This window comes from Croceibacterium sp. TMG7-5b_MA50 (genome assembly GCF_039830145.1).
Lineage (GTDB): Bacteria > Pseudomonadota > Alphaproteobacteria > Sphingomonadales > Sphingomonadaceae > Croceibacterium.
On record NZ_CP156082.1, the window covers coordinates 2,065,154 to 2,121,916 of the forward strand.

Here is a 56,763-nt window from a genome sequence, read left to right on the forward strand (position 1 = left end):
GGACCCGCGCGCTGGTGGGCGGCGAATGGATTGGCGCGGATGGCGGCACCACGATCGCGGTGGAGGACCCGGCCACCGGCGACACGATCGGGGAAGTGCCCGATTGCGGCGCGGCGGAGACGGAGCGGGCCATCGCCGCGGCGGAGCAGGCGCTGCCCGCCTGGCGCGCCCGCCCGGCGCCCGAACGTTGCGCCATCCTGCGGCGCTGGAACGACCTGATCCTGGCCGCGACCGAGGACCTCGCCCGCATCCTGACCGCGGAACAGGGCAAGCCGCTGGCGGAGGCGCAGGCGGAAATCGAATATGCCGCCAGCTTCGTTGCCTGGTTCGCCGACGAAGGACAGCGCAGCCACGGGCAGGAGGTACCCGCACCCACCGCCGACCGGCGCATCATGGTCCGCAAGGAGCCGGTCGGCGTATGCGCCGCGATCACGCCGTGGAACTTCCCAGCGGCCATGATCACGCGCAAGCTGGCCCCGGCGCTGGCGGCAGGTTGCACCATCGTGCTGAAGCCCGCGCAACAGACGCCGTTCACCGCGCTGGCCCTGGGCGAGCTGGCGATCCGCGCGGGGGTGCCCGCAGGCGTGCTGGGCATCGTCACCGGCGATGCGGCGGCGGTCGGCGGTGCGATGACGGCGAGCCCGGTGGTGCGGCTGCTGTCGTTCACCGGATCCACCGGGGTGGGCGCGAAGCTGATGGAACAATCCGCGCCCACCATCAAGAAGCTGGCCCTGGAACTGGGCGGCAATGCGCCGCTGCTGGTGTTCGACGATGCCGACCTCGACAATGCGGTGGAGGCGGCGGTGGCGGCCAAGTTCCGCAATGCCGGGCAGAGCTGCGTCGCGGTGAACCGCATCCTGGTGCAGGCGGGCATCCACGATGCCTTCGTGGACCGGCTGGCCGCGCGGGTGCGTGCGCTGCGGGTCGGGCCGGGCGTTGAGGACGGCGTGGAGATCGGGCCGCTGATCGACGACAAGGCGCGCGCCAAGGTGGCGGACATGGTGGCCGACGCACAGGACAAGGGCGCGACGCTGGTGGCGCAGGCGCCCGCCGCCGGCCGCTTCACCGCGCCCATGCTGCTGACCGGCATGACGCCAGAAATGCGCGCGGCGCAGGAAGAGATCTTCGGCCCGGTCGCCGCGATCTACCGCTTTGAGACAGAAGCGGACGGCCTGGCGCTCGCCAATGCCACGCCCTACGGCCTCGCCGCCTATTACTGCACCACCGACCTCCATCGCGCATGGCGCGTGGGGGAGGCGCTGGAGGCGGGCATGGTCGGCCTGAACACGGGTGCGATCAGCCTGGCGATGGCGCCGTTCGGCGGGATCAAGCAATCGGGCCTTGGCCGGGAAGGCGGGGCCGAGGGGCTGGAGGAATATCTGGAGACCAAGGCGCTCCACTGGACCGGGCTCGGCTAGGCTCGCTATAGCCGGCCGGGCGATGGGAAGGACCGGCAGGCACATGGTAGCAGCAACAGGCGTGGCGCCGACCGATCCGCGCACGGTCATCGACGGCAATCCCATGACCACGCGCCAGTGGATCGTGGTCGCGCTGATGACGCTGCTGAACGCGCTCGACGGTTTCGACGTGCTCGCCAGCGCCTTTGCTGGGCCGGGCATCCGGCAGGAATGGGGCCTGCCGCCCGACGCGCTGGGTGTGGTGCTGTCCGCCGAACTGGTCGGCATGGGTCTGGGATCGCTGTTTCTGGGCGGGCTGGCGGACCAGCTGGGCCGGCGCACGATGCTGCTGTCATGCCTGCTGGTGATGACCGCCGGGATGTTCATGGCCGCCTTTGTCGGCAGCGTGCCCGAACTGATCGCCTGGCGGCTGCTGACCGGGCTGGGCATCGGGGGCATGCTGGCGGCGACCAACGCGGTCACCGCCGAATGCACCAGCCGGGCGGCGCGGGCGCAGGCGCTGGCGATCTATGTCATCGGCTACCCGCTGGGCGCGGTGATCGGCGGCTTCGCGGCACAGGGCTGGCTGCTGGTGGAATATGACTGGCGCGCGGTGTTCCTGTTCGGCGGCGCGGCGACCGCGGCGATGATCCCGTTGACCGTGCTGCTGGTGCCCGAGACGCCGGCCTTCTTCGCCGCCAAGCGCCCGCCTGATGCCCTTGCCCGCATCAACCGGTCGCTCCGCAGCCTGCGCCAGCCGCCCATCGCGGACCTGCCCCCGCCGCCCCCCGCCCACGCCCGGCCGCGCGCCAGCGACGTACTGGCGAAGCCAGCGCTGCGCCGGGTCACCGTGCTGCTCTCGCTCGGCTATATGTGCCACACGCTGACCTTCTACTTCATCCTGAAATGGGCGGTGACGATCGTCGCCGATGCGGGCTTCAGCCAGCCGGAGGCCGCCAGCGTGCTGACCTGGGCCAATATCGGCGGGGCGATCGGCGGGACGCTGTTCGGCCTGTTCCTGCGGCGGTTCGACATCAAGGGGCCGACGATCGCCGCATCGCTGCTGGGCGCCGCGGCGGTGGTCGGCTTCGGCACGGGGGCGGACAGCCTGTGGGGCTGGCGCGCGCTGACCTTCGCGTCGATGTTCTTCCTCAACGCCGCCATCGTGGGCTATTACGCCGCCTTCGCCCGCGGCTTCCCCGCCTATGCCCGCGGCACCGGCAGCGGCATCGCACTGGGCGTCGGCCGCGCCGGCGCCGCCGCTTCCCCGATCGTCGCCGGCCTGCTGTTCACCGCGCTGGGCGACGCCGAGCTGCCGGTGGTGGCCGCGATCATGGCAGTCGGTGCGGTATGCGGCGCGGCGCTGCTGTGGCTGCTGCCCCTGACCGACCCCGAACAGGACGAAGCCATCCCATGACGATCGAGACAATCAGCACCGCGCGTAGCCATGGCGGCGTGCAGGGCGTATATGGCCACACCAGCAGCGCGACCGGCACGCCGATGACCTTCGCCGTCTACGTCCCGCCGCATGAACCCGGCGCCAAACTGCCGGTGCTGTTCTATCTGTCGGGCCTCACCTGCACGCATGCCAATGTGATGGACAAGGGCGAGTACCGCGCCGCCTGCGCCGCGCACGGCATCATCCTGGTCGCGCCCGATACCTCGCCCCGCGGCGACGGGGTGGCCGACGATCCGGCGTGGGACATGGGCCAAGGCGCCGGCTTCTACGTCGATGCGACACAGGCGCCATGGGCGCCGCATTTCTGCATGAAGACCTATGTGGACGAGGAACTGCCCGCGCTGGTCGCCACGCATTTCCCGGCGGACATGGCGCGGCAGGGCATCTTCGGCCATTCGATGGGCGGGCACGGCGCGCTGACGGTGGCGCTGCGCAATCCCGGCCGGTTCCGATCGACCAGCGCCTTCGCCCCGATCTCCAGCCCGCTCGATTGCCCGTGGGGCGACAAGGCGCTGACCGGCTATCTGGGGCCAGATCGCGCCGCCTGGCGCCCCTACGATGCCTGCGCGCTAATTGACGATGGCGCCCGCCTGCCCGAACTGCTGGTGGACCAGGGCACGGCCGACAATTTCCTGGATGAACAGCTGAAGCCTCATTTGCTGCAGGCCGCGTGCGAGCGGGCGGGCATTCCGGCAACGATCCGGCTGCAGCCGGGTTATGATCATTCCTACTTCTTCATCTCCAGCTTCATGGCCGATCATGTCGCCTGGCACGCGGAAAGGCTGAACGCATGATGCCCCCCATGACTCTCGGCGTGGTCCTGGCCGGTGGGCTGTCCACCCGCTTCGGCAGCGACAAGGCGCTGGCCGAGTATCAGGGCCACACGCTGCTCGCCCATGCGGTCGACCTGCTGAGCGGCTGGTGCGAGCATGTGATCGTCGCCGGGCGGGCGGAGGCGCCCGCCCCGACCGTGCCCGACCATCCGCGATCCGGCATGGGCCCGCTCGGCGGCCTCCTCGCGGGCCTGCGCCATGCGCAGGACGAGGGCTATGCCGGCGTGCTGACGATCGGCGTCGATACGCTGGACCTGCCGGCCGACCTGCCGGCGCTGCTGGGGCCGGCCCCCGCCTACCTCGCGACGCAGCCGGTCGTCGGCCATTGGCGCCCCGCCGATGCGCTGCTGCTGGAGGAGCTGCTGGCCGGCGATGGCAGCCATGCGATGATGGCCTTCGTCGAGGCATGCGGTGCGCGCCCCGTGACGCTGCCGGCCTCCCCCGCCAACATCAACACGCCCGCCGACCTCGCCCAGCTGGAGCAGCGGGGTGGCGGTTGAACACCGCGCCGACGGCACCACCCGCGCAATAGACCGGGCCTTCGTGCCGGAGGCGCCGGTCGCGCTGGAATTCAACGGCCTGTCCTACGCCGTGATGATGGCGACGCCGGCCGACCTTACCGACTTCGCGCTCGGCTTCGCGTTGACGGAGGGGTTGGCCGGCGATCCGCGGGACGTGACCGACCTTGCCGTGGCGGAGGTGCCCGCCGGCTGGATCGTGCGGGCGCAGCTGGCCGGCCTCGGCATCGCGCAACTGACCGACCGGGTGCGCGCGCGGGTGGCCGAAAGTTCGTGCGGCCTGTGCGGGATCGAGAACCTGGAGGCGGTCGCCCGCCCCCTGCCGCCGGTCGCCGCGCACAACGCCATCCCGCCCACCGCCATCTTCGCCGCGCTGGCGGCGCTGCGCGATCACCAGCCGCTGACCCGCGCCACCGGCGCCGCCCATGCCGCCGCCTTGTGCGAGGCGGACGGCACGATCATCGCCGTGCGGGAAGATGTCGGCCGGCACAATGCGCTCGACAAGCTGGTCGGCGCGCTCGCCGCCACCGGGCAGTCGGCCGCATCGGGGTTCGTGCTGTCCACCGCGCGCTGTTCGTACGAGATCGTGGAGAAGGCGGTGCGCGCGGGTGCGACGACGCTGGTCACCATCTCCCTGCCCACCAGCCTGGCGGAGGCGCGCGCCCGTGCTGCCGGCCTCACCCTGTGGAGCCTGGCGCGTCCCGACAGCGTGTTGGAAGTGGTGAAGGGGTCAGCGCGCGCGGGCTAGTCGCCGGCCGGCATGCTCCGCCACCTTGCTGCGCACGTCGCGCAGCCACTTGGATGGCGAACGGCGCGGGATGCCGAAGATGCGGCCCATCTCCTCCCGACTGACGGCGAGTTCCGCCGGAGCCTTCTTCTCCAGCCCGTGCGCCACCAGCCGGGCGAACAGATCGGGGAAGCCGCTGCGCTTTTCCGCCGGCAGGTGCCAGATGGCCAGCCGCTCGTCCCCCGGCACCACGTCGTGATACTTGAAGGTCGTCCACATGCGCTTGATGAAGGCGTCACCGTTGCCCAGCGGATAGCCGTCGATGATATAGAGCAGGCTCAGCAGATGCGCCTCCTCCTTGGGTGCGTCCGGTTCACCCGCCAGGATCGCCTGCCACAGCGGCGGCACCTGTTCGGCGATGCGCCGCATCGCGGGCAGCGTGGCGCAGAAGATCTCCCCGCCACAATAGACGATCGTGTCCTGCACCGGCCCGCCATGGCGCGCCATGAAGCGGGCCAGATCCTCCCGCATGACGCCGTTGATCGGCGTGCCGGCGGGGTAGGCGTCGAGATCGTGGACATAGCTGACCACGCCGTCTGCCAGCACCTGCCGTTCCAGCGGCTGGGCCGGGGAAGTCCACACGACGTCCGAATCCAGGATCACGGCGGATGGCCAGCGGCCGCTGTTCGCGCAGAAATCGATGATGTCGAAGATGTAGAACTGGTTGCCCCAGCTATCCACGCGACCGAGCGGGATGCGGTAGGTGATAGGGACATGGATCACCTCCACCTCCCAACGGGCGAACAGGGCGGCGATGTCCACGCCGTCCACGCTGGGGAGGTCGGTGTTGGTGAAGAAGGCGTGCGGATTGTGCGGGTTGTGCGCCAGGCTGGTGGCGTAGAACGTGACCACGCACCGCCAGTAGATCGCCTTCGCCCCGGCATCGGCCGAATTGCCGCCGATCTGCGGGAACCACGTGCCTTCACCCTGCTGGTCTGCGACGAACCACGTCGCCACAAGCATGTCGTGCATCACGCCCCCATCAAAGCATCGGCCGATCCGCGACGTTGCCTACACCGCCGCCGCGTCTTCTGCCAGTCTTCGCAGCTGCACAATCAGCGCCGCAGCAGGTACACCGCGTATTCCGCCCGCCAGTTTGCGCCGCCTGGCCCGATCTCCCGATCATGCGCGAAGAACCAGCGGCGTTCCGTGGTGACGTTCAACTGCGCGAGCAATTCGTCGAAATCGCCGACGGTCAGGTGGTGGATGTTCTGCGTCTCGTACCAGGTGACCGGCAGGTGCCGCGTTACCGGCATCCGGCCCCGCCACAGCAGCGCCATGCGGTTGCGCCAGTGTGCGAAGTTGGGGAAGCTGACAAAGGCGTGATCGCCGATCCGCAGCAGCTGATCCAGCAACAGGTCCGGCCGGCGCGCAGTCTGCAGTGTCTGCGACAGGATGGCATAGTCGAACGCCCTGTCGGGGTAATCGGCGAGATCGCGGTCGGCGTTGCCCTGCACCGCGGACAGGCCGCGCGCGACGCAGCGTTCCACCGCGACGGGGTCAATCTCCAGCCCGCGGGCATCGACCTGCCGGCTCGCCTGCAGCTCCGCCATCAACTCCCCCTCGCCGCAGCCGACATCCAGCACGCGGGTGCCGGGCGCGACATGGCGGGCGATCACGGCAAGGTCCGGACGCAGGCTCATGCGAAGGCTGCCGGATCGACGCGAACCATCAACCGCTCCGGATGGGGGTGCGCCGTCCAGCCATGCGCGGCGTAGAGCGCGTGGGCGTCGGCGGTGAACAGCACCCAGCGGCGCAGGCCCTGCAGGTCGGGATGGGCGTGCAGCCAGTCCAGCATGGCATGGCTTAGGCCGCGCCCACGATGCTCCTCCAGCACATAGACGTCCGCGAGATAGGCCATGGTGGTGTAGTCGGTGACGACCCGCGCCATCGCCACCTGCGCATCACCGTTAAATACCGCCACGCACAGACTGTTGCGGATACCCTTCGCCACGATGTCGAAGGCGATGCCGGGCGACCAGTAGCTGCGCGTCAAATAGGCGTGCGCCGCCACTGCATCGATCCGGGCCTGATCGCCGATGATCTCGTACCCGGCGGGAAGCTCGGTCATTCCAGGAAGCCCTTCACCACGCGGTCCAGTGCCGGCACGTCCAGCAGGAAGCTGTCATGGCCATAAGGGGCGCTCAGCTCCACGAAGCTGACCGCGGCGGCGGCGGCGTTCAGCGCGTGCACCACCGCGCGCGATTCGGCAGTGGGGTACAGCCAGTCGGTGTCGAAGCTGACGACGCAGAACCGCGCCCGCGTGCCGGCAAAAGCGTCCGCCAGCCTGCCGCCATGCTCCTCCGCCAAGTCGAAATAGTCGGTGGCGCGGGTGATGTAGAGGTACGAATTGGCATCGAACCGGTCGGTGAATGCGAGGCCCTGGTGCCGGAGGTAGCTTTCCACCTGGAAATCTGCGTCGAAGCCGAACGAACGCCCACCCGCCGTGCCGTCCAGCCGCGCCTGGTAGCGGCGGCCGAACTTGCCGGTGAGGCCGGCTTCCGACAGGTAGGTGATGTGCGCCGCCATGCGGGCGACCGACAGCCCCTTGTCCGGCGAACGGCCGGTGCCGTAATATTCGCCGCCCTGCCAATCGGGATCGGCCATGATCGCCTGCCGGCCGACCTCGTGGAAGGCGATGTTCTGCGCGGAATGGCGCGCGGTGGTGGCGATGGCCATGATCCGCCCGGCGCGATCGGGGAAATTGGCCGCCAGGCTCAACGCCTGCATGCCGCCCATCGACCCGCCGACGACACCGTGCAGCCGCTCGATCCCCAGCGCGTCCAGCAGGCCGATTGTGCCGCGCACCATGTCGCGGATGGTGATGACGGGGAAGCGCATGCCATAGGGCAGGCCATCGTCGGGGTGCGGCGCGGACGGCCCGCTCGACCCCATGCAGCTGCCGATGACATTGGCGCAGATCACGAAGAAGCGGTCGGTGTCGATCGGCTTGCCCGGCCCAACCATCCGTGCCCACCAGCCCGGCTTGCCGGTGATCGGATGCTGGCTGGCGAGGTGCTGGTCACCGGTCAGCGCGTGCGGCACCAGCACGGCATTGCCGCGATCCGGCGCCAGAGTGCCGTAGGTCTCGTAAGCGATGGTGACGCCATGCAGCACCTGCCCGCTGTCGAGCGGGAGGGGATGGGGCAGCTGCAGGCTGGTGAGAGGCAGGGGGCGCGCGGTCGCCATTTCGCGCGCCGACTTGGGCGCTGGCACGCGGGCTGTCAATCGGCGCGCAAGGTGACTATGCGGTGGCGCCGTGACCGATCCCATGCCCTCGCAGCCGACCGCCCCGCAGATGAAGCCGTGGATCGCCGCGATCCACGCCTATGTCCCCGGCCGCAGCGCCGGGGCGGACGGGCGCCCACTGGTGAAGCTGTCCGCGAACGAGAACCCGCTCGGCACCAGCCCCGCCGCCGATGCAGCGCGGGCGGATGCGGGACCGGCGCACCTCTACCCCGATCCGGACTCGACCGCGTTGCGCACGGCCATCGCGGAACTGCACGGCCTGCACCCGGCGCGCATCGTATGCGGCACCGGTTCGGGCGAGCTGCTGACGCTGGCCGCCAGTGCCTTCGCCGGGCCGGGGGACGAGGTCTTGTATGTCCGCTATGGCTTTTCGCTCTACCCCATCGCCGCGCAGCGTTGCGGCGCGACCCCGGTGGAGGCGCCCGATGCCGATTACGGCACCGATGTCGATGCGCTGCTGGCCTGCGTGACGGAGCGGACGCGCGTGGTGTTCGTCGCCAACCCGAACAATCCCACGGGCAGCTACCTCCATGCAGGCGAGATCGCGCGGCTGCATGCCGGGCTGCCCCCGCATGTGCTACTGGTGCTAGACCAGGCCTATGCCGAATATGTCGCGCCGGACGATGACGATTTCGGGCTGGCGCTCGCCGCCGCGCAGAACAACGTGCTGGTGACGCGCACCTTCGCGAAGGCGTATGGGCTGGCGGGGGAGCGGGTCGGCTGGGGCTATGGCGCGCCGGCGGTGATCGACGCGTTGAACCGCATTCGCGGGCCGTTCAACGTCAATCGCGGGGCGCAGGCCGTTGCCCTGGCAGCTCTGGCTGACCAGGATTTCGTGCGCCGCTCGCGCGAGCACAACGCGGCGGAACGCGCCCGCTTCGTCGCGGCGATCGTGGCGCTCGGCAATCATGGCCTGCGCGCCGTGCCGAGCGAGGCGAACTTCGTGCTGGTACTGTTCGAAGGCCGGCTGACCGCGGCCGACGCGCTGGCCGGACTGGCGGAGCAGGGCTACATCGTGCGCCACCTGCCCGGGCAGGGCCTGCCGCATGGCCTCCGGATTACGATCGGCACGGCGGAGCAGATGGATGCGATCGCCGGCATCCTGACCCGGCTGGCGGATGCGGCGGCATGAGCATCGGCCATGTTGCGATCATCGGCCTGGGGCTGATCGGCGGCTCGGTCGGCCTCGCCATCCAGCGCTTCCTGCCGGGTGTCGTCACCAGCGGGCATGATGCCGACCCCGACGTGCGCCGCCGCGCCACCGAGCTGGGGCTGGTGGCGCAGATGCACGACACCGCCGCCGAGGCTGTGGCCGGGGCGGACCTCGTAATCCTGTGCGTGCCGGTGGGCGCGATGGGCGCGGCGGCGGCGGCCATGCTGCCGGGCTTGCGCCCCGATACGATCATCAGCGATGTCGGCGGGTCCAAGGTGACGGTGACGCAGGCGCTGCAGGCCGCCCTGCCCGGCCGCTGCATCATCCCCGCGCATCCCGTCGCGGGTACGGAGAACAGCGGGCCGGAAGCGGGCTTCGCCACCCTGTTTCAGCAGCGCTGGTGCATCGTGACCCCACCGGCCGACGCTCCTGCGGACAAGGTGGCGGAACTGGTCGCCCTGTGGGAAGCGCTGGGCGCGCTGGTCGAATGCATGGACGCGGCGCATCACGACATGGTGCTGGCCGTCACCAGCCATATCCCGCACCTGATCGCCTATACCATCGTCGGCACCGCCAGCGATCTGGAGCAGGTGACCCGTAGCGAGGTCATCAAGTTTTCCGCGGGCGGCTTCCGCGACTTCACCCGTATCGCCGCCAGCGATCCCACCATGTGGCGTGACGTCTTCCTGAACAATCGCGACGCGGTGCTGGGGATGCTCGACACGTTCCTGACCGACCTCGCGCTGATGCGAGAAGCGATTCGCGCCGGTGACGGGCAGACGATGTTCGACCTGTTCACCCGCACCCGGTCGGTGCGTCGCTCCATCGTGGCCTTCGGGCAGGACGATGCACGACCTGATTTCGGCCGCAGCGACCACGGCAAGGGCGGCTGATCGGCGGCGGACACGAAAAACCCCCGTCCCGGGGGCTGTGGGACGGGGGTTCCGTTTTCGAGCGTTCGTCACGCTTCGCAAGACGCTAGTGGCAAGCAGCAGGGCAACAGGGGGGAAACCTGCCGCGCCGCGCCTTGTTCATTCGTTATAGGCCGCAGGGCTTGCGGCAGGATGAATGAGGCGGCTGTGGGTGTTACGATATGTTGCCCCCGATCAAGGGCGCCTATCAGCGCCGCTGGGAACGCCGGGGATCGTTATAGGTGAAGGTGCGGTCCGGCACGTTCATGCCATACCGCTGATTCGACAGGCGCACCGTGGTGCGCGTGTTCTGGGCATCCAGCGCCACCCAGCTGGTCAGTTCCAGCCCGCCCGGCGCACCGGCATCGCGGGTGAAGACCAGCGTGATCGTGCCGTATTCGGGCTTCGCCGGATCCTTCACCTCCACGCTGAGCACGTTGGGATTGCCGGTCGGCACCAGCCGGCCATAGCGGCGCACGTCGCGATTGGGGTCGAGCAGCGCGCCCAGCGGCGAATTGCTGATCGGCCAGCGCTGCACCTGCCGGACGTCGTAATCGACCAGCGTCAGCGCGCGGCCGTCCGACACGACCAGCATGTTGACGTCGCGGCTGTACTGGAAACGGATGCGGCCCGGCCGCTTCAGCGTCAGCGTGCCGTTGACGGTGCGCCCGGCGCGATCGGTCTGGGTGAAGTCGGCCTGCATGGTGCTGATCGCACGCAGCGCGGCGACGACCTGATCCCGCTGATCCACCCTGTTCTGGGCAATCGCGGGGGCAGTGGGGGCGAGAACCGCCACGGGGGCCGCCAGCGCGAAGGCGGCGGCGGACAGCAGGAAAGTACGGGTGATCATGGGTGCGGCCCTGTGCTTCGCGCTTTGAACCGCACCTGAATCCTTGCCGCGGCGGGGTATTCCCGTCGCAGCCGGCAGATTACTTGATCTTGCCTTCCTTGAACTCGACATGCTTCTTCGCGACCGGATCGTACTTGCGGAAGGTCATCTTCTCGGTCGTGTTGCGCGGGTTCTTCTTGGTGACATAGAAGAAACCGGTGTCGGCCGTGGAGTTCAGCCGGATCTTGACGGTTGCGGGCTTCGCCATGGGTCCAATTCCGTAAACTTGAGGCAGCGGGGGCGCCCCGCCAAAACAGTACGGGCGACGCATGGAAGCGCCGCCCATCGGGCGCGCCTGTGCTGCAAGGGCCGCCGTGAGTCAAGGAAAAGCGGCTACCACTCCACCTTGCCGCGGTTCGCCTTCACCGTGCCACGGGCCTTCTTGCCGGCGAGGCGCGCCGTCTTGCCCACGCGGTTCACCCGGCTCTTCGCCCGCGTCTTGGGCGCGACCAGCGCCTCCGCGATCAGCGCGGCCAACCTCTCCCGCGCGTCGGCCCGATTCGCCTCCTGCGTCCTGAAGCGCCGGGCATCGATCAGGATGTCGCCGCGCGCGCTCAGCCGGCTGCCCGCCAGCCCCTTCAACCGGTGGAAGACCTCCGGCGCCAGCCGCAATTGGTAGATGTTGACGCGCAGCTGCACCGCGCTCGCCACCTTGTTGACGTTCTGCCCGCCCGGCCCGCTGGCGGTGACGAAGCTTTCGCTCGCCAGCGCCAGCGCGCGGGCGACGACGTCATCCATCGGCGAAGCCCAGCGCGACGAAGTCGTGCGGCAGCGGGGCGATGGCCGCCGCCGGGTCTTTGCCCTCGCGCGGCATGATCAGCGCCGCGGCATGCAGCAGGGTGCGCCGCGCGCTGCCCTTCTGGCCATAGACCGGGTCACCCAGCAGGGGGATGCCGATGCCGCTCGCCGCATGGACGCGGATCTGGTGTGTGCGGCCGGTTTCCGGCAGGAACTCCACCAGGGTGCGGCCGCCCTGCACGTCCAGCACGCGCCAGCGAGTCAGCGCCGGCTTGCCCTTCTTCGCCGGGATCATCCGCCAGCCGCCTTCCGCGCTGCTGATCTTGGAAAGGTTCAGCTCGACCACGCCCTCCTGCTCGGTCGGCACGCCCGCCAGCACGCCAAGGTAGCGCTTCACCGGCAGTCGCGCCTCGAACGCGGCGGCGAACCGCTTCAACGCCTTGGGATTGCGTGCCAGCAACAGGCAGCCGGAGGTATCGGTGTCCAGCCGATGCACGGCGGCGGGCGGCCGCTGGAACCCCAGCCGCAGCCCGTCCAGATGGTCGGTCAGCGCCGGTCCGCCGGCGCGCGGCCGGTCCATGGACAGGCCGGCAGGCTTGTCGATGATCAGGGCCTCGGCATCTTCGAACAGGATCGGCAGGGTCATGGCGGCGCCCTTAACAGCCTTTTCGCAGGACCGATATGCCGGGCGCGGGCGTTGCACGCGCATGACCGATCCGACCCAGCCCATGCGCCTCGGCTTCCCCGTGAAGGTGATGGGGCGCCCCGGCATCAAGACGCAGGACACCCGCCGCTGGCAGAAGGATCCGCACCTCAAATGCTCGCTGGAGCTGCTGGACAAGGTGCTGGACTACCTCGCGAAGGTCCGGATCGACATGTACCGGCTGTCGTCGGACATCGCGCCCTACGCCACGCACCCGGACATGCCGCAGTTCCATTCCATGGTGGCGGAATCCGATGCGGAGCTGCGGGCGTTCGGCGCCAAGGCGAAAAGCCTGGGTATCCGCCTGTCGTTCCACCCCAGCCAGTACGTACTGCTGAACTCGCCGGACCCGGACCTGACGGCCAAGAGCATCTGGGACCTGTCCAGCCAGGCCGAGATGCTCGACCGGATGGAGCTGGATGACGAGGCGGTGATGATCACCCATGTCGGCGGCGTCTATGGCGATCCGGAAGCGTCGCGGGCCCGCTGGATCGAAGGCTGGGACAAGTGCCCGGAACATGTGCGCCGCCGTCTGGTGCTGGAAAACGACGACATCCGCTTTTCCGCCGCCGACGCGCTGTGGATCCACGAACGTACCGGCGTGCGGCTGGTGTTCGACTACCAGCATTTCTGGTGCCTCAATCCCGAACGGCTGGAAATCCGCGACACGTTCGAGAAGTTCATCAACACCTGGCCCGACGGCTGCCGGCCCAAGATGCACTTCTCTTCGCCGCGCACGGAACTGCGGGAGATCAAGCAGAAGATCGTGGCGGGGAAGAAGCCGAAGAAGGGCGAGCTGCTGCTCAACAAGCCCAAGCCCGGCGCCCGCATCAAGACGGTGCTGCGCCCGCCGGTCTGGACCGGCCATGCCGACTTCACCAATCCGTTCGAATTCGCCACCTTCATGCGCATGGCGGAAGGCCTCGTGTTCGACGTCATGCTGGAGGGCAAGAGCAAGGACCTGTCGCTGCTGCGCTTGCGCGGCGACCTCGTCCGCTACGCCCCCGACGTCGCCGCGCGCTTCGGCATCACCGACGCCGCCCTGGCGGACGAGGCGCTGGTGGAGGCGAACGCCGATGCGGAGGACGAGGCCGATGTGGACGAGGGGCTGGCGGAAGCGGCGGAGTAGGCGATTGTCAAAGGGCGGGTCAGGCGGCTAAGGGGCCGTCATTCGCAAGGACCCGGTGAGATTCCGGGTGGCTATTCCGGCCGCCGATCCGCCGGACAACAACATGCACGATCGCCCGTGATGCGCCACTCCCCGTGGTGGCGCCCGTGCCCTGTTGTGGACTTCGCCGATGATTATCGATCTGCCCGCCTATCGCCGCCAGTGGTTCACTGGCGCCGCCGCCGCCCGCGCCGACATCCTGGCCGGCATCGTCGTCGCGCTGGCGCTGATTCCGGAGGCGATCGGCTTCTCGATCATCGCCGGGGTCGATCCGCGCGTCGGCCTCTATGCCTCCGTCGTGATCGCCATCACCATCTCGCTGATCGGCGGGCGGCCCGGCATGATCTCGGCCGCGACCGCCGCGGTCGCGGTGCTGGTGGGACCGCTGGTGCGCGATCACGGCGTCGAGTACCTGCTCGCCGCCACGATCCTGATGGGCGTGATCCAGATCGTTGCCGGGCTGCTGCGCTTCCACCTGGCGATGCAGTTCGTGTCGCGATCGGTCATCACCGGCTTCGTCAACTCGCTCGCCATCCTGACCTTCCTGGCCCAGGTGCCGCAACTGGTCGGCGTCACATGGCAGACCTACGCGCTGGTCGCGGGCGGGCTCGCCATCATCTACGGCATGCCGCGCCTGACCCGCGCGGTACCATCCACGCTGATCGCGGTCGTGGTGCTGAGCGTGATCAGCATCTGGTTGGGGCTGCCGGTCAACACGGTGGGGCAGATGGGCCAGTTGCCCGATGGCCTGCCCAGCCTTGCCCTGCCCAGCGTGCCGCTGACCCTGGAAACGCTGCGCCTCATCCTGCCCTATTCGCTGACCATGGCGGTGGTCGGGCTGCTGGAATCACTGCTGACCGCGCAGATCATCGACGACATGACCGACACGGGCAGCGACAAGCGGCAGGAATGCGCGGGGCAAGGCGGCGCCAGCATCGTCGCCGCCCTGTTCGGCGGGATGGGCGGCTGCGCGGTGATCGGGCAATCCATCATCAACGTCACCGCCGGCGGGCGGAGTCGATTGTCGACCTTCGTCTCGGGCGCGTTCCTGCTGTTCCTGCTGGCGGCGCTCGGCCCGCTGGTGGGGCGCATCCCCATGGCGGCGCTGGTGGCGGTGATGATCATGGTGTCGATCGGCGCGTTCAGCTGGAACTCGATCCCCAATCTGCGCCGCCACCCGGCCACCTCGTCCGCGGTCATGCTGACGACGATGGGCGTGGTCGTCGCTACCCGCGACCTGTCGCTGGGCGTGCTGGCGGGCGTGCTGCTGTCCGGCATCTTCTTCGCCGGCAAGGTGCAACGGATGTTCCGGGTCGAGCGGGAACTGTCAGCCGACGGGGCGCAGGCGACCTACCGTGTGGCAGGCAACATCTTCTTCGCCTCCGTCGACCGCTTCACCCGCGCCTTCCAGGGCGCGGAGCCTGCCCGGCAGGTGCTGATCGACGTCACCGCCGCGCATTTCTGGGACATCTCGGCTGTCGGCGCGCTCGACCGGATCGTGGACCGGCTGCGGCGGGAGGGGCGCGAGGTCACCGTCACCGGCTACAACCGCGCCAGCGCCGACCTGGTCGACCGCTTCGCGCTGCACGACAAGACGGGCGTGGAGCTCGGCGCCACGCCGCACTGAGCCTTACGCCAGCGCCGCGCCGATCCGCCGCATCGCCTCTGCCAGTACCACCTCGTCCGCGGCGAAGCTGATGCGGAAGCCGAACGGCCCGGCGAAGGCGCTGGCCGCGACCACCGCCACGCCATGTTCCAGCAGGTGCAGCGCCAGCGCGTTGTCATCCCCGCCGAACCGGTCCGCCAGCGGCGCGGCATCGACCAGGCAATAGAACGCCCCGTCCGGCACGGGCGTGGACAGGCCAGGCACCGCGTTCACCGCCGCCACCACCTGATCCCGCCGCCGCCGGAAGACCTCCCGCCACTGGCCGAGGAAGTCCTGCGGCCCGGCGAACGCCGCCACCGCCGCCGCCTGGCTGATGGAGGCGGGATTGCCGCAGGCGTTGGATTGCAACCGGCCCATCGCCTCGATCAGCCAGGCGGGTCCGGTGGCGACGCCGATGCGAAAACCGGTCATCGCGTGGCTCTTGGACACGCCCGACACGGTCAGGACGCGGTCCGCCAGATCGGGATGCCGCGCGGCCAACGTCACGTGCGGGGCACCGGTGTAGATCAGCGGAGCGTAGATGTCGTCGGACAGGACCAGCACGTGCGGGTAGCGGCGCAGCACGTCCGCCACCTCGTCCAGCATGGCCGCAGGGAACACCGCGCCGGTCGGATTGCCGGGGCTGTTCAGCAGCAGCCAGCGGGTACGCGGCGTGACCAGCGCCTCCAACTCCGCACCGGTAAAGCGGAAGCCATCCGCCGCGCGCGTTTCCAGCAGCACGACCGTGCCCCCGGCGAAGCGGACCATCTGCGGGTAGGACACCCACCATGGCGCGGGCACGATCACCTCGTCCCCCGGTCCTACGGTGGCGGCCAGCGCCTCGAAGATCGCCTGCTTGCCGCCGGCCGTCACGATCACCTGCGCCGGATCGGTGGGTAGGCCCAGGTCGCGCGCGAAATGCTCCGCCGCCGCGCGCTTCAGCGCCAGCGTGCCGGTCACGGGGGTGTAGCGGGTGTCGCCCGCGTCCAGCGCTGCATGCGCTGCGGCCAGCACATGCGGCGGGGTGGCGAAGTCCGGCTCCCCCACGGACAGGCTGATGATGTCGCGCCCCTCCGCCCGGAGCGCACTGGCCCGGTCGGTCATCGCGGTGGTCGGGCTGGCGGCGATGCGCGAAAGCGCGGGGCTGAGGCGGTCGGTCATAGGAGGCGTGCCGGCACTAGCCCGCGCAGGGCATTGCCGAGGAGGAAGCCGCCGGCAAGATCGTCCAGCGTCAGCGCGCCTTCGGTGGCGCGGCCTTCCTCCAGCAGCGCGCGCCGGGCGATGCCGGGCAGCAGGCCATGCGCCAGCGGCGGGGTCAGCAGCCGACCGTCCCGCTCGACGAAGATGCTGGTGAAGCTGCCCTCCGTCACGAAGCCGTCGGGCCGCACCAGCACCGCCTCTTGCGCCCCTGCCTCACGGGCTACGGTCAGCGCGTCGGCGTAGAAGCCGCGATCACTGGTCTTGTGCCGCAGCCGCCAGTCGCCGGGATCGACCGGCAGCGGCAAGGCCAGCACCGGCACGGGTTCGCCCAGCGGGCTCGGCAACGGCGCGCTCGTGACGGCCAGCGCGCCCGAACGGGCCAGCACCAGCCGCAGCCGCGCAGGCGCCGCCAGATGCGCTGCCGCGTGTTCCACCGCTGCAGCGATGGCCTCCCGGTCACAGGCGAAGCCAAGCGCTGCCGCGCTCCGCTCCAGCCGGTCGAGATGCAGGCCGAGCAGCGCGACCCCGCCATCGGGTGCGAAGCGCATGGTCTCGATCAGATCGTGCCCGCCCGCGCGCCCGCGCAGGAAGCCGGCCTTGACCTGGGTCTCCCGCCATTCACTCATGCCGTCGCTGTCGGCGACAATCGCCCCGCCCACGCCCGCCACCGCCTGGTGCCGCCCGTTCTCCCCCGGCGTCAGCCGCACGGTGCGGATCGCGACGGAAAAGCTGGCCCGATCCGGCCCGATCAGCCCGATGGCGCCGCAATAGGGGCCACGCGCGTCGGGCTCGACCTCTCCGATCAGCTCCATCGCGCGGATCTTGGGCGCGCCGGTGATCGATCCGCAGGGAAACAGCGCGCGCAGCACGTCCGCCGCGCCCTGCCCCGGCGCCAGCGTGGCCGTCACGGTGGAGGTCATCGCGTGCAGCGTGGGATAGGTCTCCACCGCGAATGCGTCACTGACCGCTACGCTGCCCGCCGCCGCCACGCGGGCGAGGTCGTTGCGCAGCAGGTCCACGATCATCAGGTTCTCCGCCCGCTCCTTGGCGGAAGCGGCCAGTTCGGCGGCGAGCGCCGCGTCCTCGCCTGCGTCACGCCCGCGCGGGCGGGTGCCCTTCATCGGCCGGGCGGTGATCGCATCGCCTTCTACGGCGAAGAACAGTTCCGGGCTGCAACTGAGCAACCAGTGACTGCCGTCGAACACCAGCGCCCCATGCGCGCCCCTCGCCTCCGCCCGCAGCGCGGCGTAGAGCGCGAACGGATCGCCGGTCGCGCCGCCCGCCAGCGGGACGGTCAGGTTCGCCTGGTAGATGTCGCCGGCGCGGATCGCCTCCTGCAGCCGGTCGAACGCCTGGAGGTAATCGCCGATGGGACGCGCCGGCTCCAGCGGGCCGATCGTCGCCGGCAGGTCGCTACCGATGCCGCTGTCCTGCCCGTCCAGCCAGCCCGGCACATCCGCGATCGCCTCACCGCCAACGAACAGGCCGAACCACGCCAGCGGCCCCGCCGCGCCGCTTCGCGCAGGGGCGCTGTCCGCCAGTCGCGGCTCCAGCGCCAGTCCGGCCTCGTAGGCGAGATAGCCCGCCAGCGTCCCGCCCTGCCCCTGCCGTGCAGAATCGGCGGCGGCGAGCACCGGCAGCACCTCGTCGGCCGTGCGGGCGACGAACACCTGCACCGGGTCGCGCAGCAGCACCGCGCCCGCGCCATTGTCGCGGGCATCGTCCAGCAGCACGAAGGGGTGGGAGGCGGCCATGGGCACGATGCTCTAGCCGCAATTGCCCGCATGTCTATCATACTGGCAGGCAGGGCGCGGAGAAGGAGCGACAAGGCATGGCAGACGGCATCTTCATCGGCTCTGCGGACGGCGGCGAACGGCAGGTGCTGGACCTGTCACGCGCCAATCGCCACGGCCTGATCGCGGGCGCGACCGGCACCGGCAAGACGGTGACGTTGCAGAGTTTGGCGGAGGATTTCAGCCGCGCCGGCGTGCCGGTGTTCCTGGCCGACGTGAAGGGCGACCTGTCCGGCATCGCCATGCCCGGCAGCCCGACGGCCCGCAGCGCAGCAGCGCTGGAGGCGCGCGCGGCGGAGCTGGGCGTTATCGACTATGCCTACGAGCCCGCGCCGGCGGTGCTGTGGGACCTGTGGGGCGAACAGGGGCACCCGGTCCGCACCACGGTAAGCGAGATGGGCCCGCTGCTGCTCGCCCGCCTGCTCGACCTCAACGACACGCAGGAAGGCGTGCTGAACATCGTCTTCCGCTTCGCCGACGAGGAAGGCCTGCTGCTGCTCGACATGGCGGACCTGCGCGCCATGCTGGCCCATGCGGCGGACAATGCGAAGGAACTGTCCGCCCGCTACGGCAACGTCACCCGCGCCAGCGTCGGCGCGATCCAGCGGCAATTGCTGGCGCTGGAATCGCAGGGCGGCGACATGTTCTTCGGGGAGCCGGCGCTGGAGATCGAGGACTTCATCGCCCATGACGAGGGCGGTCGCGGCATCGTCAACGTGCTGGCTGCCGATCGCCTGATGCGGTCCCCCCGCCTCTACGCCACCTTCTTGCTGTGGCTGCTCGCCGAATTGTTCGAGGTGCTGCCGGAGGTGGGCGACCTCGACCGGCCCAAGCTGGTTTTCTTCTTCGACGAGGCGCACCTGCTGTTCACCGACGCCAATCCCGCGCTGCTGCAAACCGTTGAGCAGGTGGTGCGGCTGATCCGGTCGAAGGGCGTGGGCGTCTATTTCGTGACGCAGAACCCGATCGACATTCCGGAGAAGATCGCCGGGCAGCTCGGCAACCGGGTGCAGCATGCGCTGCGCGCCTTCACCCCGCGCGACCAGAAGGCGATCCGCGCCGCGGCGGAAACCTTCCGCACCAATCCGGCGCTGAACGTGGCGACCGCCATCGCGGAACTGAAGGTGGGGGAGGCGCTCGTCTCCACCCTGCTGCCCGATGGCGCGCCGTCGATGGTACAGCGCACGAAGATCAAGCCCCCCCGCAGCCGGCTGGGGCCGCTGACGCCGGAGGAGCGGACCGCCATCCGCGCGGCCAGCCCCATTGGCGGCTGCTACGACCGGGTGGTGGACCGGGAAAGCGCGGCGGAGGTCATTGCGCAGAAGGCCGCCGATGCCGCCGCGACCGCGCAGGAGGTGGCGGAACGGGGCGAGGCCGAGGTGATGAAGCGCGAGCGCAAGTCGCCCTCGATCTGGGGCAAGGCAGCGAAAAGCGCAGCTGGTGCAGCGGCGAGTTCCGCCGGAGCAATCGCCGCGGGCGCCGTCAGCGGCCGCCGCAGCCGCGCTAGCCCGATGAAGAATGCCGCGACCAACGGTCTTGGCTCCATCGCCGGCGACCTGATGGGCCCGCTGGCGGGGCGCTTTGTCAGGAACCTGATCGGCGGGCTGATGCGGTAGCGGATCATCCTCCCCGCTTGCGGGGAGGGGGACCACCCGCAGGGTGGTGGAGGGGGCGGGCCGCATGTGCCGCGCTGGCGGCCCGCCCCTCCGTCAGCGGCCTGCGGCCGCTGCCACCTCCCCACAAGTGGGGAGGAACATAGGTTCAGCGCGCCTCCAGCCGCAGCCAGCCGGCGATCTGCTCGCGCATGCGGGGCGCGCTTTCCAGCCGCTGTTCGATCCCGCCGACCACGCGGTCGATCGCCACCTGCTCGTCCGCCGGGGTGCCGGACCTCAGCAGCGCCAGCTTGTTCAGGATCGCCGGGTCCTGCGACTGCGCGGCCAGCCCGGCGAAGTAGCGGGCGCGGGCCGAGTTATCGACCAGCTTCTCCACCGCCGCGCGGTTCTCGATGGCGAAGTCGTACGCCATCTCCGGATGCTCGCTCGCCACCGCGCTGATGATGCGGGCGCTGGACGTGCCCGCCTCGCCCGACAGCGCCAGCGCCAGGGCGCGACGCGCCAGCGCCTCGTCCGCGACGGCACCCAGCCGCTGGTAATAGGTCTGCCGCTCCACGGTGCTGGTCGATTCCTTCGCGAGGCGGGCCAGCAACTCCCACTGTTCGGGCGTGGCGTTGCGCGCGGTCAGCGCCAGCCAGGTGGCCTTCAGCGGACCGTCCAGGCTGCGCGGATCGCTCGCCAGCCCGGCCAACCGGCGGCTGCCTTCGGCCAGCACGGTCGGCTCGCCCATGTCGCCCAGCGTCCCGATCAGCTCGGCCCGCAGATTCGCATCGGCCACCGTGTCGTTCGCGCGCTGTTCCCAGCCCATCCGCCGCAGCACCGGCAGGTACTTGGCGACCGCCAGGTCGCGCAGCCGCGCTTTGTCGGCATCCGTATCCAGCAGCGCATAGGCCGCGCCCCAGCGGGCCACCGCGCTTTCGCTGACCACCGGGTTGGCATTGGCGGGAATCGCCGACAGCAGGTCCAGCGCCGGACCGGCCGGCTGGTAACCCGCCTGCGCCAGCGACCAATTGTCGCGCATCAGGCCGAGCTGATCGATCGGCTGCAGCGTTGGCATCGCCTTCGCCAGGTCGGCGACCATCGGCGCGGAATAGAGCGTGCGGAAATAGCCGAGCTGCCCACCGTTCACCACCACCGGGCCGCAGCCGGGCAGGACCATGGTGGTCTGCCCCTGCAACACCTCGCGCACGGGCGCAGTGCGGCCGACCTGCACGTTCAGCGGCACGCGCCAGCGGGTGGGATTGGCGGCGACCGCGTCCTTGCGGTCGCGGCTGAACTCGCTCTGGCTCAGCGATAGCCGGGTGCGGCCATCGGCGCAGGTCGCCTCCGCCGTTACCAGCGGCACGCCGGGCTGGCGGGTGAAGTCATGCGCGATGTCGGTCAGCCCCTCGGCGCCCGCCGCCTCCGCCGCGGTCCATAGATCGTCGCTGACCGTGTTGCCGTATTGATGCTCCGCCATGTAGCGGCGGATGCCGTCGCGCCACACATCCTCGCCCGCGAACGCCTCCAGCATGGCGATCACCGCCTCGCCCTTCTGGTAGGCGATGGCATCGAATGCCTGGTTCGTCTCGCTGACGGTGCGGATCGGCTGCACCACCGGGTGCGTCGATGCGAGCGAGTCCAGATCCATCGCGCCCTCGCGTCCGCCCACCCGGCTCAGCAGCGCATGCCATTGCGGGTTGAAGTGGTCGGTGGCCTTGGTCTCCATCCAGCTGGCGAAGCCCTCGTTCAGCCACAGATCGTCCCACCATGCCATGGTGACGATGTTGCCGAACCACTGGTGCGCCACCTCGTGCGCCTGCGTGGTGTAGAGCTGCTGCCGGCTGGCGGCGCTGGCGACCGCCGGATCCTCCAGCAGGATGCGCTCGAAGGTGAAGATCGCGCCCCAGTTCTCCATCGCGCCGAAGAACTGCGATTCGCCCGGGCCCGCGATGTTGTCGAGCTTGGGCAGCGGGTAGTTCACGCCGAAATAGTCGTTGTAGTAGCCGACCATCGGCGCCAGCGTATCCAGCGCGTAGGCGGACTGCGTGCCGCTGCCGGTGGGGGCGACGATGCCGACCTCCACTCCATCAGCCGCCTGCTTCGCCACCCGCTCGAAATCGCCCAGGCCGAAGAACAGCAGGTAGCTCGACATCTTGGGGCTGGTGCGGAATGTCACCCGCTTGGTCCCGTTGCCCAGATCCTGCTCACCCGCGACGGGCATGTTGCTGACCGCCATCTGCCCGGTGGGCACGGTCGCCGCCAGGTCGAACGTCGCCTTGTAGCTCGGCTCGTCGAACATGGGCGCGAAGCGGCGCGCGTCGGGCGCCTCGAACTGGGTGAACAGGCCGCGCACCTGTTGGCCGGTGCGCTTGTCGGGGTAATCGAGCGCGAACAGGCCGTTCGCCTGCGTGTTGATGATCCCGCTATAGCTGGTGTCCACGCGGTAGCGGCCCGGCTGGATCGCGCGCGGCGCCTTCAGGCTGACGGTCTGCGCCTCCGGATCGACGGTCCAGCGCAGCGGGATCGCGGTGCCGCTGCCATCGGCGGGTAGCAGGCGGGCGGCGGAAAAGGTCAGGTCCACCGCATGCATCACCAGCGTGTCCGTCCGCTCGAACACCTCGACGTCCGCCGCCGTCGTCCCCACGAAGCTGAGGTTCGCCGCATCGGGCACCACGTCGATGCTGTAATGCAGCGGGCGCGCGGTGCGCGGCAGGTCGGTGTTGGTGCTGGCGGGCAGCGGCTGGGTGGTCAGCGCGGCATTGGCGGCCAGCGGGGCACCGTTGGGGCCGGTGGCGGTGGTGGCGCAGCCGGCCAGCAGCGCTGCCGGTGCGATCGATGCAAGAGCAAGGGCGGTCAGGCGCTTCAACGGGTGTCTCCCGGCACGTGAATGTTGCGATTGCAACCGTCATTGGCGCAAGGCTTGTTCCCGCGCAAGCGGCACCCTAGGTGGCGGGCCATGGTCACTGTCGCCAGCTGGAACATCAATTCCGTCCGCCTGCGCATGCCGCTGGTCGAACGCCTCCTCCGCGAAGAGGCGCCCGACGTCCTGTGCCTGCAGGAGATCAAGACCGCGGCCGAGCATTTCCCCGCCGCCGACCTCGCCGCGCTGGGCTACACCCACCAGGTGATCCACGGGCAGAAGGGCTATCACGGCGTCGCGACGATCGCCCGCGTGCCGATCCGGGAGATCAGCCGCCATGACTGGCAGGACAATGGCGAGGCGCGCCATGTCGGCGTCGAACTGACCGGCCCGGAAACGCGCGGTATGGTGATCGAGAACGTCTACGTTCCCGCGGGCGGCGACATCCCCGACCGGGAGCAGAACGTGAAGTTCGGCCAGAAGCTGGACTTCGTGGAACGCATGACCCGCTGGGCCGAACGGGTGGACCGCCCGACGCTGATCGTGGGCGACTTCAACATCGCCCCGCTGCCGTCCGACGTGTGGAGCCACAAGCAAATGCTGAAGGTCGTCAGCCACACCCCGATCGAGGTGGAGGCGCTGGAACGGTTCCGCGCCGCGCATGGCTGGGTCGACCTCGGGCGGCAGCACATCGCGGCTCCGGCGCGCTATTTCAGCTGGTGGTCGTACCGCTCCCCCAACTGGCAGGCGAACGATCGCGGGCGGCGGCTGGACCATATGTGGGCCAGCCCCGACCTTGCCGCCACGATGGTGGATCATCGCGTGCTGGAAACGGCGCGCGCCTGGGACCGGCCGAGCGACCATGTGCCGCTGGTGTCGGAGTTCGCGCTCTGAGCGACGCCGGCTCCGGCAGGCGGGCGGCGCAGGCGGTCGATGCGCTGCGCCATGGCTGGCCGATCGTGCTGCCCGGCACGCCGCCGCTGCTGCCGGTGGAGACCGCGCCCGACGACCGCGCCGCCGCGCCCCGCCTGCTGCTGTCGGCCGCCCGCGCCGCCACGCTGAAGCTCGCTAACCAGCGCGATGCCGCCGATCCGCACGCCCCCGTGCTGATCCGCGACATCGCGCCGGTGGACCTTGTCAGCGCCCGCGCCATCGCCGACCCGGCGCTGGATCTGGCGACCCCGCTGAAGGGCCCTTTCGCCAGCGAGGCGCTGCCATGGGCGGACGGTGCGGCGGCGGCGCTGGAACTGGCGCGGATCGCCGGCATCCTGCCCGCCTTCCTGGTCGATGCGGAGCCCGCGGCGGAGCCGGTCACCGTCGCCCCCGCCGACCTTGCCGTGCTGCAGGACCCCGGCCGCCTGTTCCTCGCCACTCGCACCCGGCTGCCAGTCGCGCAGGCGGAGGAGGCGGAAATCGCCGTGTTCCGCGCGCCGGACGACCTGCGGGAGCATGTGGCACTCGTCATCGGCCGTCAGTCGGGCGAGCGGGTGCCGCTGGTGCGGCTGCATTCCGAATGCCTGACCGGCGACATCCTGGGCAGCCTGCGCTGTGACTGCGGCCCGCAGCTCGACGCCGCGCTCCACGCCATGGCGGCGGAGGCGGCGTCGGGCGGCTGGGGCGTGCTGCTGTATCTGCGGCAGGAGGGGCGCGGCATTGGTCTCGTCAACAAGATGCGCGCCTACCGCCTGCAGGATCAGGGCTTCGACACGCTGGAAGCGAACATCCGCCTCGGCCTGCCGGCGGAAGCGCGCGACTTCCCGGTTGCCGCACGCATGCTCGACCTGCTGGGCGCACGCACCATCCGCCTGCTGACGAACAATCCGGCGAAGCTCGCCGCATTGCAGGCCGCCGGGGTCACCGTCACCGAACGCGTCCCCCATCAACTGCCCGGAAACCCGCACAATCACCGCTACCTCACCACGAAACGCGATGCGGCAGGGCACCTGCTGACATAGCGGCGGGCGGAACCGTTAAGCAGAAATTTGCAAATTTGCCCCAATCCGGCCTTCGGGCTTGGGGGGTGAGCAATGCATTTCGACCTTCTTACTCTCTATTACCTCGCCATCGGCACGCTGCTGCTCAGCGCGGGGCTGACCTTGTGGGAACGGCACGCGCATCCGCAGCGTGGCCGCGAGCTGCGGCTGGCGGCGACCGGCTATTGCGTGCTGGCGCTCGGCTGCGCGATCGCTTCGGCCCGGGCGCACTTCCCGGCGGCGATGGGCGCGGCGCTCGGCAATCTGGTCCTGACGGCGGGCTATCTGGTCGTGCTGAACGCGGTGGCGATCATCAACGGCCGGACATATCGCCGCGCCTCCGTCGCCCTCATCCTGCTCCTCGCAGTTATTTGGACGATCGGCGGATCGGCGTGGGAGGCTTCGCTGTGGAACTACATCAGCGCCGCGCCGATCGCGGCGGTGTGCGCGATGACCGCGCGCGAGGTGCACGGCAGCTACCTTTTGCGCGCCTTGCGATCACGGCACGTCATCGTCGCCGTCAGCGGCGGTCACGCCCTGTTCTACGTCGCCCGCGCCACCATCCTGCCACTGGTGGCGGCGGGTTTCGGCCCCGATGCCCTGACGATCGTCGCCAAGGCGACCATGTATGAAGGCGTGCTGTATTCCGTCGGCTTGCCGATGGCGCTGCTGAGCCTGGTGCGTGAGGAGGCGCACAACCACGTGCTCGGCGCATCGCGCACCGATTACCTGACCGGCCTCGCCAATCGCCGCTGGTTCTTCGAGGAAGGGGAGCGCATCGTCCGCGACGCGCCCGCATGCCGGCAAACCGCTCTGCTGGCCTTCGACCTCGACCATTTCAAGTCGATCAACGACCGCTTCGGACATGCGGCCGGGGACGAGATCCTGCGCCTGTTCGCCCGCGCGGCGCAGGCGAAGGCGGGCGGCGACGCCGTACTCGCCCGGATCGGTGGGGAGGAGTTCGCCGCGCTGCTGCCGGACCATGGGGCGCAGCGATCCAGGCTGGTCGGCCAGGCCATCGCCAAGGCATTCACGCAGGCGGTCGCAAGCGATCCGCGGTTCCCCGGGCTGCGGGCCACCGTCAGCATCGGCGTGGCGGAACATGGCGCCGATGGCACCAGCCTCTCCGGCCTCCTGTCCGCCGCCGATCGCGCGCTCTATGCGGCGAAATCCAGCGGGCGCAACCGGATCGAACTGGCATCGCCGGTCGATTTCGCCCACGCCTGCTGACCGGATCGGGCTACCCCCCGGCGATCACCTCCAGGAAGGCGTCGGCGTACAATTCCAGCTTGCGCTCCCCCACGCCGGGGATAGCCGCCATCGCGCCGCGCGTGGCCGGACGCGCGGCGGCCATCTCGCGCAGCACGGAGTCGTGGAAGATCACGTAAGGCGGCACCTGCGCCGCCTTGGCGAGATCGCGGCGCCTCTCCCGCAGGGCATCGAACAGCGGATCGGGCGGGTAGTCGCCGGCGGGCGCACCCCGACCGCGACGGCCGCCCTTGGCCGATGGTGCTGGGCGCACGATGGCAACCTCCGCCTCCCCTTTCAGGATCGCACGCGCGTCGCCGTCCAGCTTCAGCCCGCCATGCTCATTCGCCACCAGGCTGCCGCGCGCCTGCAATGCACGGGCCAGCGGTTGCAGCAGACGCGCCTCCTCGCCCTCCACAATGCCGAACACGCTCAGCCGGTCATGCCCGCGCTGCCGCACCCGCTCGTCCTCCGCCCCGGTCAGCACCTTGGTCAGGTGCCCCAGACCGTAGCTCTGCCCGGTGCGGTAGACGGCCGACAGCAGCTTGCGCGCCACGTCCGTCGCATCGATGACGCCCGGCGGCGACAGGCAATTGTCGCAATTGCCGCAAGTCGCCGGCGGGTCCTCCCCGAAATGGCGCAGCAGGATCGCACGGCGGCAGCCCGGCGCCTCGACCAGCGCGGCCAGCGCATCCAGCCGGGTGCGTTCGCCCGCCTGTCGCTCCGGCTCGACCTCGGCAACCCGCTGGCGCGCGGCGACGAAATCGCCCGCGCCCCACAGCAGCACCGCCTCCGCCGGGTCGCCGTCGCGCCCGGCGCGGCCGGTTTCCTGATAATAGGCCTCGATCGACTTGGGGATGCCGGCATGCGCGACGAAGCGCACGTCCGGCTTGTCGATCCCCATGCCGAAGGCGACGGTCGCCACCATCACCATGTCCTCGCTGGCGACGAACGCCGCCTGATGCTCGGCCCGCTGCTCCGGCGGCAGGCCCGCGTGATAGGGCAGCACCCGCCGACCGCGCGGCTGATCCAGCGCCGCGGCAATATCCTCCACCTTGCGGCGAGTTGGCGCGTAGATGATCCCCGGCCTGTCATGTTGGGCCAGCAATTGCTTCAACTGGGTGCCGGCGCCCTGGCGCGGGCGGATGTGGTAGCGGATGTTGGGCCGGTCGAAGCCGGCGACGATCAGGCCATCCGCCGGGATGCCAAGCTGCTGCAGGATGTCGGCCCGCGTGTGCCCGTCAGCCGTCGCCGTCAGGGCCAGCCGCGGCACTTGCACGAACGCATCCATCAGCGGACGCAACTGGCGATAGTCGGGGCGGAAATCGTGGCCCCACTCGGATACGCAATGCGCCTCGTCCACCGCGAACAGCGCCAACGGGGCGCTTCCCAGCAGTTCCCGGAAATGTGGCTGGCTGGCGCGTTCGGGCGCGACATAGAGCAGGTCCAGCTCTCCGTTGCGGAACGCAGCCACCGTCTGCGCCCGGTCGGCGTCGGCACTGGTCAGCGCCGCCGCGCGGATGCCGTTCATCCGGGCGGAACGGAGCTGGTCGTGCATCAGCGCGATCAGCGGGCTGATGACGATGCAGGTGCCCGCCAGCAGCGTGGCCGGCAACTGGTATGTCAGCGACTTGCCCGCACCCGTCGGCATTACCGCCAGCGTGGACCGTCCGGCCAGTACGCGCGCCACCACCTGTCCCTGCACGCCGCGGAAAGCGGGAAAGCCGAAGGTGGTGCGCAGCGCGTGTTCGGCCCGGTCCAAGGTCGCACTATCCATGCGCACCGCCGTGCCACGGGGCCGCATGCGGGGGCAAGCGCGGCGGCGGTTTTCTTGTGGCCCGCGCTGGACTAAGGCACCGGCAAGCCCATCTGTGGCGCTTCAAGGAGATATGCCCATGAGAAAGATCGCCCTGTTCGCCGCCGCTCCGCTGCTCGCCGCGCTGGCCGCTTGCGGCAGTTCCGACGATGCGAGCGAGGATGCCATCGCCGATACCGTGGAGATGCCCGCCGACCAGGCCATGACCGAAGCGCCGATGCCCGCGCCCGATGCCGGGATCACCGCGCCCGAGCCGGCGATCGACGCCGGCGCCCCGGTGGAAGATGACGTTGACACCACCGCCGCAGCCGCCGACGCGGCAGAGGCTGCCGTGGCCGACATCGAGTCCGAGGCTGCTGCCGCCGAAGCGGCCACGCAGGCGGCCGAAAGCAGCATGTGATGCACCGGCGCGCGGCGCTGCTGCTGCTGCTGCTGCTGGCAACAGCGCCCGCCGCCTGCGGCCCGGCCGAACAGGCGCCCGTCCCACAACAGGGGGAGGAGGCCAGCTTGCGCCGGGCGGAAGCGATGCTGGCCGAGCGGCCGGATACCGCGCAGGAAAAAGGGCCGGCCCGCGAATAGCGGACCGGCCCTTCCCCGTTCTTCAGCGCGCGATCAGTTCGCGGCGTCTTCCACCGGCTGGGTCAGCGTGTCGCTGTCACCCTCGGCCGCGTCTTCGATGTTATCGGCCTGTGAATCCATCGCGTCTTCCTGCGCGTCGTTGATGACGCCGCTGTCTTCCAGCGCATCGGCGCGATCCTCGATCGCCTCGGCGGTTTCCTCGGCCGCCTCTTCCTGCGGGCTGTCACAGGCCGCGACAGTCAGGCCCAGGGCGGCGACGGCAGCCAGGCTAAATACGGTCTTCATGAGCAAACTCCCTTGTTGCTTGCAGGTAAAACTTCAGCGGATCAGGTCTGGCCGCAGCAGGTTGACCGCTGCTACCAGCGCCAGCGATCCCGCCAGCGACACCAGCAGCGCACCTGCATCATAGTGGGTGCCGAGCAGGCTGGCCCCGCCCGCCATGGGGTTGATGACCAGTCCGGTCAGCAGCGCGCCTAAAATACCGAGCGCCACGTTGCGCATCACACCCCGTCCATGATCGCAACCAGCGGCACAGGCTGATACCAGCCCCAGCACGCCGCCGACCACCAGAAGGAAGATGAAACCCACGTGAAATGCTGCCTTGTTCCTTAACTTAAGACAGCAAATCGTTCGGTCGCGGAATTGGTTCCGGCAGGCGGATCAGCCCAGCAGCAGCCAGGCCAGCGTGCCGCCGCCCAGCACGATGCGGTACCAGGCGAAGGGGGCGAAGCCGCGCCGGCTGACATAGGCGACAAAGGCGCGGATCACGACCAGCGCGGTCAGGAACGCGGCGCCGAAGCCCAGCGCGATTTCCGTCCAGCCGATCGCGCTGGTGCCGGCAAACAGCGTCGGATCGTCGGCGATCTTCACGACGGAAGCGCCCAGCATGGTGGGCACCGCCAGGAAGAAGGAGAATTCCGCCGCAGTCTTGCGACCCGTGCCCATCGCCAGCGCGCCCAGGATGGACGCGGCGGACCGGCTGGTGCCTGGGATCATGGCGAGGCATTGAGCGAAACCGATTGCCACCGCGGTACGCATCGGCATTGCGGCGACGCCCGTGTCGGGCCCGGGACGCACGGTGCGTTCCAGCACCAGGATGGCGATACCGCCCACCACCAGCGCAATCGCCACCACCAGCGGGCTTTCCAGCATCGCGCTGATCGCGTCCTTGGCAATCAGGCCAATCACCGCCGCCGGCAGGAAACCCAGCACGATGTTGCGCAGGAACCGCCAGGACGTGGGGTCACGGCGCAGCAGGCCGAGGCCCATGGTCCAGAACAGGCGCCAGTACGTGACCACCACGGCGCCAATCGCGCCAAGCTGGATCACTACGTTGAACTGCGCCCACTGGCCGGGGTCGTAGCCGAAGAAGCTCTGCGCCAGGATCAGGTGCCCGGTGGAGGAGATCGGCAGGAATTCCGCCAGCCCTTCCAGGATGCCGAGCAGGATGGCGGTGATCGTAGTGTCCATGGACGCGACGTGTCACGGCGCGGTGCAACGAAGTCAAGCGCTTCGCTGCACCGCACAATGGCTGGATGTTACCAGATGTGGACGCGCTGCTCCGGCGGCAGGTACAGTTCGTCGCCCGGCTGCACGTCGAACGCCTTGTACCAGGCATCGTTGTTACGCACGACGCCGTTCACCCGGAACTGTTCGGGGCTGTGCGGATCGGTCAGCATCTGCTGACGGAGCGCAGCCGGCCGCGTCGCCGCGCGCCACACCTGCGCCCATGCAAGGAAGAAACGCTGGTCGCCGGTCAGCCCGTCGATCACCGGCGCCTCCTGCCCGTTTAGCGACATGCGGTACGCGCGGTACGCCAGGCTGAGACCGCCGACGTCGCCGATATTCTCGCCCAGCGTCAGCCGCCCATTAACGCACGGCTCGCCCTCGCCCAGCGGGCAGTACTTGTCGTACTGCGCCGCCAGTTCGTCACCCAGTTCGGTGAAGCGGGCAAGGTCGCTGTCCGCCCACCAGTTGCGCAGCACGCCCTTCCCGTCGCTCTTGGCGCCCTGGTCGTCGAAGCCGTGGCCCATCTCGTGGCCGATAACGGCGCCGATGCCGCCATAATTGACCGCCGGGTCGTTTGACGCACCGAAGAACGGCTGCTGCAGGATCGCGGCGGGGAACACGATCTCGTTGAAGACCGAGTTGTAATAGGCGTTCACCGTCTGCGGCAGCATGCCCCATTCGGTGCGATCGACCGGCTGGCCGAGCTTCGCCCGGTCGTCCGCCTGGTGCCACGCCATCGAACGCACGCGGTTGCCCAGCGCGTCACCCGGGCGGATCTCCAGCCCGGCATATCCCTCGAACGTGTCGGGGTAGCCGATCTTGGGCGTGAACGCGTCGAGCTTCGCCACGGCTTCACGCCGCGTGGCATCGGTCATCCAGTCGTTTTCCGCCAGGCTGGCGGCGAGCGCCTTGCGCATGTTGGCGACCAGATCGTCCATCGCCACCTTGCTGGCCGGCGGGAAGTAGCGTTCCACATACAGCGCGCCCAGCTGCTCGCCCAGCTGCGCCTCGGTCGCGCCGATTGCGCGCTTCCAGCGGGGGCGCTGCTCCTGCGTGCCGCTCAAGACCTTGCCGAACATGTTGAACGCCGCCTCGTCGAACCGGCGCGGCAGGACGGAGGAGTGACCGGTGACGAACTGCGCCGCCATGAACGCCTTCAGCGTGGCGAGGTCAGTGGTGGTCACCAGCTCCATCATGGCCGGCAGGCCGCCCCCAATGGAATTGAGCTGATCCGCGCTCCACCCGAACTCACGCAGTTCCTCCGCCGTGGGTGGCAATTGCGGCACCAGGAAGCTCGACACCTGGCCGAAGCCGGCGGCATCCAGCAGCGCGCCGGTCGGGAAGGCCGGGGCCAGTGCCGCCAGTTCCGTCCGGGTCAGCTTGTTGTAGGTGAGATCGCGGTTGCGCATCACCGCGCGGTCCCACTCGATCAGCGCCACCTGATGCTCAAAGGCGTAGACCGCGTCCGCCGCCTTGCGCGGATCGGCATAGCCAAGCTCCCCGAAGACGAAGGCGAGATAATCGCGGTAGGCGGCCTGCACCTCCGCATTGCGCGGATTGCTGTCCAGGTAATAATCACGGCTGGGCAGGCCCAGGGCGGAGAAGCCGACATTGACGATGTAGCTGTTGGGGTCCTTGGGATCGACCCGGACGCCCGCATCGACCAGGCTGGGGATGCCGGCTTCCGGGAACAGCCGCACCAGCGCGGCCACATCGCCTGCACCGTAGATGCGGCCCAGCATCGGCTGGGCGGGTGCGAGGCCCGCGGCGTCGATCGCGTCCGTGTCCATGAAAGCGCGGTACGCATCGACAATGCGCCGCTCCGCCGTGCCGGGTGCAGGCTCCGTCGCGGCCAGGTCGCTCACCAGCTTCTCGACATCGGCGGTCGATTTCTCCGCCAGGATGTTGAACGCGCCGAAGCGGCTGTATTCGGGCGGGATCGGGTTGTCGCGCAGCCAGGTGCCGTTGACGTAGGCGTTGAAGTCATCGCCGGGATCGACAGTGCGGTCGATCAGCGCCGGATCGACGCCCCAGCTGCCGAAGCTCATCGTCGGGGTCGGCGGACGTTCCGGGCTCGCGTCAGTGGAACTGGGGGCAGGCGCGGCATCCTGCGCCAGAGCCGGCATGGCAAGCATCAGGGCGGCGGAGGACGCCGTTGCGGCAAGGATGCGACGAAGCATGGAAGCCTTTCAAAGAGATAAGCGCCCGGGCGGCCGCCCGGCAACAGTTTGCAACTGATACTTCTCGCATGAACGGAGACTGAGGCAAGCCCCCATTCATGTTCGCTATCAGGCAGCCAGATCGTCGAACTGCAAGGCCGCGAGCCGGGTGTAAAGCCCACCCGCGCCGGCGAGCTGGCCGTGCGTGCCCTGCTCCACGATGCGGCCGCCATCCATCACCACGATGCGGTCTGCCGCGCGCACGGTCGCCAGCCGGTGGGCGATGACCAGGGTGGTGCGCCCGTCCATCAGGTGCTCCAGCGCATCCTGCACCAGCCGCTCGCTCTCGGCATCGAGCGCGCTCGTCGCCTCGTCCAGCAGCAGGATCGGCGCATCGCGCAACAGGGCGCGGGCGATGGCGAGCCGTTGCCGCTGGCCGCCGGACAGGCGCGCGCCGCCTTCGCCCAGGAAGGTGTCGAGACCCTGCGGCAGCGCGCGCAGGAAGCCGGCGGCATTGGCCGCCTCCGCCGCCTGCCAGATCGCGTCCTCGTCCGCGTCCCACCGGCCATAACGCAGATTGTCGCGCGCGCTGGCGGCAAACAGCACGCCTTCCTGCGGAACCAGCGCGATGCGGCGGCGCACCTCCTCCGGATCGGCCTGCACCAATGGCACGCCATCGATCCTGACCGTACCCGCCTGCGGGTCGTAGAAGCGTTCGGCCAGCTGGAAGATCGTGCTCTTGCCCGCGCCGGACGGGCCGACCAGCGCGACCGTCTCCCCCGGCTCCACCGTCAGGTCGAAGCCATGGACCGCAGCGCTTTCGGGGCGCGTCGGGTAGCGGAAGGTGACGTTCTGGAAAGCGATGGCCCCGCGCGCAGGCACCGGCAGCGCCTGTGGCCGGGCGGGCGTCGCGACGGTGGGCTGCTGGTTCAGCAGTTCCTGCAACCGCTCGGCAGCGCCCGCGCCGCGCAGCAGGTCGCCATAGACCTCCGTCAGGGCGCCGAATGCGCCCGCAACCAGCACGCCCGTCAGCACGAAGGCGGCGATCGTGCCGCCCGACAGCGTGCCTTCCGCCACCTGCAGCGCGCCGCGCCACATCAGTGCGACGATCGCGCCGAAGATGGCGGCGATCGCCCCCCCGGTCATGATCGCACGCAGCCAGATGCGGCGCCGCGCCGTGGCAAAGGACCGTTCCACCGCGTCGCCGAACCGGTCGCGCTCGCGCGCCTCCTGGTTGAAGCCCTGCACGATCTTCATCGCCCCCAGCACCTCCGCCACCTGCGCACCAATGTCGGCGACCCGGTCCTGGCTCTCGCGGCTGACCCGGCGGATACGCCGGCCGAACCAGGCGAGCGGCAGCAGCACCAGCGGGACGATCACGCACAGGATCGCGGTCAGTCCCGGCGCCAGCCAGAGGAGGTAGGCGGTGCCGCCGATCGCCATCAGCAGGTTGCGCAGCGCGATGGAGATGGTCGCGCCCACCACCAGCTCGATCTGCGCGGTGTCGGCGGTCATCCGGCTGGCGATCTCCGTCGGGCTGTTCTCCTCGAAGAAGGCGGGTGACAGGCGCAGCAGGTTGGCCTGCACGCCGCGGCGGATGTCGGCAACGACCCGCTCGCCCAGCAGCGACACGAAATAGTATCGGCAGGCGGTGCCCACCGCCAGCACGGCCACGATCCCCAGTAGGTAACGGAACCAGCGTGCGATCTCCGCCGGGTTGGTACCGGCGGTGAAGCCGCGGTCGATGATGAGGCGGAAGCCTGCGGGGATCGCCAGCGTGGCGGCGGCGGTCACCATCAGCGCCAGCCCCGCCGCCGCCATGTAGCCGGGATAGGCGGCGGCGGCACGGGCGATCATCCGCAACGGGGCGATGCTGGTCGCAGGCTGCACGTCGGGCGGGGATGGCGGCACGGGCATGGCGGCGGGAACTAGCCCATCGGGCCGGGGCTTTGAAGGGATAAGTCGGACATCCGCCCCTTTGTGCAGAAGGCGGCGGACCGTTATATGAAGCAGCAAGGATTGCGGGCGCACGATGCCCGTCGCCATGCTGAACAAAGGAACCGGGCGTGATCTACCAGGCGTATGAGATGCAGCGGTCGCTGATGGCCACGGCCAGCAGCTGGGCCGCGATCGGGGCGAACCTGCTGAACAATCCGGCCCTGCCGATCGGCTATTGGGGCATGGGTCCCGCGGTCGCCAGCGCGTTGCAGGTGTTCGCCGGCTTTTACGAGAACAAGGGCAAGCCGGATTTCGGGATCGAGGCGGTGGTCGTAGATGACGAGGAATATGCCGTCACCGAGGATGTCGTGTTCGAGAAGCCATATGGGTCCTTGCGCCATTTCCGCCGCGATGGGCTACCGGCGGATGCGCCCAAGCTGTTGATCGTCGCGCCGATGAGCGGGCACTACGCCACGCTGCTGCGCGGCACGGTAGCGCGGATGGTGGAAAACCAGGAAGTGTGGATCACCGACTGGGCCGATGCCAAGATGGTGCCGCTGTCCGCGGGGCGCTTCGACCTCGACGATTACATCGACTACCTGATCGAGTTCCTGCAGGTGATCGGCCCGAACACGCACATGCTGGCGGTGTGCCAGCCATCCGTGCCCGCCTTCGCCGCAGCGGCGGTGATGGGGGCGGACAATGACCCGTGCCGCCCCGCCAGCCTGACCATGATGGGCGGCCCGGTCGACACCCGCGCCAGCCCGACCAGCGTGAACGACGTGGCCGTGACCCGGCCGCTCAGCTGGTTCAGCAACAACGTCATCGCCACCGTGCCGGTGAACTATCCGGGCGCCGGGCGGCAGGTCTATCCGGGGTTCCTGCAGCTTGCCGGGTTCATCTCCATGAACCTCGAATCCCACATGCAAAGCCATTACGAGATGTTCAAGCACCTCACGATGGGCGACACGGACAGCGCCGCGACGACCAAGAAGTTCTACGACGAATATCTCAGCGTCTGCGACATGACCGCGGAGTTCTACCTCCAGACCATCGAGCATGTGTTCCAGAAGCACTCCCTGCCCAAGGGCGAGTTCGTGCATCACGGCAAGCCCATCAACCCCAACGCCATCCGCGACACCGCGCTGCTGGCGATCGAAGGGGAGCGGGACGATATCTCCGGCATCGGCCAAACGCGCGCGGCGCTGGATCTGGCGCCGCATCTGCCGGACGCGAAGAAGCAGTACCTGCTGGCGCCCGACGTGGGCCATTACGGCATCTTCAACGGCAGCAAGTGGCGCAACCGCATCGCCCCGGTGGTGGAGGACTGGATGCGCCAGCACGCGATCACCGACAGCAGCAGCACGGTTCCGGCGACCCCGGCAGCCAAGCCGAAGCGCAAGCGCCGCACGCAGGAATCCGGCGTCACCTGACAGCTATTCGCGATAGCACCAGCAAATCAGAGCAAGATTTGGTCTCCCCACGCGGCAAATTCTTGCCAAATCGTTTTCCTGGCGGCATGGGGGCGGTTCGCGGAATTTCAGCAACCGCTCCGTTCGGGGTGAGTCGCGCTTCGTGTCCGGGCGACCGGACAGAGGCGGGCCCCGCCTGCCGGACCGCAACAGGAAGCCAGTGCGTTGACCGAGTATCCCCAGCCCCAGGGCCTTTACGATTCGCGTAACGAACATGATGCATGCGGTGTGGGCTTCGTCGCCCATATTAAAGGCATCAAATCGCACGCCATCGTAAGCCAGGCGCTGGAAGTGCTGGCGAACCTCGATCATCGCGGGGCGGTGGGTGCGGACCCGCTGCTGGGCGACGGCGCCGGGCTGCTGATGCAACTCCCCGATCCGCTCTACCGTCGCTGGGCGGGCGAACAGGGCCTGACCCTGCCGCCGGCCGGCGATTACGCCGTGGCGATGTGCTTCCTGCCGCAGGATGGGGCCGCGCGCGACTTCATCACCGGGCAGTTCGAGAAGTTCGTGGCCAAGGAAGGCCAGCAGCTGATCGGCTGGCGCGACGTGCCTGTCACCACCGACGGGCTGGGCAAGACGGTGCTGGAAAGCATGCCGGTCATCCGCCAGTGCTTCATCGGCCGGGGGGCGAATTGCGCGGACCAGGATGCGTTCGAACGCAAGCTGATCGTGATCCGCAAGCAGACCCAGAACCCGCTGGCGGCGCTGGCGGAAAAGCACGGCATGCCCGCGCTGACGCAGCTCTACATGCCCAGCTTCTCCAGCCGCACCGTGGTGTACAAGGGGCTGCTGCTGGCGACGCAGGTGGGCAGCTTCTATGACGATCTGCGCGATCCCGACTGCACCAGCGCCTTGGCGCTGGTGCACCAGCGGTTCTCCACCAACACCTTCCCCAGCTGGAAGCTGGCGCACCCATTCCGCCTGATCGCCCATAATGGAGAGATCAACACGGTGCGCGGCAACGTGAACTGGATGAACGCGCGCCGCCGCACGATGGAATCGCCCCTGCTGGGTGCCGATCTCGACAAGCTGTGGCCGATCATCCCGCATGGCCAGTCGGACACCGCCTGCCTCGACAACGCGCTCGAACTGCTGCTGCTCGGCGGCTATTCGCTGAGCCACGCGATGATGATCCTCATGCCGGAGGCGTGGGGCAAGAACCCGGAGATGGACCCGCAGCGACGCGCCTTCTATGAATACCATGCCGCGCTGATGGAGCCGTGGGACGGCCCCGCGGCGGTGTGCTTCACCGATGGGCGGCAGATCGGCGCCACGCTGGACCGCAACGGCCTGCGCCCCGCGCGTTTCGTGGTGACGACGGACGATATCGTCTGCCTCGCCTCCGAAAGTGGCGTGCTGCCGTTCGCGGAGGAGGAGATCGTGCGCAAGTGGCGGCTGCAGCCCGGCCGCATGCTGCTGATCGACATGGAACAGGGCCGCATCGTCGAGGACGAGGAGCTGAAGGCCGAGCTCGCCGGCGCCGAGCCTTACGAGCAATGGCTGCGGCAGGCGCAATACAAGCTGCAGGACCTTGAGGCGATCGAGATCGACGAAGGGGCGGTGCAGGTGGGCGAGACCAGCCTGCTGCAACGCCAGCAGGCCTTCGGCTACACGCAGGAGGATCTGGGCAAATTCCTGGAGCCGATGGCGATCAATGCCGACGACCCGATCGGGTCGATGGGCACCGACACGCCGATCGCGGTACTCAGCCGCCGCAGCCGGCTGCTGTACGATTACTTCAAGCAGAACTTCGCCCAGGTCACCAACCCGCCGATCGACCCGATCCGCGAGGAGCTGGTGATGAGCTTGGTGACGATGATCGGCCCACGGCCCAACCTGCTGGGCCACGATGCCGGCACACACCGCCGGCTGGAGGTCGACCAGCCGATCCTGACCAATGGCGACATGGAGAAGATCCGGTCGGTGGAGGCATCGCTCGACGGCGCGTTCCGTACCGCGACGATCGACATGACCTGGGACGCCGAAAGCGGCGCCGCCGGGCTGGAACAGGCGCTGAAGGAGATGTGCTGGGCCGCGACCGAAGCGGTGCTGCAGGACAAGAACATCCTGATCCTGTCCGACCGCGCGCAGGATGGCGACCGGATCGCCATGCCCGCATTGCTGGCGACAGCCGCCGTGCACCACCACCTCGTGCGGCAGGGCCTGCGCATGCAGACCGGCCTGGTGGTGGAAACGGGCGAGGCACGCGAGGTGCATCACTTCTGCGTGCTGGCGGGCTACGGCGCGGAAGCCATCAATCCCTACCTCGCCTTCGAGACGCTGGAGCAGATCCGCGCCGACAAGGTGCCGGAGATCGCGCCCGATAAGGTCCAGCAGAACTACATCAAGGCGATCGGCAAGGGCATCCTGAAGGTGATGTCCAAGATGGGCATCAGCACCTACCAGTCCTATTGCGGGGCGCAGATCTTCGACGCGATCGGCCTGTCGACGGCCTTCGTGGACCGGTATTTCAGCGGCACCGCGACCACGATCGAAGGCATCGGCCTGGTGCAAGTGGCCGAGGAGTCGGTGCGCCGGCATGCATCCGCCTATGGCGACAACCCGATCTACCGGCGGATGCTGGATGTGGGCGGCATCTACCAGTACCGCCTGCGCGGGGAGGAACACGCCTGGACCCCGGCCAATGTCGCCAACCTGCAGCATGCGGTACGCGGCAACAATTGGGAGAACTATGCCGAGTTCGCCCGCTCCATCAACGAGCAGTCCGAACGCCTGCTGACCATCCGTGGCCTGATGCAGCTGAAGCCGGCCGACAAGGCAATACCGATCGACGAGGTGGAACCCGCCGCCGAGATCGTGAAGCGTTTTGTCACCGGGGCGATGAGCTATGGCTCGATCAGCTGGGAAGCGCACACCACGCTGGCGCTCGCCATGAACCGGATCGGCGGCAAGTCGAACACCGGCGAAGGCGGGGAAGACCCGCGCCGGTTCGTACCGCTGGAAAACGGCGATACGATGCGTTCCGCCATCAAGCAGGTCGCTTCCGGCCGCTTCGGCGTGACCACCGAGTATCTGGTCAACGCCGACGACATCCAGATCAAGATGGCGCAGGGCGCGAAGCCCGGCGAAGGTGGCCAGCTGCCCGGCCACAAGGTCGACAAGACCATCGGCGCCACCCGGCACTCGACGCCGGGCGTGGGCCTGATCTCACCCCCGCCGCACCACGACATCTACTCGATCGAGGATCTGGCGCAGCTGATCCACGATCTGAAGAACGTGAACCCCGATGCCCGCATCTCCGTGAAGCTGGTGTCGGAGGTCGGCGTCGGCACGGTCGCGGCGGGCGTCAGCAAGGCGCGCGCGGACCATGTCACCATCTCCGGCTACGAAGGGGGCACCGGCGCCTCACCGCTGACCAGCCTGACCCATGCGGGTTCCCCGTGGGAGATCGGCCTGGCGGAGACGCAGCAGACGCTGCTGCTCAATGATCTGCGCAGCCGCATCGTGGTGCAGGTCGACGGTGGCCTGCGCACGGGACGCGACGTCGCCATCGGCGCGCTGCTGGGCGCGGACGAGTTCGGTTTCGCCACCGCGCCGCTGATCGCGGCCGGGTGCATCATGATGAGGAAGTGCCACCTCAACACCTGCCCGGTCGGCGTGGCGACCCAGAACCCCGAACTGCGCAAGCGGTTCACCGGCACGCCCGAACACGTCATCAACTACTTCTTCTTCGTGGCGGAGGAGCTGCGCCAGATCATGGCGGAGATGGGCTTCGCCACGGTGCAGGACATGGTCGGCCGGGTGGACCGGATCGAGATGGGCAAGGCGATCAACCACTGGAAGGCCGATGGCGTCGATCTGTCGCGCCTGCTCCACCAGCCCAAGGTGACGGTCAACACGCTGTTCAACAGCCAGACGCAGGACCACCAGCTGGACGATACGCTGGACCGCGACCTGATCGCGGCCGCCATGCCGGGGATCGAGGCCGGACAGAGCGTCGTGCTCGACCGGCCGATCCGCAACGTCAACCGCACCGCCGGCGCCATGCTGTCGGGCACCATCGCCAAGACGTTCGGCCATGCCGGCCTCCAGCCGGAACAGCTGCGCGTAAACTTCGTCGGCGTCGCCGGGCAGAGCTTCGGCGCGTGGGCGGTGCATGGCGTCACGCTGGACCTGGTGGGCGATGCCAACGACTATGTCGGCAAGGGGCTGTCGGGCGGCCGCATCATCGTGCGCCCGCCTGCGGGCATCCAGCGCGATCCCACGCAGAACATCATCGTCGGCAACACCGTGCTGTACGGCGCCATCGCGGGGGAGGCCTATTTCAACGGCGTCGCCGGCGAACGCTTCGCCGTGCGGAATTCGGGCGCGGTCGCGGTGGTCGAGGGTACGGGCGACCATGGCTGCGAATACATGACCGGCGGCGTGGTCTGCGTGCTGGGCCGCACGGGCCGCAACTTCGCGGCCGGCATGTCGGGCGGCGTGGCTTACGTCTATGACGAGGACGGCACCTTCGCGCAGCGGTGCAACCTGGCGCAGGTCGATCTCCAGCCGATCGGGCCCGCGTCGGCCGACGAAGGCTACGACAACGTCCCGCAGCAGCGCGGCCAGCACGTGGCCGATGCGGGCATGGGCGACATGCTGCGCCACGATGCGCAGCGGCTGCGCATCCTGGTGGAACGGCACAAGCTGCACACCGGCTCGCCGCGCGCCGCGCAATTGCTGGACGATTGGGACAATGCGCTCGCCCGCTTCGTCAAGGTCATGCCGCGCGACTACGCGCAGGCCTTGAAGCTGCTGGAAGCCGAGCGGGAGGAGGCGGCCTCCGTGGCCGCCGAATAGGGGTAAGTAGAATGGGCAAGGAAACCGGCTTCCTGGAGCTTGACCGGCAGGATCGCACCTATGCCGATCCGGCGGAGCGTCTGGGACATTATCGCGAATTCGTGATCCCGCACAGCGAGGACGGGCTGAAGAAGCAGGCGTCCCGCTGCATGAACTGCGGCATCCCGTATTGTCACAACGGCTGTCCGGTGAACAACATCATCCCGGACTGGAATCACCTGGTCTATGAAGGCGACTGGCGCGATGCGCTGGAGGTCCTGCATTCGACCAACAACTTCCCGGAATTTACCGGCCGCGTCTGCCCCGCCCCATGTGAGGCGAGCTGCACGTTGAACATCGTCGACCAGCCGGTGACCATCAAGAGCATCGAATGCGCCATCGTAGATCGCGGCTGGCAGGAAGGGTGGATCAGCCCGGCCGTGCCGGCGAAGGGCACCGGCAAGCGGGTCGCGGTGGTCGGTTCCGGCCCCGCCGGCCTCGCCTGCGCGCAGCAACTGGCCCGCGTTGGCCATTCGGTTACCGTGTTCGAGAAGTCGGACCGGTTGGGCGGCCTGCTCCGCTACGGCATCCCCGACTTCAAGATGGAGAAGCACCTCATCAACCGGCGCGCCGTGCAGATGGAGGCGGAGGGCGTGACCTTCCGCACCAGCACGGAAGTTGGCGTGGACGTGTCGATCAAGTCGCTGCGCGAGAACTTCGATGCGATCGTGCTCGCGGGCGGCGCCGAGAACCCGCGCGGGCTGCAGATTCCGGGCGCCGAACTGCCGGGCGTGCGGCTGGCGATGGAATTCCTGACGCAGCAGAACAAGCGCGTGGCAGGCGACAGCGAGGAACGCGCCGCCCCCCGCGGCACTCTGACCGCCACGGGCAAGCACGTCATCGTCATCGGCGGCGGTGATACCGGGTCGGACTGCGTCGGCACCTCCAACCGGCAGGGCGCGGCCAGCGTTACCCAGATCGAGATCATGCCCCGCCCGCCTGAAAAGGAAAACAAGGCGCTGACCTGGCCCAACTGGCCGATGAAGCTGCGCACCTCCAGCAGCCACGAAGAAGGTGTGGAGCGGGACTGGGCCGTGCTGACCAAGGAAGTGGTCGGCGAAAGCGGGCAGGTGACCGGCCTGAAATGCGCCCGCATCGAATGGGACAACGGCCAAATGCGCGAAGTGCCGGGCAGCGAATTCGTGCTGCGCGCGGACCTGATCCTGCTGGCAATGGGCTTCGTCGGCCCCAAGCGCACCGGCATGATCGATCAGGCGGGCGTCACCTTGACCGATCGCGGCAACGTGCAGGCGGACACCGTGGCGTACCGCACCAGCGAGGACATGATCTTCGCTTGTGGCGACATGCGCCGGGGCCAGTCGCTGGTGGTCTGGGCCATCCGCGAGGGCCGTCAGGCCGCCGGCGCGGTGGACGAGGCGCTGATGGGCGTCAGCGAACTGCCGCGCTGATCGCCAACTGACCGAATGCGATCGGGCGCGCCGTCAGGCCGCCCGATCCATTGCGCCAGTGGGCGCACTCTCCATCGCCGCAAGTGCCCGGTCCAGCAGGTTGAGCAGTTGCGCCTGCTCGCCCGCATCCAGCGCCGCGCGGATCGGCGCCTCCGCCGGCCAGGTCGCGGCATGGAGCTGTTCTAGCATCGCCTCTCCCTCGGGCGTCACCGACAGGCTGTTGCGCCGCCGATCCACCGCGGACCGGTCCCGCGCCACCAGTGCGCGTGCCTCCAACTGGTCGACGATCCCCACAAGTGCCGACTTGTTGATCCCTGCCCGCCGCGCCAGCAACGTCTGCGATGTGCCCGGATTGGCGGAGACCAGCGCCAGCACGGTCAGCGCGCCGGTCGGCAAGTCGCCCGGCTCCGCCTCGTCGGTCCGTGCCGCCAGCAGGTTGCGCAGCAGGCGCACCCGCGGGCTGACCGACCGGGCCAGCAGGCCCCAGCTCATTTCGCCGCGGCGAAGGGCAATCATCTGATCCATGCCGCGCAGCCTGCCATTGTTGCGAGGCGCTTGCAACAACCTTCTTGCGAGAGATTGTCATCTTATCCCGCCGGCTCCTCGCCCCGGCGCCGGTGCGGAACTCCATCACGGCCGGTCCGTAAAGCAGCGGAGAGACGGAGAAAGCGCGAGACATGGCAAACGACCAGAAGTTTCCGACCCAGGCCAGTGGTGGCGGCCCTGACAAGGGCAAGCCCGATGGCGTCTCCGCTTCGCCGGCCGCGGCCAGGGGAGTTGATGTGCAGGGCCGCACGTCGGGCGGCGATGGCGAAGGCGGCGCGTACCCCAACCCGCACACCGGCCGCGAACCGACGCAGGGCGGCCTCATGGGCCATGGTGGCCAGACGGAGATCGGCTACCATGGCGGTGGCCAGGCGGGTGAGGAAGGCAAGCCCACCGCCAATGCCACGACCCGCAGCGCCGATAACGAGCGCGGCAATCACTGATAGGCAGGACGGCCGCCGGCCAAGCGCCATCCAGCCGTCTACCAGTCGATGCGGCCCCGTCCGCTCGCCTCCAGGAAGGCGTTCGCCCGGCTGAATGGCTTGGATCCGAAGAAGCCACGGCTGGCCGATAGCGGGCTGGGGTGGACCGACGGTAGCAGCAGGTGCGGCGTGCCCGGCCCCAGTTCGGGGATGCGCGCCACCTTTGATTGCGCATGGTTGCCCCACAGGATGAATACCGATGGCGCGGCCTGCCGGGCGACCGCTTGCACCACCGCATCGGTCAGCACCTCCCACCCGCGCCCCGCATGGCTGCCGGCGCGCCCCTCAGCCACGCTCAGCGTGGTGTTCAACAGCAGCACGCCCTGCCGTGCCCAGCCGCTCAGGTCGCCATCGGTGCGCGGCGCCACGCCGCAATCGCCTGCCAGCTCCTTGAAGATGTTGCGCAGTGACGGGGGTAGCTTCACGCCGGCGGGCACGGAAAAGGCCAGTCCGTGCGCCTGGCCCGTCCCATGATACGGGTCCTGCCCCAAGATCACCACGCGCACCTGTACCAGCGGCGTCAGTTCCAGCGCGCGCAGCCGTTGCCCGCGCGGCGGATAGATCGGCGTGCCGCCCGCCTCCTCCGCCCGCAGCCATTCGTCGAGTGCGTGGAGGCGGGGATCGGCCAGCGCCGGGGCTAGTGCCGCCTGCCAGTCGGGTGGGATGAATTCGTCCATGCCGCCGCCCCTAGCCCACCATGCGCTTTGCGCCTAAGGCCCATGCCATGGCTGTGCATTTTCACGAGGAAGACCTGCCCGCCGGCGTGCTCGCGCCCGGCCCGGTGGCGGTGGATACCGAAACCATGGGGCTGGTCACGTATCGTGACCGGCTGTGCGTGGTGCAGATCAGCGATGGCCGGGGGGACGAGCACCTGGTACGCTTCGCGCCCGGCAGCGCCTACGACGCGCCGAACCTCACCGCGGTGCTGGCCGACCCCGACCGCATCAAGATCTACCATTTCGCCCGGTTCGATCTGGCCGCTATCCAGCATTACCTGGGTGTCACGGCCGGGCCGGTGTTCTGCACCAAGATCGCCAGCAAGCTGACGCGCACCTATACCGACCGCCATGGCCTGAAGAACCTGATCCAAGAATTACTGGGGCAGGACATCTCCAAGCAGCAGCAGTCGAGCGATTGGGGTGGCCCGGTGCTGAGCGATGCGCAGCGTGACTACGCCGCGTCCGACGTACGCTTCCTGCATCGCCTGATGGACATCCTGGCGCAGCGGCTGGAACGGGAAGGCCGCAGCGCCATGGCGCAGGCCTGCTTCGACTTCCTGCCGACCCGCGCCGCGCTGGATATTGCCGGCTGGGCGGAGAAGGACATCTTCTCTCACGAAGGGTAAGGCCCTATCTGCCGGCCATGACGACTGAGGCGGATACCCAGCGCGGCCGGCGGCGCGCCTTTGCCGCGCCCGGCGGATCGTTCGACCGCACGGTCCGGCTGCTCGGCCTGGTGCTGCCCGCCCTGATCGGCGCGCTCGCCGCCGCCATGCTGATCGCGCCGCTGCGGCCCAAGGGGGAGGTCAGCTTCCTGCTGGACCGGAACAAAGTGGCGACTGCCAACGACCGGCTGCGGGTGGATGACGCGCGCTATCGCGGGCAGGACAATACCGGCCGGCCATTCTCGCTCTCCGCCGCCGAGGCGCTGCAGCGTTCCGCCAGCGAGCCGGTCGTACGGTTGCAGGACCTGACCGCGCGCATGCTCCTGCCAGAAGGGCCGGCACAGCTGACCGCGCCCGGCGGCGCGTATCAGATCGACCGGCAGCAGGTCGGCATCGACGGGGCGGTGCGCTTCCTGGCGGCGGACGGCTACAGCATGGTGGCGCGTGGCGTCGCCATTGACCTGCCCAACCGGGCGCTCGTCGGCCAGGGCAGGGTGGAAGGCACGGTGCCGGCGGGATCGTTCAGCGCGGACCGGGTGCTTGCCGATCTCGACACCCGCACGGTCACGCTGGACGGCAATGCGCGGATGACCATGATCCCGGGCGAGTTGCGATTGCCATGATCGGGCGCGTCCGCGTATGGAACCGGTCATGAACCGGCTCCCGCTTCACCGCCTGGCATTGCGCTCCTTCGCCGTCGCCTTTGCCGCATCCGGCCTGGTCGCGCTCGCCTTTGGCGGCGGGGCGGGCGCGCAGTCGTTCAGCGGGTTCGACAGCCGCCAGCCGGTGAACTACGCCGCCGATCGAATCGAACTGCAGGACCGGCAGAACCGCGTCGTCCTGTCCGGCAACGTGGTGATCGACCAGGGCGACCTTCGGCTCACCGCCGGGCGCACCACGGTGGCCTTCACCGATGCGGACGGGCTGGAGATCCAGCGGATCGATGCGAATGGCGGTGTCACCGTCGTGCGCGGCGACGAACGCGCGCAAGGGGCGGCGGGCGTGTACGATTTCAACCGCCGGCTGATCGTACTGTCGGGTGGCGTGGCGCTGCGCCGCGGCGGCGACACGCTGAACGGCGGGCGCCTGACGATCGACCTCAATACCGGCATTTCCAGCGTGGACGGGCGCGGCAGCGCACCGGGGCCCGCAGGGGCATCGGCTTCCAGCGGGCGCGTCACCGGCACCTTCAAGGTTCCCGACTAGCTCCGCTTGCCTCCGCCGGGCAGGCGGGTAGAACACCTGCTCGCAGGTGCAACAGGGGGCGCACGGGGCAATGGCGACAGCACAGGTCACCGACGATCCGTGCGCGGCTGCGGGGCTGCGCGGCATCCATGTCGCGCTGCTCACCGCATGGGCCTCGCACCTCGGTGGCGGGGTCGCAAGCGCGGTGTGGCAGCAGGCGCGCATGATCCGCGACGCCGGTGGCCGCGTCACGATCGTGGCGCTGGCTGATGACGGCGGCGGCGTGCCGGACGAGCCGGGCATCACGCTACTGACCGCATCGGTGCAGGGCCCGCGTCAGATCGGCTATGCCCCCGCGCTCGCCGCCCGGCTGGCGGAGGCGTCGCCCGACATCCTGCACCTCCACGGTATCTGGATGTATCCCTCCCGCGAGGGTGCGCAATGGGCGCGGCGCACCGACAGGCCCTACCTCGTCTCGCCCCACGGCATGCTCGACCCTTGGATCACCGCGCGCGGGCGGCTGAAGAAGGCCGTGGCGCGGTGGGGCTACGAACGGGACAGCTGGCGCCGCGCCGCCGCGCTGCATGCGCTGACCCGGGACGAGGCGGCCGATATCGCGCGGGAGACAGGCACCGACCGTCCGGTGCTGGTGATCCCCAATGCCGGTCCGGCGCCGCGCGCGGGCGCCACCGCCGAACGTGCGCCGCACATCCTCTATCTCGGCCGCATTCACCCCAAGAAGAACCTCGACGCGCTGCTCGCTGCATGGGCCGCCGCCGACCTGCCACTGAGGGCAGAGCTGCACATCGCCGGCTGGGGCGATGCGGCGGACATGCCCGCCTTCCAGCAGGCGCTCGCCGCCGCGCCGCCCTCCGTCCGGTTCCATGGCGCGGTGCATGGGCCGGAGAAGGCGGCGCTGCTGGCGGCGGCGCGCTGGATGATCCTGCCGTCGCACAGCGAAGGCCTGCCCATGGCGCTGCTGGAAAGCTGGGCCGCGGGCACGCCCACCATCATGACTCCCGCCTGCCACCTGCCCGAAGGAATCGAGGCAGGCGCCGCCCTTCCCTGCGGCACCGATGCCGTTTCCGTTCGCCACGCGCTGGAACAGGCGCTGCGCACCGACACCGCCGCCTGGCACCGCATGAGCGAGGCTGCGCTGGCGCTCGCCCGTGGCCGGTTCTCCCCGGCGGAGGTCACGCGCGCCTGGGTCGACGCCTATCGCGGTCTGCTGCGATGAGCACGGTGCCGTCCGGCCCGGCCGACCGGTTCCGCCCGCTCGGCGCACCTGCTCCGTTCACCCTTGCCAACAAGCTGGAGCGGGTGGCCTTCGGCCTTGTCTGGCTGCTGCTGGCCCGCTGGACCCCGCCGCAGCTCCACCGCTGGCGTCGCTGGCTGCTGCAGGCGTTCGGCGCCCGGATCGGAACCGGGGTGCGCATCTATGGCAGCGCCCGCATCTGGCTGCCCCGCCGGCTGGAGGTCGGCCAGGGCGCCCTGATCGGGCCGGGCGTGGAATTGTACAATCAGGGCGAGGTGCGCATCGGCGCCAACAGCGTCGTCAGCCAGCGCGCTGTGCTGTGCGCCAGCACGCACCGGGTCGGCGATCCCGATTTCGCACTGGTGCTGCGGCCGATCACCCTCGGCGCCGGGTGCTGGGTCGCGGCGGAGGCGTTCGTCGGCCCTGGCGTGACCATGGGCGACGGCGCAGTGTTGGGTGCCCGCGCCGCCCTGTTCGAGGATGCCGCCCCGATGGGCATCTATCGCGGCAACCCCGCTACCCTGCTGAAGCAGCGGCGCTTCGACCGGCGCTGAGCGGAGTTACAGCGGCTGGAGCGTCAGCCGGTCCAGCGTCACGCGTTCAGGCGTGGGGCGCAGCCAGATCGCCAGCTGCAACCGCTCGCATGGTTCGGCCACGCGCAGCACCTGCCCTTCGCCGGCCAGCTCACCATCCACCAGCCGCGGCATCGCCGGCACCGTGCCGCAGGCGAGCGACGCGGCGAACACGCCGGCGCTGCCGACTCCGCGCAGGCGGTAGCGACCGGGCGCCAGCGCGACCGATTGCACCAGCACGCGGCGGCTGAAGGCGGAACGGTTCTCCAGCGACAGCCGGTATTCGCCTTGCGCTTCCTCCGCCCGGATCAGCACGTCGCCCGATCGCTCCACCGTCCAGCCGAACGGGGCGGCGGTGCCGCGGCCAAGGGCATTGAAGTCGCTGTCGGCCAGCAGGCCCGCCGTGCGGGCGTCAGGACAATGCGCCTGCCATACACGTTGCGCGCTGGCGCGATTGCCCCGTTGCAGCACTCCGCGCACCCATGGGCTGACCGCCTCGCACCCCAGCACCGTGCCGCTGCCGGCCAGCGCCACCAACACGTCGCTCCGCCGGGCAAGCGCCGCATCATCCAACTGCGGACCGGGACGCAGATAGGTCGGCAGCCATAGTGGCCGGGCCGCCAGCCGGGCCAGCAGGGCAGCGCGCGCCTGCGGCTCGCCTTCCAGCGCGGCCAGCAGGGTATCTGCGCCTGGCAGGTTGCGGTGGGTACGCAGCAGGGCGTCCAGCCGCTCCGCCGCGCGCGGGTAATCGCCGCCCTGCAACGCCGCCGTATACCAGTAACGCTGCGTCATCGCCTCGCGCCAGCCAAAGGCGGCGGCGACGCGGAAGGCCTGCTCCGCCCCGGCGAAGTCGTTCAGCAGCAGACGCGCCGACCCCAGCAGGGCGGTGGAGGCGGGATCGACCGGATCGCTGCGCACCGCCGCCTCGGCTGCGGTCAGCGCGGCCTGCGGTCGGTTGGTGGCAAGCGCGAGCTGCGAGACGGGGCGGTGGCTCTGCGCCCGTACGGTCTGCGGCAGGCTGACCGCCACCGCGAAGGAGCGGGCACCAACCCGGTCGAGCCCGCTGGCAAGGCACGCACCCGCCAGCGCCAGCACCCCGACCGTCGCCGTCAACCGCCGGAGCATGGGGCGTGAAGCGGTGGTCACGCCGCTTGCCTCACGCCGCCGTGTTCTCGTCGCTTTCGTAACGGTAGTAATTGTATCCGTAATATGAGTAGCTGCCGCCCTTGTTCGGATCGTACTTGGTCAGCACCGCGCCCACCATCACCGGGTTCAGCGCGCGCAGCCGGCGCAACGCGCCCTTCAGCTGCCCGCCACGGCCGCGATTGGCCTCCACCACCAGCATCACGCCATCGGCCAGCGTCGACAGCTCCGTCGAATCGGCCAGGCCCAAGATTGGTGCGCTGTCGATAACCACGAAGTCGTAGTCGCGCTCCACCTGCTCCAGCAGCGCCGCCATGCGGGGCGATGACAGCAGTTCCGCCGGCGACGGCGGGATCGGACCAGCGGGGATCACGGTCAGGCCGGGATAGGCGGAGGGTACCGCCACCTCTTCCAACGTCGCCTCACCCACCAGCAGGGTGGACATGCCAGCGCGATTGGGCACGTCGGCCATCTTGTGCACGTTGGGGCGACGCAGATCCGCATCCATCAGAAGCACGCGCTTGCCCACGCGGGCAAAGCTCCGCGCCACGGCATAGCTGGTCGTCGTCTTGCCTTCCGAAGCCTGCGCGCTGGTGACCAGCAGCAGATGCGGCAACCCTTCGCGGGTGGAGTGCATGAGCGCGGTGCGCAGCGCGTTGTAGCTTTCGGCGACGGGCGACTTGGGATCGTCCAGCTCCGCGCGCGGATCGCCTTCCGCCGTGGGCACTACGCCCAGCAGCGGCAGGCCGATCTTGCTCTCGACGTCTTCCGGCACCCGCAGGCGATCGTCCATCTGGTCGCGCAGGAACACCACCGCACCGGCCAAGGCCAGGCCCAGGACCACCGCCAGCAGCACGTTGCGCGGCAGGTTGGGGGAAGAGGGCGTGGTCGGCACTTCCGCCCGGTCGACCACCGCGATGTTGCTGGCGGTGATCCCGGCGGCGGCGTTCAGCGCGCGATAGCGCTGCAGCAGCCCGTCATAGATCTGCCGGTTGGTATCGGCCTCGCGCGCCAGCGTGTTGTAGCGGACCGACCGGTCCTGCTCCGCCAGCGTGTCGCCTTCCAGCGTGCTGACCTGCCGGCGCAGACTGGTCTCCGCCGCGGCTGCTGCCTGGTAACCGGCACGAATGGAGTTGCGCACCTCGTTCGCGGCGCGGGTCAGGCTCGTCTCCGTCGTCCGCAGCGCCGTGCGCGCACGCGTGACCGCCGGATGATCGGGCAGGTAACGTTCGCGTGCGGCGTCCAGTGCCGCCTGCTGCTCGGCCCGCTGCTGGATCAGCCCCTGCACCGCCACGCTTTCCAGCACGGCAGGGGAGGAGAGCAGCGGTTGCGCGCGCTCCGCGTTCCACTGCGCTTCCGCCGTGATCCGCGCGGCTTGCGCCTGGTTCGCCGCCTCGTTCAGCTGCAGCAGGCTGCTCGCGGTCATGCTGCCAGCATAGCTGCCCTCTTCGGCGCCCGGATCACGGGTGCGGATCAGGCTCGCCTCACGAGCATAGGCGTTCAGCTCACGCTCCGAATTCTCCAGCCGGACCCGCGCCTCCTCCAGCTGTTCCGCCACGAAGCTGCGGGCATAGGCGGACGAGTCGAACTTGCGCTGCAGGTTCGCCTGGATGAACTCCTGGGCGTAGGCGTCCACCACGGTGGCGGACATGCCGGGATCGGTGCTGGTGAAGCTCAACTCCGCGATGCGGGTGCCGGTCGGCAGGTCGACGCCGAAATTGCCGCGCAGCATGTTGATCACGGCATTCGCGCGCTGCTGCTCGGTCAGTTCGACCAGGTCGGCCGCTTCCATCGCGTTAAAGAACCGCTCGTTCGTGGCGAGGTCGAGGCGTGCCGCGACCCGTTCCGCCAGCGCGCGGCTGCGCAGGATCTCCAGCTGGGTGTTGAGGTTCATCTCAATATCCCAGTTGGCGTTCATGGTGGTGTCGGCGCCCAGATCCTCGCCCAGCACCTGTTGCGTTTCTTCCGCGATCTCCACCGTGGACATGGCGGTGTAGCGGGGGGTCTGCAGCATCGTCAGCACGACGGCGGCGATCACCGCCAGTGCCGTGACGATGACGATCAGCCAGATGTTCCGGCGCACCAGCCCGATCAGGTAGCGCATCAGCTGGCCGATGCTGCTCTCCTTCTCCATCATCGGGCCGGTGTCGGCGGCCGACCTTGCGGCCGGCAGGGTGGATTGGGTGGGATAGGTCGCGTCCACGGCTGTTCTCACGTCAGAGCTGGGTAAAAACGCCGAGCAGCGGCCCGACCTGCAGAACGTCACGGTAAATACCGCGCAACCGGTCGAAACCGACCACGACCTGATCGCCGGGCAGGATACGCGGATCCTCCATCCGGCCGGCGCGGATCGCGTTGATGTCGAACCGGGCCACGGCGCGCCGCCCGTCGATGGTGCGCATGATCAGCACCTCGTCGAACTTGGCGGTGTTGGTGGTACCCCGCGCCAGCGCGATGGCGCTGACCAGCGTGTAGCCAGGGCGGATCTCGAACACGCCCGGCTGCGTGACCTGGCCGTCCACCGTCACCGTCTGCGGCACGATGGTGCGCAGCGCGACGCTGGCCTGCGGATCGCGCAGATAGCGGGCACCATACGCCCGCTCGATCTCGCGCGACACTTCTTCCGTCGTGCGGCCGGCCATCTGCACGGCACCGATCAGCGGCAGGCTGACCTGACCGCTTTCGTCAACCAGCAGGTCCGTACCGGAAAGATCGGGCTCCTGGAACAGTGACACATTGACGCGGTCGCCCGGGCGGATGCGGTACACACCCTCCGTCACCGGGACCGCGCCGCCAAGCGCCTCGTAGGCGGGCGCACCCAACGGCAGCCCGCTGTTGAGCTGCGGCTGGCACGCCCCCAGCACCGTCACGCAGCCGAGCGCCGACAGGATGAATCTTAGATCACGCAGCAAGTTTTGCCCCCGCTCTGGCCGTCACTGTCGCGCCCGGAACAGGCGCATTGACGGATCCTGCCGGCCTTGCCAGCAATCCCGCACCCACCCCGAACATGCACGCCAATGCCATGGATCGAAGCGGATAATCAACGAACGAATGCAGTGCGACTATCAATAGGATGCCGCACCCGCACAGAACCTGCGCCCGACCGTCTCCTGACAGACGCAATGCCCGCCAGGCGAGCGCCGCCAGCACGCCAAGCGCGGCCAGGCCGATCAGCACCGCCGGCAAACCGCCTTCCAGCACGAATTCGAGATAGTCGTTATGCGCGCGATTGGGGCGGCTGCCGTCCAGCACCTCCAGCCGTTCCGCCGCTAGCATCGCGGGCTGGTAGCCGCCCAGGCCGACGCCGGCGGGCCAGCTTTCGCGAACCGCGAACAGCGTGTCCTGCCACAATTCGGTGCGGGCATCGCCCGTCACCTCGAACCGCTCGGCCGTGCGCTGAACCATCGAGTTGCCCTGCAGCAACAGGTACCCGCCAATCGCCAGCACCGCCAGCCCGCCCGTCAGCCAGCCGGCCAGCCGAGCGGTTCCGGCAGGCAGCAGCGGCCGCACGATCAGCAGCATGAACAGGCCGGCGACCGCCGCCAGCGCGATGCCCATCCGCGATCCGGTCATCACCGTCGCCAGCAGCAGCGCCGCAACCAGCCCGCCGCCCAGCAGCCACCACACCCGCGGGGTCACTCCCGACGCGCCGTGCCGGGATGGGCGCCGGATGGCACCGGCGATCAGCGGCGCGCCCAGCGCGGCAACGATGATCACCCCGATCAGCAGCACATCCGCCTGGGCGTTGCGGTTGGCCTGGAAGCCCACCAGGAAATCACGGTGCGTCTCGGCATAGGGTCGCAGCGCATCGCTGCCGAGGCTGACCTGCGCCACACCGAGCAGCGCGGAGGCGCCAATCGCCACCGCCGCCGCCAGCAACACGCGCTGCCGCCCCGCGTGGTCGAGCGCAGCCGTGGCGAACCCGGCGAACAGCGGGGGCAGCAGCGACAACAACGCGGCGAGCGTCCGCGGCGGCGACTGCGTCCATGGCTGCCAGCTGTCCGCCGCGCCGACCAGCTGCAGCGCTGCCAACCGCCCCTCCTGCCCAGGCAAAGCCTGCCACAGCGCGGACGGCAGCGGGATCAGTTGCAGCAACGGCAGGGTCAGGACCAACGCGCCCAGCCACCAGATCAGCGGCTCCATCGGGCGGGGCGCGCCAACCGGTCCGGCGGGCAGCCACAGCCAGGCCAGCAAAGCCAGACAGGCGACAAGCTGTAGCAGCAATTCGCTGTGCGGCGCGGGCGATCCGCCTCCGCCCAGCACCAGCGCCGCACCGATGAAGCCGGCGGCAATCCATCCGTGCGCCCGCATCGCCGTCGCTGTCGCGGCCCTCATCATGCTGGCGTTTCTCCCCTTGCCAACGCCATCGCCGGTCAACCGGAGCAGCAACCTAGCACAACACAGCCGGGGAGCAACAAAGCCGCATCACCAGCGACCCGGTGCGTCGCCACGCGGCAACCTTCGCGCGGGCGCCGCCATGCAAAAAGGCCCGCGCAACTGCACGGGCCTTCCTGTTTGATCGTGATTTAACTGGTTGGTTCAGCCCGGGCTGTCGTCGTCATCGTCGCCGATGATGTCGATCGCGCCAACCGCTTCCAGGAACGCCAGGAACGCGGCAACGGAACCGAAGATCAGCAGGATCAGGCCGAGCCCGTTCGATTCGTCGCCGAGCCCTTCGGCCGCACCCATCGAGGAGCCAACGCGCTCGATCGAGGCCGGGGCACTCACGCCGCTGGACGGCAGCGAGGCCGAGGAGCGAGTCGCGGCAGCCGCCGACTGGCCCACAAGGAGGGTGGCCAGCGACAGCGAGGCCACCAAAGTCTTCAGTGTCTTCATGTCCATTCTCCGTCTGTGGGTCACACGATCTGACCCGCCGATTGACTGACAGCTATCGCTAACCAGTCATTAAGGCAAGTGACCATTCTGCACCGCAACATGGTTAACCTGCTCCGCACCAATACTTACGGATAAGGTGCAGTGTTCCCGGTACGACAGCGAACATTGTGCGTCACAACATGGGACAGGCAGGGGTTTCCCGTGCCCCGGTGCTGTGCCATGGCCCCGCCACATTCGAAAACCCCTCTTCGCAGCCAAGAAAAGCGCCTTCCCCATGAGTGAAATGGTCAAGATCAGCCTTCCTGACGGATCCGTGCGCGAAATGCCGGCGGGCACCACGGCGGCAGAGGTCGCCGCCGCAATCGGTCCCGGCCTGGCCAAGGCCGCCATGCTGGCCAGCATCGATGGGGAATTGCGCGACCTCTCGCGACCGATCACCGCCGATTCGCAGCTCGCCCTCATCACTGCGCGCGACGAAGCGGCCGCGCTGGAGGTGACGCGCCACGATTACGCGCATGTGCTGGCAGAAGCGGTGCAGGCGCTGTGGCCCGACACGCAGATCACCTTCGGCCCGGCGACGGACGACGGCTTCTATTACGACTTCGCGCCCGGTGCGCGCGGCCCCTTCACCGAAGAGGACCTGCCCGCGATCGAGGAGAAGATGCGCGACATCATCCGCGCCGACAAACCGCTGATCCGTGAGGAATGGAGCCGCGAATCGCTGGTCGCCTGGTTCCGCGACAAGGGCGAGAGCTTCAAGGCCGAATGGGCCGCCGAACTGCCCGAAGGCGAGCAGCTGACCATCTATCGCAGCGGCCCCGCCGATGCGCCCGATGGCTGGCTGGACCTGTGCCGCGGCCCGCACCTTCCCTCCACCGGCCGGCTCGACCCCGCCGCCTTCAAGCTGACGCGCGTTTCCGGCGCCTATTGGCGCGGCGACCAGAACAACGCGATGCTCAGCCGCATCTACGGCACCGGCTGGCTCAACAAGAAGCAATTGGCCGAACACCTCACCCGGCTGGAGGAGGCCGCCAAGCGCGACCACCGCAAGCTGGGGCGGGAGATGGACCTGTTCCACCTGCAGGAGGAGGCGCACGGCTCCGTCTTCTGGCACCCGCATGGCTTCGTCATCTGGCGCGCGCTGGAAGCATACATGCGCCGCAAGATCGACGCCTCCGGATACCAGGAGATCAAGACGCCGCAGGTGATGGACGCCCGGCAGTGGGAGAAGTCCGGCCACTGGGGCAAGTATCGCGAGAACATGTTCGTCGTCCCCGACGAGGTGCCCAACATCGAGGATGAAGGCCCCGTCGTCAGCGGCGATGCGCAATGGATGGCGCTGAAGCCGATGAACTGCCCGGCGCATGTGCTGGTCTTCAAGCAGGGCATCACCAGCTATCGCGAGCTGCCGATCCGCCTGTACGAGAATGGCTGCTGCCACCGCAACGAACCGCATGGCGCGCTGCACGGCCTGATGCGCGTGCGCCAGTTCACGCAGGATGACGCGCATATCTTCTGCACGGAAGAACAGATCGTCGCGGAGGTGCGCGCCTTCTGCGAACTGGCCGATTCGATCTACCGCGACTTCGGCTTCACCTACGCCATCAAGCTGGCCTTACGGCCCGACCAGCGCTTCGGCTCCGAAGCGGACTGGGACAAGGCCGAAGGCGAGCTGCGCCAGGCGGTCCACGATGCCGGCCTCGCCGATCCGGCAAAGGGGTGGGAGGAACTGCCGGGTGAAGGCGCGTTCTACGCCCCGAAGCTGGAATGGCACCTGACCGACGCGATCGGCCGCACCTGGCAGGTCGGCACCATCCAGTCGGACCGCGTGCTGCCCGACCGGCTCGACGCCACTTACATTGGCGAGGATGGCGATCGGCACCGCCCGGTCATGCTGCACCGCGCGATCTTCGGATCGTACGAGCGGTTCATCGGCATCCTGATCGAACATTATGCCGGCCGCCTGCCGCTGTGGCTGGCCCCGGTGCAGGCGGTGGTCGCCACCATCGTGTCCGATGCGGATGGCTATGCCGCCGAGGTGACGGAGGCGCTGCGCGCCGCCGGCATCCGCGTGGAAAGCGATCTTCGTAACGAGAAGATCAACTACAAGGTGCGCGAGCACTCGGTGAAGAAGGTCCCGCATCTGCTGGTCGTGGGCAAGCGGGAGGCGGAGGAACGCACCGTCGCCATCCGCACGCTGGGCGAGCAGCAGCAGCGCTTCATGCCGCTGGACGAGGCGATCGCCATGCTCCGCACCGCCGCCCTCGCCCCCGATCTGCAGGAGCAGAACTGATGCGTCTCGCCGTCCTTGCCCCCGTCGCCCTGCTCGCCGCCTGTCAGCAGGCGGAAACGCCGGTGGCCGAACCCACCGCCGATGCGCCGGCGCTGAACGAGGTGCAGCAGGCCTACGCGGACGCGAATGCCCGCATGCACGAAGGCATGGCCAGCATTCCCGCTGACGCGGACGAGGCGTTCATGCGCGGCATGCTGGCCCATCACCGCGGCGCAGTAGAGATGGCCGAGGTCGAACTGCAACACGGCCGCGACCCCGAGGCACGCGCTTTGGCGCAGACCATCATCGACGCCCAGCAGCAGGAGATCGAGCAGATGGAACGCTGGCTCGCCGCCCGCCCGACGGGTGAAACCGCCGCTCCGGCCATGGACCACACCGGCCACCAATAATCCTCCCCATCAATGATGGGGAGGGGGACCATTCGCGCAGCGAATGGTGGAGGGGCATGGCGCGACCAACCGCGGCACGGGGACACGCCTGCTCGCCGCGAACGTCGCGTGAGTTGACCAAGATGCGTGTCCGCTATGGGGCGTTTTCTGCCGTTCGGAGAGATGCGCCACCAGGCCGCGCTGTCCTACATCGGGCGCAAGTGTCATAGCCCACTCATGTCGCGCCCTGCCCCGACCCATACCCCGTTCCGCCGCCCGATTGACGCGCCACTCTGCCCACCGGACCGGCCCGCGGGAGGTGTCAACTTAGTGTAAACTTCCAGCTTGGGGCGCGGCCCGCGACCGCTGTTGCCCTCCCGCGCCCCACCGGTGTAAGGCGCCGCCTTTATTGCAGCGGCCCTGCCAGACGGGCCGAGACCAACCAATCCGGGGATCCCATGGCCGGCCATTCCAAGTTCAAGAACATCATGCATCGCAAGGGCGCGCAGGACAAGAAGCGCTCCGCCATGTTCTCCAAGCTCAGCCGCGAGATCACCGTGGCGGCGAAGTCGGGCATGCCCGATCCCGACATGAACCCGCGCCTGCGACTGGCAGTCAACCTCGCCAAGGCGCAGTCCATGCCCAAGGACAATATCCAGCGTGCGATCGACAAGGCGTCCGCCAACGAAGGCGACGATTACGAGGAGATCCGCTACGAAGGCTACGGCCCGGGCGGCGTCGCCATCATCGTCGAGGCGCTGACCGATAATCGCAACCGCACCGCCACCAACATGCGCACTGCTTTCAGCAAGAACGGCGGCAATCTCGCCGCCTCGGGCGCGGTCGCCCACGG

Annotated in this window: 51 protein-coding genes and 1 other annotated feature (2 of these 52 only partly in view); of the genes, 27 read left to right on the forward strand and 24 right to left on the reverse strand. The window is 69.1% G+C overall.

What is annotated here, in order from left to right:
* The 5 genes in view from V5740_RS09845 to fdhD are tightly spaced (at most 43 nt apart) and all read left to right on the forward strand, a layout consistent with a single transcriptional unit that may run on beyond the window.
* Positions 1-1,418, forward strand: partial view of an NAD-dependent succinate-semialdehyde dehydrogenase gene (locus V5740_RS09845; RefSeq protein ID WP_347302304.1) — the 3' portion only. 34 nt of this gene lie to the left of the window's left edge; the window shows 1,418 of its 1,452 coding nt (coding positions 35-1,452); its start codon lies beyond the left edge, outside the window; it ends in the stop codon at positions 1,416-1,418.
* A 43-nt stretch (positions 1,419-1,461) separates the two neighbouring features.
* The gene (locus V5740_RS09850; RefSeq protein ID WP_347302305.1) at positions 1,462-2,814 is read left to right on the forward strand and encodes an MFS transporter; all 1,353 of its coding nucleotides are present in this window, start codon (positions 1,462-1,464) and stop codon (positions 2,812-2,814) included.
* Positions 2,811-3,650: an S-formylglutathione hydrolase gene (fghA, locus tag V5740_RS09855; RefSeq protein ID WP_347302306.1), complete on the forward strand. Its 840-nt coding sequence runs from the start codon at positions 2,811-2,813 to the stop codon at positions 3,648-3,650. Before V5740_RS09850 ends, fghA begins: the two co-directional genes overlap by 4 nt.
* A complete protein-coding gene (locus V5740_RS09860) occupies positions 3,647-4,189 on the forward strand; it encodes an NTP transferase domain-containing protein (RefSeq protein WP_347302307.1) in 543 nt (180 codons plus the stop codon). The genes fghA and V5740_RS09860 overlap by 4 nt, the downstream gene beginning before the upstream one ends.
* The gene (gene fdhD / locus V5740_RS09865) at positions 4,179-4,955 is read left to right on the forward strand and encodes a formate dehydrogenase accessory sulfurtransferase FdhD (protein WP_347302308.1); all 777 of its coding nucleotides are present in this window, start codon (positions 4,179-4,181) and stop codon (positions 4,953-4,955) included. The genes V5740_RS09860 and fdhD overlap by 11 nt, the downstream gene beginning before the upstream one ends.
* Here the strand turns inward: fdhD and V5740_RS09870 are convergent.
* The 4 genes from V5740_RS09870 to V5740_RS09885 all read right to left on the reverse strand — a co-directional run bounded on the left by V5740_RS09870 (position 4,938) and on the right by V5740_RS09885 (position 8,183).
* On the reverse strand, positions 4,938-5,966 hold the full coding sequence (locus V5740_RS09870; RefSeq protein ID WP_347302309.1) for a hypothetical protein: 1,029 nt from the start codon (positions 5,964-5,966) through the stop codon (positions 4,938-4,940). The genes fdhD and V5740_RS09870 overlap by 18 nt on opposite strands.
* Before the next feature lie 83 nt (positions 5,967-6,049).
* Positions 6,050-6,637, reverse strand: coding sequence for a methionine biosynthesis protein MetW (gene metW / locus V5740_RS09875; protein WP_347302310.1), 588 nt, complete (start codon positions 6,635-6,637; stop codon positions 6,050-6,052).
* On the reverse strand, positions 6,634-7,065 hold the full coding sequence (locus tag V5740_RS09880; protein WP_347302311.1) for a GNAT family N-acetyltransferase: 432 nt from the start codon (positions 7,063-7,065) through the stop codon (positions 6,634-6,636). Before V5740_RS09880 ends, metW begins: the two co-directional genes overlap by 4 nt.
* Positions 7,062-8,183 (reverse strand): homoserine O-acetyltransferase, encoded by a 1,122-nt coding sequence (locus V5740_RS09885; RefSeq protein ID WP_347302312.1) that lies wholly within the window; start codon positions 8,181-8,183, stop codon positions 7,062-7,064. Before V5740_RS09885 ends, V5740_RS09880 begins: the two co-directional genes overlap by 4 nt.
* 82 nt (positions 8,184-8,265) lie before the next feature.
* Between V5740_RS09885 and hisC the strand changes: the two genes are divergently transcribed.
* On the forward strand, positions 8,266-9,375 hold the full coding sequence (gene hisC, locus V5740_RS09890) for a histidinol-phosphate transaminase (RefSeq protein WP_347304499.1): 1,110 nt from the start codon (positions 8,266-8,268) through the stop codon (positions 9,373-9,375).
* Positions 9,372-10,289, forward strand: a complete 918-nt coding sequence (locus tag V5740_RS09895) for a prephenate/arogenate dehydrogenase family protein (protein ID WP_347302313.1) — start codon at positions 9,372-9,374, stop codon at positions 10,287-10,289. Before hisC ends, V5740_RS09895 begins: the two co-directional genes overlap by 4 nt.
* A gap of 226 nt (positions 10,290-10,515) precedes the next feature.
* Here the strand turns inward: V5740_RS09895 and V5740_RS09900 are convergent, their stop codons facing one another.
* The 4 genes from V5740_RS09900 to V5740_RS09915 all read right to left on the reverse strand — a co-directional run bounded on the left by V5740_RS09900 (position 10,516) and on the right by V5740_RS09915 (position 12,580).
* Positions 10,516-11,157 carry an outer membrane lipoprotein carrier protein LolA gene (locus V5740_RS09900; protein WP_347302314.1) on the reverse strand — a complete coding sequence of 214 codons (642 nt, stop codon included), beginning with the start codon at positions 11,155-11,157 and terminating at the stop codon, positions 10,516-10,518.
* A gap of 79 nt (positions 11,158-11,236) precedes the next feature.
* On the reverse strand, positions 11,237-11,404 hold the full coding sequence (gene rpmG, locus V5740_RS09905; RefSeq protein WP_347302315.1) for a 50S ribosomal protein L33: 168 nt from the start codon (positions 11,402-11,404) through the stop codon (positions 11,237-11,239).
* Positions 11,405-11,529: 125 nt separating this feature from the next.
* Complete coding sequence (arfB, locus tag V5740_RS09910; protein ID WP_347302316.1) at positions 11,530-11,934, reverse strand: alternative ribosome rescue aminoacyl-tRNA hydrolase ArfB; 405 nt, start codon at positions 11,932-11,934, stop codon at positions 11,530-11,532.
* Positions 11,927-12,580 carry an RNA pseudouridine synthase gene (locus V5740_RS09915; protein WP_347302317.1) on the reverse strand — a complete coding sequence of 218 codons (654 nt, stop codon included), beginning with the start codon at positions 12,578-12,580 and terminating at the stop codon, positions 11,927-11,929. The genes arfB and V5740_RS09915 overlap by 8 nt, the downstream gene beginning before the upstream one ends.
* Before the next feature lie 61 nt (positions 12,581-12,641).
* Here V5740_RS09915 and uvsE point away from each other — a divergent pair, with 61 nt between their 5' ends.
* On the forward strand, positions 12,642-13,766 hold the full coding sequence (gene uvsE, locus V5740_RS09920; RefSeq protein WP_347302318.1) for a UV DNA damage repair endonuclease UvsE: 1,125 nt from the start codon (positions 12,642-12,644) through the stop codon (positions 13,764-13,766).
* A gap of 45 nt (positions 13,767-13,811) precedes the next feature.
* Positions 13,812-13,867: a sequence feature (sul1 is cis-regulatory element that is thought to sense ions involved in sulfur or methionine metabolism; They are found in Alphaproteobacteria), on the forward strand.
* 68 nt (positions 13,868-13,935) lie between these two features.
* Positions 13,936-15,432, forward strand: a complete 1,497-nt coding sequence (locus V5740_RS09925; RefSeq protein ID WP_347302319.1) for a SulP family inorganic anion transporter — start codon at positions 13,936-13,938, stop codon at positions 15,430-15,432.
* A gap of 3 nt (positions 15,433-15,435) precedes the next feature.
* On the opposite strand, the gene V5740_RS09930 is transcribed toward V5740_RS09925, so the two are convergent.
* Both V5740_RS09930 and pabB read right to left on the reverse strand, forming a co-directional pair.
* Positions 15,436-16,611, reverse strand: coding sequence for a pyridoxal phosphate-dependent aminotransferase (locus tag V5740_RS09930; RefSeq protein ID WP_347302320.1), 1,176 nt, complete (start codon positions 16,609-16,611; stop codon positions 15,436-15,438).
* The gene (gene pabB / locus V5740_RS09935; RefSeq protein WP_347302321.1) at positions 16,608-18,404 is read right to left on the reverse strand and encodes an aminodeoxychorismate synthase component I; all 1,797 of its coding nucleotides are present in this window, start codon (positions 18,402-18,404) and stop codon (positions 16,608-16,610) included. Before pabB ends, V5740_RS09930 begins: the two co-directional genes overlap by 4 nt.
* 77 nt (positions 18,405-18,481) lie before the next feature.
* On the opposite strand from pabB, the gene V5740_RS09940 reads away from it, so the two are divergent.
* Positions 18,482-20,059: a helicase HerA-like domain-containing protein gene (locus V5740_RS09940; protein ID WP_347302322.1), complete on the forward strand. Its 1,578-nt coding sequence runs from the start codon at positions 18,482-18,484 to the stop codon at positions 20,057-20,059.
* Between the two features lie 145 nt (positions 20,060-20,204).
* Here the strand turns inward: V5740_RS09940 and V5740_RS09945 are convergent, their stop codons facing one another.
* A complete protein-coding gene (locus V5740_RS09945) occupies positions 20,205-22,904 on the reverse strand; it encodes a M1 family metallopeptidase (protein WP_347302323.1) in 2,700 nt (899 codons plus the stop codon).
* 90 nt (positions 22,905-22,994) lie between these two features.
* On the opposite strand from V5740_RS09945, the gene V5740_RS09950 reads away from it, so the two are divergent.
* From V5740_RS09950 to V5740_RS09960, 3 genes are all read left to right on the forward strand, one after another.
* Positions 22,995-23,792, forward strand: a complete 798-nt coding sequence (locus V5740_RS09950; protein WP_347302324.1) for an exodeoxyribonuclease III — start codon at positions 22,995-22,997, stop codon at positions 23,790-23,792.
* A gap of 65 nt (positions 23,793-23,857) precedes the next feature.
* Entirely contained in the window at positions 23,858-24,853 is a 996-nt protein-coding gene (gene ribA, locus V5740_RS09955; RefSeq protein ID WP_347302325.1) for a GTP cyclohydrolase II, read from the forward strand.
* Between the two features lie 72 nt (positions 24,854-24,925).
* Positions 24,926-26,101 (forward strand): GGDEF domain-containing protein, encoded by a 1,176-nt coding sequence (locus V5740_RS09960; RefSeq protein WP_347302326.1) that lies wholly within the window; start codon positions 24,926-24,928, stop codon positions 26,099-26,101.
* A 10-nt stretch (positions 26,102-26,111) separates the two neighbouring features.
* On the opposite strand, the gene recQ is transcribed toward V5740_RS09960, so the two are convergent.
* A complete protein-coding gene (gene recQ / locus V5740_RS09965) occupies positions 26,112-27,896 on the reverse strand; it encodes a DNA helicase RecQ (RefSeq protein WP_347302327.1) in 1,785 nt (594 codons plus the stop codon).
* 118 nt (positions 27,897-28,014) lie between these two features.
* Here recQ and V5740_RS09970 point away from each other — a divergent pair, with 118 nt between their 5' ends.
* Together V5740_RS09970 and V5740_RS09975 are read left to right on the forward strand one after the other, a co-directional pair.
* Entirely contained in the window at positions 28,015-28,335 is a 321-nt protein-coding gene (locus V5740_RS09970) for a hypothetical protein (protein ID WP_347302328.1), read from the forward strand.
* Positions 28,335-28,514, forward strand: coding sequence for a hypothetical protein (locus V5740_RS09975; protein WP_347302329.1), 180 nt, complete (start codon positions 28,335-28,337; stop codon positions 28,512-28,514). Before V5740_RS09970 ends, V5740_RS09975 begins: the two co-directional genes overlap by 1 nt.
* 33 nt (positions 28,515-28,547) lie before the next feature.
* On the opposite strand, the gene V5740_RS09980 is transcribed toward V5740_RS09975, so the two are convergent.
* From V5740_RS09980 to V5740_RS10000, 5 genes are all read right to left on the reverse strand, one after another.
* Positions 28,548-28,799 carry a hypothetical protein gene (locus V5740_RS09980; RefSeq protein ID WP_347302330.1) on the reverse strand — a complete coding sequence of 84 codons (252 nt, stop codon included), beginning with the start codon at positions 28,797-28,799 and terminating at the stop codon, positions 28,548-28,550.
* 33 nt (positions 28,800-28,832) lie between these two features.
* The gene (locus V5740_RS09985) at positions 28,833-29,102 is read right to left on the reverse strand and encodes a GlsB/YeaQ/YmgE family stress response membrane protein (protein ID WP_347302331.1); all 270 of its coding nucleotides are present in this window, start codon (positions 29,100-29,102) and stop codon (positions 28,833-28,835) included.
* Between the two features lie 72 nt (positions 29,103-29,174).
* Positions 29,175-29,984, reverse strand: coding sequence for an undecaprenyl-diphosphate phosphatase (locus V5740_RS09990; RefSeq protein ID WP_347302332.1), 810 nt, complete (start codon positions 29,982-29,984; stop codon positions 29,175-29,177).
* 68 nt (positions 29,985-30,052) lie between these two features.
* On the reverse strand, positions 30,053-32,203 hold the full coding sequence (locus tag V5740_RS09995) for a M13 family metallopeptidase (RefSeq protein WP_347302333.1): 2,151 nt from the start codon (positions 32,201-32,203) through the stop codon (positions 30,053-30,055).
* 108 nt (positions 32,204-32,311) lie between these two features.
* A complete protein-coding gene (locus V5740_RS10000; protein ID WP_347302334.1) occupies positions 32,312-34,099 on the reverse strand; it encodes an ABC transporter transmembrane domain-containing protein in 1,788 nt (595 codons plus the stop codon).
* A 149-nt stretch (positions 34,100-34,248) separates the two neighbouring features.
* On the opposite strand from V5740_RS10000, the gene phaZ reads away from it, so the two are divergent.
* From phaZ to V5740_RS10015, 3 genes are all read left to right on the forward strand, one after another.
* Complete coding sequence (phaZ, locus tag V5740_RS10005; RefSeq protein WP_347302335.1) at positions 34,249-35,553, forward strand: polyhydroxyalkanoate depolymerase; 1,305 nt, start codon at positions 34,249-34,251, stop codon at positions 35,551-35,553.
* 204 nt (positions 35,554-35,757) lie between these two features.
* The gene (gene gltB / locus V5740_RS10010; RefSeq protein ID WP_347302336.1) at positions 35,758-40,398 is read left to right on the forward strand and encodes a glutamate synthase large subunit; all 4,641 of its coding nucleotides are present in this window, start codon (positions 35,758-35,760) and stop codon (positions 40,396-40,398) included.
* An 11-nt stretch (positions 40,399-40,409) separates the two neighbouring features.
* Entirely contained in the window at positions 40,410-41,846 is a 1,437-nt protein-coding gene (locus tag V5740_RS10015) for a glutamate synthase subunit beta (RefSeq protein WP_347302337.1), read from the forward strand.
* A gap of 33 nt (positions 41,847-41,879) precedes the next feature.
* Here V5740_RS10015 and V5740_RS10020 read toward each other — a convergent pair whose 3' ends face one another.
* Positions 41,880-42,371, reverse strand: a complete 492-nt coding sequence (locus V5740_RS10020) for a MarR family transcriptional regulator (protein ID WP_347302338.1) — start codon at positions 42,369-42,371, stop codon at positions 41,880-41,882.
* A 152-nt stretch (positions 42,372-42,523) separates the two neighbouring features.
* Between V5740_RS10020 and V5740_RS10025 the strand changes: the two genes are divergently transcribed.
* The gene (locus tag V5740_RS10025) at positions 42,524-42,835 is read left to right on the forward strand and encodes a hypothetical protein (protein ID WP_347302339.1); all 312 of its coding nucleotides are present in this window, start codon (positions 42,524-42,526) and stop codon (positions 42,833-42,835) included.
* A gap of 38 nt (positions 42,836-42,873) precedes the next feature.
* On the opposite strand, the gene V5740_RS10030 is transcribed toward V5740_RS10025, so the two are convergent.
* Positions 42,874-43,551 (reverse strand): uracil-DNA glycosylase, encoded by a 678-nt coding sequence (locus tag V5740_RS10030; protein WP_347302340.1) that lies wholly within the window; start codon positions 43,549-43,551, stop codon positions 42,874-42,876.
* Between the two features lie 47 nt (positions 43,552-43,598).
* Between V5740_RS10030 and V5740_RS10035 the strand changes: the two genes are divergently transcribed.
* The 5 genes from V5740_RS10035 to V5740_RS10055 all read left to right on the forward strand — a co-directional run bounded on the left by V5740_RS10035 (position 43,599) and on the right by V5740_RS10055 (position 47,252).
* Positions 43,599-44,219 carry a ribonuclease D gene (locus V5740_RS10035; protein ID WP_347302341.1) on the forward strand — a complete coding sequence of 207 codons (621 nt, stop codon included), beginning with the start codon at positions 43,599-43,601 and terminating at the stop codon, positions 44,217-44,219.
* A 17-nt stretch (positions 44,220-44,236) separates the two neighbouring features.
* Complete coding sequence (locus tag V5740_RS10040; RefSeq protein ID WP_347302342.1) at positions 44,237-44,881, forward strand: LPS export ABC transporter periplasmic protein LptC; 645 nt, start codon at positions 44,237-44,239, stop codon at positions 44,879-44,881.
* Between the two features lie 28 nt (positions 44,882-44,909).
* A complete protein-coding gene (locus tag V5740_RS10045) occupies positions 44,910-45,464 on the forward strand; it encodes an LptA/OstA family protein (protein ID WP_347302343.1) in 555 nt (184 codons plus the stop codon).
* 70 nt (positions 45,465-45,534) lie between these two features.
* Positions 45,535-46,680 (forward strand): glycosyltransferase, encoded by a 1,146-nt coding sequence (locus V5740_RS10050; protein WP_347302344.1) that lies wholly within the window; start codon positions 45,535-45,537, stop codon positions 46,678-46,680.
* A complete protein-coding gene (locus V5740_RS10055; RefSeq protein WP_347302345.1) occupies positions 46,677-47,252 on the forward strand; it encodes a putative colanic acid biosynthesis acetyltransferase in 576 nt (191 codons plus the stop codon). The genes V5740_RS10050 and V5740_RS10055 overlap by 4 nt, the downstream gene beginning before the upstream one ends.
* A gap of 6 nt (positions 47,253-47,258) precedes the next feature.
* On the opposite strand, the gene V5740_RS10060 is transcribed toward V5740_RS10055, so the two are convergent.
* The 5 genes from V5740_RS10060 to V5740_RS10080 all read right to left on the reverse strand — a co-directional run bounded on the left by V5740_RS10060 (position 47,259) and on the right by V5740_RS10080 (position 53,249).
* Complete coding sequence (locus V5740_RS10060; RefSeq protein WP_347302346.1) at positions 47,259-48,416, reverse strand: hypothetical protein; 1,158 nt, start codon at positions 48,414-48,416, stop codon at positions 47,259-47,261.
* A gap of 10 nt (positions 48,417-48,426) precedes the next feature.
* Positions 48,427-50,628 carry a polysaccharide biosynthesis tyrosine autokinase gene (locus V5740_RS10065; protein ID WP_347302347.1) on the reverse strand — a complete coding sequence of 734 codons (2,202 nt, stop codon included), beginning with the start codon at positions 50,626-50,628 and terminating at the stop codon, positions 48,427-48,429.
* Position 50,629: 1 nt separating this feature from the next.
* Positions 50,630-51,325, reverse strand: coding sequence for a polysaccharide biosynthesis/export family protein (locus tag V5740_RS10070; protein ID WP_347302348.1), 696 nt, complete (start codon positions 51,323-51,325; stop codon positions 50,630-50,632).
* Positions 51,315-52,751 carry an O-antigen ligase family protein gene (locus V5740_RS10075; protein ID WP_347302349.1) on the reverse strand — a complete coding sequence of 479 codons (1,437 nt, stop codon included), beginning with the start codon at positions 52,749-52,751 and terminating at the stop codon, positions 51,315-51,317. The genes V5740_RS10070 and V5740_RS10075 overlap by 11 nt, the downstream gene beginning before the upstream one ends.
* 201 nt (positions 52,752-52,952) lie before the next feature.
* Positions 52,953-53,249 (reverse strand): hypothetical protein, encoded by a 297-nt coding sequence (locus tag V5740_RS10080; RefSeq protein WP_347302350.1) that lies wholly within the window; start codon positions 53,247-53,249, stop codon positions 52,953-52,955.
* 274 nt (positions 53,250-53,523) lie between these two features.
* Between V5740_RS10080 and thrS the strand changes: the two genes are divergently transcribed.
* From thrS to V5740_RS10095, 3 genes are all read left to right on the forward strand, one after another.
* A complete protein-coding gene (gene thrS, locus V5740_RS10085; protein WP_347302351.1) occupies positions 53,524-55,542 on the forward strand; it encodes a threonine--tRNA ligase in 2,019 nt (672 codons plus the stop codon).
* Complete coding sequence (locus V5740_RS10090; protein ID WP_347302352.1) at positions 55,542-55,931, forward strand: DUF305 domain-containing protein; 390 nt, start codon at positions 55,542-55,544, stop codon at positions 55,929-55,931. The genes thrS and V5740_RS10090 overlap by 1 nt, the downstream gene beginning before the upstream one ends.
* Before the next feature lie 437 nt (positions 55,932-56,368).
* Positions 56,369-56,763: the 5' portion of a YebC/PmpR family DNA-binding transcriptional regulator gene (locus V5740_RS10095; RefSeq protein ID WP_347302353.1), read on the forward strand. It continues 349 nt past the right edge of the window; the window shows 395 of its 744 coding nt (coding positions 1-395); the start codon lies at positions 56,369-56,371; its stop codon lies beyond the right edge, outside the window.

Coding starts and splice junctions, on each gene's coding strand:
- V5740_RS09940 (WP_347302322.1), top strand. CDS start 18,482: ATGGCAGACGGCATCTTCATCGGCTCTGCGGACGGCGGCGAACGGCAG.
- V5740_RS10015 (WP_347302337.1), top strand. CDS start 40,410: ATGGGCAAGGAAACCGGCTTCCTGGAGCTTGACCGGCAGGATCGCACC.
- V5740_RS09970 (WP_347302328.1), top strand. CDS start 28,015: ATGAGAAAGATCGCCCTGTTCGCCGCCGCTCCGCTGCTCGCCGCGCTG.
- V5740_RS10025 (WP_347302339.1), top strand. CDS start 42,524: ATGGCAAACGACCAGAAGTTTCCGACCCAGGCCAGTGGTGGCGGCCCT.
- V5740_RS09895 (WP_347302313.1), top strand. CDS start 9,372: ATGAGCATCGGCCATGTTGCGATCATCGGCCTGGGGCTGATCGGCGGC.
- V5740_RS10040 (WP_347302342.1), top strand. CDS start 44,237: ATGACGACTGAGGCGGATACCCAGCGCGGCCGGCGGCGCGCCTTTGCC.
- hisC (WP_347304499.1), top strand. CDS start 8,266: ATGCCCTCGCAGCCGACCGCCCCGCAGATGAAGCCGTGGATCGCCGCG.
- V5740_RS10075 (WP_347302349.1), bottom strand. CDS start 52,751: ATGATGAGGGCCGCGACAGCGACGGCGATGCGGGCGCACGGATGGATT.
- fghA (WP_347302306.1), top strand. CDS start 2,811: ATGACGATCGAGACAATCAGCACCGCGCGTAGCCATGGCGGCGTGCAG.
- V5740_RS09925 (WP_347302319.1), top strand. CDS start 13,936: ATGATTATCGATCTGCCCGCCTATCGCCGCCAGTGGTTCACTGGCGCC.
- V5740_RS09900 (WP_347302314.1), bottom strand. CDS start 11,157: ATGATCACCCGTACTTTCCTGCTGTCCGCCGCCGCCTTCGCGCTGGCG.
- V5740_RS09915 (WP_347302317.1), bottom strand. CDS start 12,580: ATGACCCTGCCGATCCTGTTCGAAGATGCCGAGGCCCTGATCATCGAC.
- V5740_RS09995 (WP_347302333.1), bottom strand. CDS start 32,203: ATGCTTCGTCGCATCCTTGCCGCAACGGCGTCCTCCGCCGCCCTGATG.
- V5740_RS10030 (WP_347302340.1), bottom strand. CDS start 43,551: ATGGACGAATTCATCCCACCCGACTGGCAGGCGGCACTAGCCCCGGCG.
- recQ (WP_347302327.1), bottom strand. CDS start 27,896: ATGGATAGTGCGACCTTGGACCGGGCCGAACACGCGCTGCGCACCACC.
- rpmG (WP_347302315.1), bottom strand. CDS start 11,404: ATGGCGAAGCCCGCAACCGTCAAGATCCGGCTGAACTCCACGGCCGAC.
- V5740_RS09990 (WP_347302332.1), bottom strand. CDS start 29,984: ATGGACACTACGATCACCGCCATCCTGCTCGGCATCCTGGAAGGGCTG.
- V5740_RS10000 (WP_347302334.1), bottom strand. CDS start 34,099: ATGCCCGTGCCGCCATCCCCGCCCGACGTGCAGCCTGCGACCAGCATC.
- V5740_RS10020 (WP_347302338.1), bottom strand. CDS start 42,371: ATGGATCAGATGATTGCCCTTCGCCGCGGCGAAATGAGCTGGGGCCTG.
- V5740_RS09850 (WP_347302305.1), top strand. CDS start 1,462: ATGGTAGCAGCAACAGGCGTGGCGCCGACCGATCCGCGCACGGTCATC.
- pabB (WP_347302321.1), bottom strand. CDS start 18,404: ATGGCCGCCTCCCACCCCTTCGTGCTGCTGGACGATGCCCGCGACAAT.
- thrS (WP_347302351.1), top strand. CDS start 53,524: ATGAGTGAAATGGTCAAGATCAGCCTTCCTGACGGATCCGTGCGCGAA.
- V5740_RS10045 (WP_347302343.1), top strand. CDS start 44,910: ATGAACCGGCTCCCGCTTCACCGCCTGGCATTGCGCTCCTTCGCCGTC.
- V5740_RS10090 (WP_347302352.1), top strand. CDS start 55,542: ATGCGTCTCGCCGTCCTTGCCCCCGTCGCCCTGCTCGCCGCCTGTCAG.
- V5740_RS09975 (WP_347302329.1), top strand. CDS start 28,335: ATGCACCGGCGCGCGGCGCTGCTGCTGCTGCTGCTGCTGGCAACAGCG.
- V5740_RS10080 (WP_347302350.1), bottom strand. CDS start 53,249: ATGAAGACACTGAAGACTTTGGTGGCCTCGCTGTCGCTGGCCACCCTC.
- V5740_RS09880 (WP_347302311.1), bottom strand. CDS start 7,065: ATGACCGAGCTTCCCGCCGGGTACGAGATCATCGGCGATCAGGCCCGG.
- V5740_RS09960 (WP_347302326.1), top strand. CDS start 24,926: ATGCATTTCGACCTTCTTACTCTCTATTACCTCGCCATCGGCACGCTG.
- V5740_RS09930 (WP_347302320.1), bottom strand. CDS start 16,611: ATGACCGACCGCCTCAGCCCCGCGCTTTCGCGCATCGCCGCCAGCCCG.
- V5740_RS10055 (WP_347302345.1), top strand. CDS start 46,677: ATGAGCACGGTGCCGTCCGGCCCGGCCGACCGGTTCCGCCCGCTCGGC.
- V5740_RS09950 (WP_347302324.1), top strand. CDS start 22,995: ATGGTCACTGTCGCCAGCTGGAACATCAATTCCGTCCGCCTGCGCATG.
- V5740_RS09885 (WP_347302312.1), bottom strand. CDS start 8,183: ATGGCGACCGCGCGCCCCCTGCCTCTCACCAGCCTGCAGCTGCCCCAT.
- V5740_RS10035 (WP_347302341.1), top strand. CDS start 43,599: ATGGCTGTGCATTTTCACGAGGAAGACCTGCCCGCCGGCGTGCTCGCG.
- metW (WP_347302310.1), bottom strand. CDS start 6,637: ATGAGCCTGCGTCCGGACCTTGCCGTGATCGCCCGCCATGTCGCGCCC.
- arfB (WP_347302316.1), bottom strand. CDS start 11,934: ATGGATGACGTCGTCGCCCGCGCGCTGGCGCTGGCGAGCGAAAGCTTC.
- uvsE (WP_347302318.1), top strand. CDS start 12,642: ATGACCGATCCGACCCAGCCCATGCGCCTCGGCTTCCCCGTGAAGGTG.
- V5740_RS10050 (WP_347302344.1), top strand. CDS start 45,535: ATGGCGACAGCACAGGTCACCGACGATCCGTGCGCGGCTGCGGGGCTG.
- V5740_RS09980 (WP_347302330.1), bottom strand. CDS start 28,799: ATGAAGACCGTATTTAGCCTGGCTGCCGTCGCCGCCCTGGGCCTGACT.
- V5740_RS09860 (WP_347302307.1), top strand. CDS start 3,647: ATGATGCCCCCCATGACTCTCGGCGTGGTCCTGGCCGGTGGGCTGTCC.
- V5740_RS09870 (WP_347302309.1), bottom strand. CDS start 5,966: ATGCACGACATGCTTGTGGCGACGTGGTTCGTCGCAGACCAGCAGGGT.